We start from the raw sequence: 57,671 nt of genomic DNA, 5'->3' as shown, positions 1-57,671 counted from the left end.
AAAGTACCGGCGGTCCTTCAAGCTACTCGACCATCACTAAATGGACGCCTCGTAACAAGCGTGGTTCTTATTTAGGCCTTTGGAATATGTCGCACAACGTGGGTGGCGCAGGTGCCGCTGGTGTTGCTCTGTTCGGTGCTAACTACCTTTTTGATGGCAACGTGATCGGTATGTTCGTGTTCCCATCAATCATTGCGATTGTGGTTGGCTTTATTGGTATGCGCTTTGGTAATGACTCTCCAGAAGCCTATGGTCTAGGTACGGTTGAAGAGTTGTTTGATGAAGAAGTCAGCGAAGAAGATACGGCTGCTGAAGAAAATCAAATGACTAAGAAAGAGATCTTTGTTGAATACATCCTGAAAAACAAAGTGATCTGGTTGCTCTGCTTCGCGAATATCTTCTTATACATTGTTCGTATCGGTATCGATCAATGGTCTACCGTTTATGCGTATCAAGAGCTAGGTCTATCAAAAGAAACCGCGATTTCAGGCTTCACTCTGTTTGAGGTTGGTGCACTGGTCGGTACGTTAATGTGGGGTTATCTGTCAGACCTTGCGAACGGACGCCGTGCTTTGGTTGCTTGTGTATCGCTTGGCCTGATTATCGTTTCGCTAGAGTTCTACCAGCATGCAACCAGTGAGTTCATGTACCTAGCATCACTGTTTGTGCTTGGTTTCCTAGTATTTGGTCCTCAGTTGCTGATTGGTGTTGCTGCAGTAGGTTTCGTGCCTAAGAAAGCAATCAGCGTTGCGGATGGCGTGAAAGGTACATTTGCTTACTTAATTGGTGACAGCTTTGCCAAACTTGGCCTAGGTATGATTGCAGACGGCACACCTATTTTTGGCTTAACGGGTTGGAAAGGCACGTTCGCAGCGCTTGATACGTCAGCTGCCATTTGTATCGTGTTACTGCTATTCGTTGCGGTTGCGGAAGAGAAGAAGATTCGCCACGCTAAGAAAATACACTTAGCGTCTCAAAACGCGTAGCGAGTCTCACGTGCTTTATTGGTTTAAAGCACGTGAGATCATACCAATCGTTAGTTCGATTCAGTATCATCTCTATTAATAAACTTAATTTTAGATAGCTCCTGTTGGGGCTATTTTTCTTTCTTACTCTTAATTTTGGTTAATATCATGATTAATGTTGCGCTTGTTGATGACCACGTCATTGTTCGATCTGGCTTTGCTCAATTACTCAGTCTTGAAGCTGATATTACGGTCGTGGGGGAATTCAACTCTGCGGCAGAAGCGCGCCTAGGATTGCCAAGTTGTCACCCTGATGTCGTGATCTTAGATATCTCAATGCAAGACGAAAGTGGCCTGAGCTTATTGGAAGAGATTCCATCTGGCATTGCCAGTATCATGCTGAGCGTACATGACTCTCCGGCGATGGTTGAGAAGTCATTAGAGTTAGGAGCCAAAGGTTATCTCAGCAAGCGCTGTAGCCCTGATGAGTTAATCCAAGCCGTACACACGAGCGCAAATGGTGGCTGTTATCTTACGCCCGATATCGCCATAAAGCTTGCGACGCCCATGAAGAATAAAGCCTCTTTAAATCAGCTCACCCGCAGAGAAAGCGAAGTGTGTCAGTTATTGGCGACAGGGCTCGATGTAAAATCTATTGCCGTAGAGCTAGGAGTTAGCCATAAAACGGTGCATGTACATCGAGCCAATGCGATGGACAAACTCAATGTTAAGAACAACGTCGAGTTAGCTAAATTGTTCACACAAGACCAGTACTAATGCGTTCCTATCTAGCCACCTCCCTGTGTGGGGTTTTTATGGCTGGCTGTGCATGGTTCTGTTTATGGGTTATTGCCTTCTATTTCATTAATGACCCTGAGTTAGCCATTCTGCTTTTCCCGTTTTCACTTCGACTGGGAATGACGCTGCACACTCGTACCCACTATTGGCCTGCCATCTATATTGCAGAGTGGGGACTTGCGATCGCTTTAGCTTTGCTGCTTGATGAACCCCAATGGCTGACGATACTCATCGCCAGTGGATTGAGTATTCCTGCCACGCTAATTGCCAAGCGTTATTATTCTGGTGACCAGAATCGTCACTTGTTAGTGATGGCGAGCTTAATCATGGTCACAGCATTTATTAACGTTGCCGTGGTGGGTTCTCATGTTTCTGCTGTTTACATGGTGTGGTTGGTGAGTATTACTGGCGGACTGATGCTGGTGCCGATGTGTTATCTGGTCTGGAACTATCTATTCCAAAACAAGTGGGCACCATTGAGCTCTTACTTAATCAATAATGTCGTTGAGTTCAAAATCCGTCATATTGCTTTATATAGCGTGTTGTTGGTCGCCAGTATTTTGATACAAACCAGTTTGCCTGATGAGCTAAGGCGCTTTGCCCCGTTCTGTATGGCGATCCCTATTATCTTGCTCGCCGTTCGTTATGGATGGCAAGGTGCTCTGCTTGCAACAATGTTAAATAGTGTCGCGTTGATTGCAGCCCACAGCGGAACATCCAAACTCGAAATTACCGACTTACTCTTGTCTCTATCTGCTCAAACCATCACAGGTATACTGCTTGGTTTAGCGGTTCAAAAGCAGAAAGATCTCAACTCCAAATTGCGAAGTGAACTCTCCAGAAATCAAAACCTTTCACGTCAGTTAGTTACCGCTGAAGAGTCGGTTCGTCGTGATATTGCGCGTGAACTGCATGATGAAATCGGCCAAAACATCACGGCAATTCGTACTCAGGCAAGCATTATTAAACGTGTCGACGCGGCTGAGATGAGCGTTCGCTGTGCGGGTACCATTGAATCATTATCTTTGAATGTTTATGACACCACCAAACGTCTACTTACAAAATTAAGACCTAAGATGCTGGACGATCTGGACCTAAAAGATTCCGTGGAACAGCTTATTCGAGAGATGGAGTTTTCGGATCACGGCGTTGATATTCAGTTAAATTGGCAAGGTGATTACTCGTGTTTGAGTGACACGCTTAAGGTCACTATCTTCAGGCTGTGCCAAGAATCTCTAAACAATGCCTCTAAATACGCCAACGCGAGCGAAATCAGAATTGAACTGCTTTTAGGTGACCAGGCTTACCTTCAGATCACAGATAATGGCATTGGCTTTACAGCGCAAGATCTTCTTAAAGGAATGGGGGTTCGCGGTATGCAAGAGCGTGTTCAGGCGCTCGGCGGCAAGATGACAATCAACGCTAATGGCTCATCTTCGGGTACCAATATCAGCGTTACATTACCTAAAGTGTGAGAACGAATATGTTTGGATTTCTGCGCTCAGCTACGTCAAATACTCATGCTCTAACAGATGATGAAGTCAACCAGAGTTATCGCTACTGGCGTCTCCACATCATGATAGGAATGTATGTCGGCTATGCGGGTTTTTACTTCACTCGTAAAACCTTTAATTATGCCGCGCCCGCAATGATCACCGATCTTGGTTTGGACAAAGGAGATATTGGCTTAATTGGCACGCTCTTTTATCTTTCTTATGGTTTATCGAAATTTATTTCAGGCACGATATCGGATCGCTCAAACCCGCGCTACTTCATGGGGCTTGGCTTAATCGCGACAGGCTTGATCAATATAGCGTTTGGCTTTTCTAGTTCTTTGGCGGCTTTTATCTTGCTTTGGGTGCTCAATGCATGGTTCCAAGGTTGGGGCTGGCCATCGTGTTCTAAGTTATTGACGACTTGGTATTCTCGCTCCGAAAGAGGCTTTCGCTGGGCAATCTGGAATACAGCACACAACGTGGGTGGGGCGCTAATTCCTATTCTTGTGGGTTATCTGACGCTGCAATTCAGTTGGCGAGCGGGGTTTATTTGGCCGGGTGTGATTGGCGTTTTTATTGGTCTGATTGTTTGTTGGCGTTTGCGTGATAAGCCCACCACCATGGGACTTCCGACGGTAGGAAAGTGGCGGAATGACCATCTAGAGTTGGCACAAGAGAGCCACGGGCAAGGGTTAAGCTATCGAGAAATCCTGAAAACCTACGTGTTCAGCAACAAGTATATTTGGTTGCTCGCCTTTAGTTATGTGTTGGTTTACATCGTAAGAACGGCGGTTAACGACTGGGGTAATTTATACTTAACCGAAGAGCACGATTACAGTTTGATCAATGCGAACGCAGCTTTGTCTCTGTTTGAGATTGGTGGCTTTGTTGGGTCACTTGTTGCTGGGTGGGGATCGGATAGGCTGTTTGGTGGCAACCGCGGTCCAATGAACATCCTGTTTGCGATTGGTATCTTCCTCTCGGTATCCGCTTTATGGCTTATGCCTTTAACCAACTTTGTGTTTCAAGCAGCTGGGCTATTTTGCGTTGGCTTTTTTGTTTTTGGTCCTCAAATGCTTATTGGCATGGCGGCGGCAGAATGCTCGCACAAAGACTCTGCTGGGGTGGCGACAGGCTTTGTTGGCTTGTTTGCTTACATGGGTGCAGCACTCTCGGGTTATCCATTAGCGCTCGTTCTAGAAACTTATGGCTGGAGTGGATTCTTCATTACCATCTCTACTTGTGCTGCGGTCATCGGTTTACTGCTACTCCCTTTTCTACAAGCTCAATCACCTCAGAAAAGTGCAGAGGTTCGCTCTGGCTTTTAAGGAGCCTTCTCGATAACAAGATAGTCGCTGGTGTTTGTATTGTTGCTTGTATCGCTGCTGTAATCAGTGCGATACAAGCCGCTATCTTATTCTCAGCGCTTTCTACTCGTGATATTCAAATGTGACTATTTTCACGCTTTTCATCGGTCTCACCTGTTTCTAAGAATTTTTCCTATTGCGTCTAAGACCTCATCTCATGTGGGTTCTAGCCGAGCTCTGTAGTCTTTCTAATTATTTACGTTATTAGAAATCAGCTCTCTGAATTGTGTTCAAAGGGCTCACTACGGAAAACGCCATGTCACTCAGCCACCTCTCAGAACACTCATTTTTCCCAATGGAAAACACCATCCAAAATTATGCATGGGGGAGCATTTCTTCGATACGTGAACTGTTTGGCTTTCAGAATGAGTCACAAGAGCCGCAAGCGGAAGTTTGGATGGGAGCGCATCCAAAAGGTTGCTCAATGGTTAAGCTTGACCAGCACTTGGTGCCTCTCTCTGAGCTGATTAACAAGAATAAACCGGCCTATCTATCAAGCGATATTGCGCAGGAGTTTGGTGAGCTGCCGTTCTTGTTTAAGATCTTGGCAGCAGAAAAAGCGTTGTCTGTTCAGGTTCACCCAAACAAGCGCCAAGCAGAGGTTGGCTTTGCAAGAGAGGAGCAAGCAGGAATCCCTCTGACTGCAGGACATCGTAATTACAAAGACTCTAACCACAAACCTGAATTGGTTTACGCGATCACTGAATATCAAGCAATGAATGGCTTTCGAGAATTCGATGAAATATTAGGGTTGTTCAGAAAGTTGAATTCGAGCGAGCTGGCTGGTTTAGTTGAAGAGTTTGGCAACCACCTTGATTCTCTAGGTTTAGAGGCGTTTTTCCGTGATTTATTAACTCTGGACGACCAACGTAAACACCGAGCATTAGAGCAACTTCTGGCTTACGCAGCCGCTCACCAAGGTCAATCTGAGTTTGCTTTGGTTACTGAGCTTAGCCACCAGTACCCGAATGATATCGGTTTGTTTTGCGTTCTGCTGCTTAACTTGATCACACTACGGCCGGGTGAAGCGATGTATTTGAATGCAAACACTCCGCACGCATACATCAAGGGGACTGGGCTCGAGATTATGGCCAATTCAGACAATGTGCTGCGAGCTGGCTTAACGCCAAAACACATTGATGTCGCTGAGTTGGTTGCCTGCACAGAGTTTACACCAATCCCGTTCGAACGCTTGTTGTTAGCACCTTCAAAGTTAGGTCAATGTGATCGCTATGATATCCCAGTTAGTGACTTTGATTTCAATATTTTTCATCGACCAAAGCAAGAAGAAGTCATCACAAGCGGTGCTGAAATTTTAATGGCGATAGATGATGATTTAACGTTAATGAGTCAGAAAGGTGAACACCTAACACTCACCAAAGGGCAATCGGTATTTATCCCAGCTTATATTGGTCATTATGTACTGAGCAGTAATGGGCGAGTGGCTAGGGCGTTTAATTAAGGGAGTGGTCAGCTGGAAATGCTATCAAGTTTTGTGAATGGGGGTGTTGGCTTAAAGAGCTAATACGAAAAAGAACAAGCCAAATTCATATTGGCTTGTTCATGTTGCCTATCGATTACTTAATAGTCGGCAAGCTTGTTGCTTCCATATTAATCGACATACTCCAAGATTGTTCCTCTCGAATGGACTTAATAGATCCTCGGTTTGTAAGCCAAGCAGTTTGAGTGTCACGAGGTCCGTCATTTTCAAATTGTGTTTCACTTTCTACTTTACATGCATCAAAGGTACCAGCAGGTACAGTGACTTCTTCTTTACCTAAGTATGTTTCTTGGTAGTTGAAGGTGGGTAGAAAGTAAGGTCGTCCGTTGATAATTTCATCTAATGACGTTTCTACAGATACAGTCCTTAATCCAGGAGACTCAATCCCAATGAATTCACCACTGACTTCGTCATACTCATAGTCATATTGTGATGTTAGCGGTGCATTGGTTGAGGTACCGAAATCTACCACTTGATTGATAATCTTTTGATTATCAGCAATTGCCAGTGGCAACACAGCCTTAGCCGAACCCCAGCCTAGTGAGTCATCAGAGTTAAAGCCCTCTTGACCTAGATAGTGATCTTCAGAGCTATATGAATACTCATACCCCATTAAAACACCTTGCGAATCTTTTATATCGATACGCGTCTTTTCTAGGCTACCTGCTAAGTTAGAAATCCAACTTGGAAGTCCGGTGACTAACGTAACATCATTCAGCCAAGAGAAAGTGTCACCCAAGTAGGTAAACTCATAAGTTAGGTTCTGTGTTACTGCTTCCGGCTCCCACATAGGTGTGCGTTGCACATCGTAAACCGTAACGTCATTAGCTGTAGCGATGAACTGAGCATCCGGCAGTGAGTCGAGACAAGCTTGTAGGTTCAGAGGATGCAGAGGCTGTGGCGTTAATGCGTTATCCAAAATGAACTGTTTAGTTGCTTCGTCAAAGATATAAGCCTCACTACTAGCTTCTTCGATCTCTTTGAAGGTAATACGTACAAAGCCTTCGACTACAGACAAGTAAGCGGAGTTATCTTCTTTTTGGTAGTTAGACCATGTAGCTTGCGAGTGGATAGATTCAGGGATCGTAACTTGACGTAATACCTCGCCATTTACGGATTCATCTTTCCACGAACCGAGTTCTGACAATTTGGAGAATGTAGAATCTAAATTCCATGCTCTTGTATAATAAACTACGGTGCCGTTAGAGAGCAGCTGTGCAAATATTTCAGCATTTTCCATGCCTGCCATTGGAATTAAATCTGCATGATTGTTAGACGCTGTGTCATGACGGTCTGATTCATCTTCAGCAATGGTCGATGCCAAAGTGGCAAGCCATGTATCGCTGCCATTCTTAAAGGCGCTAATGCCGTTACACATGTTATTGAGCGCTTCATAGCGATCCGGAGTGTGCTCGGCACACCAATCACCTTTGTAAAAGGTATAAATGTTGTCGCTGATGTCTTCTACAGACAATTTATATGCGGTTGTGTTGTCAGGGAATTTTAAACCTACTGGCATAATGTTAGACCAAACGTTCTCATCATCCGTTTGATCCATGATTGAACGAACATTGAGCCCACTGATATCTAATTGCTTGGCGCTAGCAACTTCACTAAAAATCGAGCTTCTAGATTCTAGAGTTAAGCTGCCGTCTTCGTTCGGCTTAATGCTGGTTAAGGTATCATCGCTCGCTTCCCAACCGTTTTGTCCTAACACCATGCTATTTGTGTCAGGGGTATATTCAAACTCAACAAATTGCTCAGCAAAGTAATCATAAATATAACTGGTATCGGTAACTGAGTTATCTGCATCAGACTTCAATGTTCCATAGGCAACTACTAAATCTTTGCCAGTGTCATTATCGCCGCCAAACCAATTGATACCGTCTGTTTTGATAAGCTTCGCGAGGTCGGCTTGCTTAGAGCCTTTATTTGCCTCATTTTCTTTAATTTTATCTTCGAGATTAGAGTCATCAATGGCGATGTGATCGCGATTAATACTGCCAGCAATATCGCTTGGGTTGAAGTTATCTCCAGCTGCTTCAATATTTTTTACGACTTCCTCGAGGACTCGAGTGACTTCTTCATTAATTAATGCGGTGAGTGCTTCGACAGAAATACCGGCGCCCGCTGCTGTTTCTGATAGCGCATCCGTGTTCTCTGCCATGACTGAAGCGGTAACTTGAGCAACGCGGTGTAGGTTTTCAAAAGCCGCTTTTTGTGCATCGGCTAAGTCGTTATTGTTTTTGGCTTCGATATAATCTTGCGTTAAATCGAGAGTTGTCCCCAACTTCTCTTGAATAGCTGTTTTAGCTTCTTCTAACGAAGAACCACTCTCTATTTCATTTTGAATCAGAGTCGTTAATGGGCTAATAAATGCGGATTTTGGTGGTGCAGTTAAGCGATAGCTCTTGCTTAGAACGACACCTGGGTTATCGGTATCGATGGTTTGTCCGGCAACCACTTCGATCAACAGAGTACCTTGTTCAAGTTGTTCTTGAGTTAGATTATCAATTGTAAACGAACCATCGTCACCCGTTACGGCACTTGGCTCATCCTTATCACAAATTTTATTACTGTTTAGATCCAAACACGCATTGGCTCCTACCAAATAGCCATCAGCGGCCTTTGCTGTTAAAGACGCTGAAGTTGCTGTTGAACCGCCAGTATCAGTTGTGGAGCTATTTGAACTGTCGCTACCACATCCTGCTATCCCTAGGGCTATTGCCACTGCTAACAGTGAACGTTGACCATTCATGTTAGTTCTCCTATTAAGTTATTGATAAAAATTTACTACTCTGGAATCAATTGGCAGAATGTCATTGATAAATATGACTATTTATAAATTGAATGCCATTGATGAGAAATGTATCAAAGCGGAATGTGGTGGAAATAGCCGGAGTATTTATTCTAGAGACATATCTAACTAGTGGAGTTATATATGCGAGTGATATCTATGGTGAATGTTTGGTACTTGTAATTTACATACTTATCAATTGTAATTATTATATATCTAGTTGTATTTTATAAACTTTTGCAGCTAAGGTGATAAAGTGAGCATCACTGTCATCAACAATTTGATAGCCAAGTGCCTGATAAAAACTGATGGCGCGAGTGTTACTTCTAAAGCTCGACAGAGTGACTTGGTTTCGTTGTTCTTGATGGGCTTTGTTGTGGATGAGTAACATGGCTTTTTTACCAAGAGACTGACCTTGGTATTGAGGGGAAATGATCAGCAGATGAATATGATAGGTGTTTCCGTAAGGCTTAAAGCAGACGAGTCCGACTCTTTCGTTTTTATGGTATATCCAATGAAACCAAGAGGGATGGTAATCGTTTAAAAGTCGCTTACGTTGGAAGTCGTCCTCCCAGCCGAAAACGTTATCTACGTGTATGAAAAGCCCCTGCTTAACAAACGCAAACAGTTCTTCGAATTCAGAATTTGAAACGAGCTGGAATTGTATCTTCTCTTCTTCTATTACCACTCTGTTTACATCCTTATCAAACACCTTTGAATAAGCAAACAGTAACATAATTAAAAAGGTAGTTTTTATCTGTCGTTTGGATTATTTTGATGCAAAAAAGCCATGCGTAGTGCATGGCTTCTGAACTCAATAACAAGGATGTTTTATGCGTTAGTCGTTGTCTTCTGCTTCGATTTCGCTTGCGATGTACTGGCTGTTGACCTTGTAAGCTTCAGCCTCAATACGTTGACCATGTAAAGTATGGAAACTTAGACCATCTTCATAGCGAGTGTTTTGGTTAACGTATACGGTTTGACTGCCTGAGGCTGTCTTAATCACAAAGTTTAATGCTTGCTCGTCGATACTCTGAACCACACCTTCAAAATCGATGTCATTGTCATTCCAATCTTGTGAATCATCGTCGTGTTCAAATTCGATTTCGGTAGCAATATTTTCGCCATTAGTTTGTTTCGTTGTTACTTCGACTTCTGTACCTACGGTCAAGTTTGACTTGTTGCCGTCTTCGTAACGAGTATTGTCATTGACAAGAAAGCGACCTTTGTAGCTTAAATCAAATGATGATTTGTCGTTAGCTACCCAAGTAATAATGCCTTCGATTTCTGTATCATTATCGATCTCATCAAAATCTTCGACTTCCACTTCATCTGCTTTTAATACAGAGTCAGCAATTGAGCCAGTCACTTCAACCCAAAGACCATTAGATAAGTCATAGGTGCTGTCGTCGTTATCGATTTGGGCATTTGAATAGTCGACATTTAGACTTGCACCTAGTTTGAATGTTTTCGCATTGCTATCTAAATCGCTGATCAAACCCTCAACTTCAACCGACTCTGTTAAGTTCGAGTGTTCAAACTTAACAACAGAAAGTACTTTGTAGCCAGCATTTGCGGTTGGTAAAGAAGAGACCATAACCCAATCGCCATTTTCAATTTCACGTGACAGATCTGTAAAGGTCAATGCGATGCCATTGACTTTAAATGTGCCATTATTATGGTTGGCGTCTGAAATAAGACCAACGATGGTCGGTTCAAGACCAACTTGAGCTCCGTTAGTGTGAGCTGAAGCGCTACGAGCATTAGATGAAATGGAAACCATCATGTTCTTTTCTAGGTCTGCAATTGCCACATCTTCGCCTGCATAGTTCGCACTGTCTACTTGATAGCTATAACCATTCACAACGATGGTGTTGCCAGAAACAGAGTCAATGGTACCTTGAATTGCTGATGGAGCTTGCGTGTTGTTATCGTTGCTTCCATTGCTATTGCTGTCACTACCGCCACAGCCAGTTAGAATTAAACCGACAACCGAAATCAGCGCTAACTTTTTCATCTATATACTCTTTATTTAGTTTATTGAGGGTGTATCTTATAAACTCAAACGTGAAGCACTCGTGAAGAAAGGTGAAATAAATCGATGAAAGTTTTGATCGTTGATGACAGCCACAATGTTGCAGAAACCATTGCCGATTACTTAGAGTTGGAAGGGATGGTGATTGATTGTGCTTATCATGGTGAAGCGGCATTGAAGTTAGCGTCTGAGAATTATTATGACGTGATTATTATGGACATCATGATGCCTAAATTGGACGGCATTTCTGCTGTTAGAAAGTTAAGAGAAGAGGTGCAGTGCCCTACGCCAATTCTATTTTTAACCGCTAAAGATAGGTTGGATGACAAAATCGCTGCCTTTCAAGCGGGCGGAGATGATTACTTGGTTAAGCCTTTCGCTATGCAAGAGCTCAGTTTAAGGCTGAACGCATTGGCAAGCCGAGGACCACGTCAAGGTATTGGAAAGCAGAGTTTTGCCGATATTACTCTCAACTCGCAGACCGACGAGGTATACCGAGAAGGTAGGCTTATTAAGTTGAGTCGAATCCAGTTAAAAATACTAAAAGTCCTTATGCGACACGCGCCAGCGATTGTTTCAAGAACTGAAGTGATTGATTCCGTTTGGGGGGATGAATCGCCAAGCAGTGATGCACTTCGAAGTCATATCTATGGCCTGCGTAACGCGCTCGATAAAGGGTTTGAACATTCACGATTAGAGACTATTCATGGACAAGGTTACCGACTCAAAGCATAACGGCTCAAGCCACGGCGATTACCCGAGCATCTACCGAAAAATCCGCCGCAGCTTTGGCTTGATGACCTTGGTCATGTTCGGGCTTTTCTGGACAGTTATTTATATCGCTGAAAACCAGATGGAAGTGATCAGCCTCCATCACTGGCTAGACACTGAAGCTAACCGTTATACGTCTGAATATCAGTCGCTTGGCGAAGATGCGTTGTTGCCGAATGAAAATGAGTTTTCAACCTATTGGAGCGAAAGTGAACTGCCCAATTGGTTAGCTCGATACAAAGAGCCCGGCTTCTATGAACATCTGTTAGGTACAGAAGATAAACATTTTTACGTATTCGAACACCCGTCAGGCAAAGGGCTGATGTATATCTTGTTTCAAGATGACGCCGACGACTACCTCGACGAGTATGAAAGGAGCCTCCACAACTACACCCTCATACTAGGTGGCTTAACCTCCATCTTCATGGTTCTGTATGGGATCTATGTTGTACGCTCGCTGTCGAGGCCACTTAATCAAATAGAAAAGAAAATAGGGCAAATGCACCCTGAGCAGCCAAGTTTTGAAGTTGAGACATCTTACGCTGAAACACGACATATTGAGCAAACACTTTTAGATTCGAAGAATCATATTTCAGGTTTTTTTCAGCGGGAAGAAGAGTTCAATCAATTTGCTTCTCATGAACTTAGAACCCCGATAATGGTGATAAAAGGGTCGGCAGAGCTGCTAACTAAAGTACCCAATCAACCTCCTGTTGCGTTAAAAGCGATTAATCGCTTGCAAGAAGCGAGTGAACAGATGCGAGTGCTGACTGAGATGTTTTTGCTGCTTGGTAAAGAGAGTATCGATGAGCATTATTTCGGTCACTATGACTTGGCAGTCGAAGTTCAGAATCAGTTGCTTGAAATGGCGCCTTTGTTTGCCAAGCAGGATGCGAGTTATGATCTGGACGTCAAAGAGACTGTCACTGTGTATGCGCCAGAGAGCTTTATTACTATTGTATTGAATAACTTAATTAAAAATGCGTTTAGCTACAGTATTGGCGATGTTGGAATTGTGGTGACAGGTTCTCAATTAGTGATCACTAACCGTCATGATGGCAACGAGACTTACAATGCTGGCTATGGTTGTGGCCTAGTGATTGTGCAACGAATTTGTGAGCGAATGGGTTGGAGTTTTGAAACTCAAGATGATGGGCTTCAATTCAGTACTTACTTAGATTTCTCAGTAGATAATTAGGTTGGGTAGCAGGTAGTTTCGATTACAAAAAATGAACCCATTGAGAAGGAGAGTAGTGTGGCTAAGTTAGCCACACTAGCATATGAGTTGTTATACGATCTTAAGCGCGTGATGTCGTGTGAGCTGTTTGTGTAGTGAGTCTTTTAGCTCCATGCGTTCTACTTTGAGGTTGTGCATGCTGTCGTCATCGATAGGGCTGCCAGAGATTTCTAGCTGACGGATGTCGTAGTCGAGTTGGTGGTATTTCTGCATGTCTGCTTTGAATTTTTCGTCGTCGTGGTTGAGCTGAACAATGTCTAATTTAAGATCTGGGAAATCTAAGATAAAGGCATGGTTTTCATTGAGCATTGGCACTTCCTCTCTAGTCGAATTATTAACAGTATAGAAGTAATTTTTCGAAAGAAATGTGGTTCAAAACACAAAGCCGTAAAGCGATCAAAAAAGGGCGCAAACTCGTGGGATTATCCTCGAAATTGCGCCCTTTTGTATGTATATAGCTAACTATTTATAGTTATATGTTTAGAACTATAAGAGTTTAAAGCAGAAAGTTTACTTTGCTTTCTTACCAGAGCGTTGCTGCTCTTTGTGTGCAAGCTTCTCTTTTTTGCGTTGCTCGATAAGGTGAGCAGCTTTGCCGCCTACGTGGGTTTCGCCACGAGCATTCGACAGTTGAACTTGCTTTTCACGTTCACGGAAACGGGCTTTCTGCTCGTCGCTGTGCTTATCAATACACTTAGGGCAGCTTACGCCTTTCTCGAAGTGTTTAGAGGCTTTGTCTTCGTCAGTGATTGGCAGGCGACACGCGTTACACACATCGTAACCGCTCTTTTCTAGCTGGTGGTTTACTGCAACTCGACCATCAAATACGTAGCAGTCGCCTTCCCACATACTCTCTTCTTCAGGTACCTCTTCTAGGTACTTAAGAATGCCGCCTTCAAGGTGATAAACCTCATCAAAGCCTTGCTCTTTCATGTAGGCTGTTGATTTTTCGCAACGAATACCGCCAGTACAGAACATCGCAACTTTCTTGTGCTTCTTAGGATCAAGGTTGTCTTCAACGTATTGAGGGAATTCACGGAAGGTTTCTGTGTTTGGGTTTACAGCATTTTTGAAGGTGCCGATGTCCACTTCGTAGTCGTTACGAGTATCAACCAGAATCACATCAGGATCAGAGATCAATGCGTTCCATTCGTTTGGTTTCACGTAAGTGCCGACAACGTGGCGTGGGTCGATGCCCTCAACGCCCATGGTTACGATCTCTTTCTTAAGCTTAACCTTGGTGCGGTTGAATGGTTGTTCTTCGTTGAACGACTCTTTGTAAACAACATCAGCCAAGCGAGAATCTTGTTTGAACCATTGAAGAAGGGCGTCGATAGATTCGCGCTTACCTGCAACGGTACCGTTGATGCCTTCACTCGCAAGTAACAAAGTACCGCGGATTTGGTTGGCTTCTAACACGTCGGTTAGTGGCTGGCGAATTTCTTGGTAATCATCAAGTGCTACGAATTTATACAGAGCACATACAACATATTGAGACATGGTTTTTCCTTTCTGCGAGCTGGAACGTAAATCCAGAGCGGTTGCCTGTTTTGATCAGAACTGAGTATTTCAACTTAGTTCTGTCTTGTTGGCTTATTAAAATCAGGCGCAGTATAACCAAGGCGGTGCGGGACAAAAACCAACCAAACGTAGGGCTATATAACGCCTTTTTTATTGTGGATTTATGGTTTGAGGAACGAAAAAGCCCTGCTGTACAAATACAGCAGGGCTTGGTGTTGAATCTGTCTTACTTAATCAGCGATTACGCTTGGTTAAGTACTTCCGCTAAGCGTTTCACCGCTTCAGTCAGCTCTTCTGGTTTAGCGTTAGTGAAGTTTAAGCGCAGTGCAGCTTTTGCTTCATCAGCCTTTGGATAAAATACTGGGCTTGGTACAACCGCCACACCATTCGATAATAGAGTTTTAGCCAATTCGAAGGTGTCGCACTCTGGGATCTCAACCCAAATGAACATCCCGCCATCGACGGCTTTTAACACGCAATCTGCAGGCAGTTGTTTCTCTAGCTCTGAGAACAGCACTTCATAACGAGACTTGTACAGGGTGCGAATGTTCTCCATGTGTACGCCAAAGTCTTCATGTTTTAGAAGACCAACAAGCAGTGCTTGCATGGGTACACTTGAGTGTAAGTCAGCGCCTTGCTTCACTTTGATCAGTGGTTCAAGGTAGCTGCGTTTACCTGTTACCGCGCCAATACGTAGACCTGGCGATGCAATCTTAGAGAATGAACGAAGAACGATAGAGTTATCAGGGCAGAACGAAGAAACCAACGGCAGTTCTGTACCTGTGAAACGCAGCTCACGATATGGTGCATCTTCAATGAATGCCACGTTGTATTTGATACACAGCTCAGCGACTTTTTGACGAGTTTCTGTTGCCCAGCACACGCCGGTTGGGTTGTGGAAATCAGGCACGGCATAGAACATCTTCGGTGATTGCTGTGCAAAGCACGTTTCCAGTTCATCTAGGTTCGGGCCAAATTCAGTTTGAGACACGGTCGCAATGTTTGCTTGAACTAGGCCAAACACCTGCATCGCACCTAAGTAGCTTGGCGCTTCCATCACAACCACATCACCTGGGTCGACATACGCACGCGCAATCAAATCCAAACCTTGCTGAGAGCCAGTACAAATCATTGCCGTGTGTGATTCTGGCAATTGGTAGCTTTGTGTTAGGTGGTCAAGCAACGGGCCGTAACCGGCAGTAGAACCGTATTGGAAAACTTCAGGCATGTTCGCTAGGTTTTCTAGCGTTGGCTTCATTAAATCGATAGGGAATGTTTTCTCGTCCGGTAAACCACCGGCCAATGAGATGACATTTGGATCACTTGCGGCTGCGAGGATCTCTCGAATGTATGAAGATTGAATCTGTTGTAATGACTGTGCGATTTCCATGTGTTGTGTCTCGTCGTTTATCGTTTTTATTCTATCGCTTGATATTACACGGCAATTGTAAAAACTAGCGTGTCCGTTTATGCTCTTAAACATGTCCATTTATGCTATTTAAACGATGTCACGTCAACACATATCGCGAATCAATGATGTCCTGTTCCATATTCACCAAGACATCAGTCAGCCTTTGTCTGCCAAAGAGTTATCTGAGATAGCGGCCTATTCAGAACAGCACTTTCATCGCACCTTTAAAAGCGTGGTCGGGGAGTCGTTGCATCAATATATCCGACGCACTCGAATGGAGTATGCAGCCAACCAATTGATGTTTGATACCAGCTCGTCAGTGGTCGAGATCGCCCATAAATGTGGCTTTAGCTCGGTGTCTTCTTTTAGTCGAGCATTTAAAGCGACCTTTAATATGTCTCCGGGCGAGTGGCGTAAACACGATTTACAAGTAGCAGAAAAACCCTATTTGAAAGATCCCGAAGTGGCGGCGGGCTATTTGAATGTGGCGCAGCGAGTATTGCCCGAACCCAAGATCGTTGAAGTGCCTGAACGCATGGCGGCCTATGTTCGACATACGGGTTATAACCGCTCTATTCGCAATGCGTGGTTGATATTGAAAGCGTGGGCGAATTCCGAACAGCGTGATTTTTCGAGCCAATTTGGTTTGCATCACTCAAACCCTGCTTGGGTTGAAATGGATCAGTGTCGTTATGTCGCGTGTATCGCGATTGATGAGCCGATTAAGTATCGCAGTGTCGTGAACCAGATGGTGATTCCCGGTGGTTTGCATGCCGTGTTTCGACTGAATGGTCGCTATGGTGAGCTGCTACCACAGATCAGTATGGTGTTAGAAAAGTGGCTACCCACATCTGGTTTCAAACAGCGCTCGACTCCCGCGTATGTGCATTATCATCAGAATCATTTTCTCAACACCGATGAAGTGTTCGAACTCGATTTCTACCTTCCCGTGAGCTTTTACTAATCGATGGTTGTGCTGTTTTGTTGAACCAGACTTTGATCTTTTGTTGAGACAAATTAGCACAACCAATAGCAGCTAACGATTTTATGCAGTTGGCCTAAGATAAAGATGCTTTGTTGATAATCTACTCTAAGTAAATGATGACAACGTACGGATTAAACGATAGCATTTCGTTCTAATTGCAAATAGTTCTTAATATCACTCGATAGAATATGACCATTACCCACAAAGATTATCTGAAAATCGCTTTCCCTTTCATCATCTCAACGGTGACACAACCTCTGTTAGGTGCTGTGGATACCGCTGTTATTGGCCAACTTGGTATTGCTGAATTGATTGGTGGCGTAGCGATCGGCACCATCATTATGAACACCATGTATTGGTTGTTTGGTTTTTTCCGTGTCAGTACCACGGGCCAAAGTGCGATGGCACTGGGTAAGGGAAACCGCACTGATTTGGCGGGTAGCTTGATGCGTCCGTTTGTGCTGTCTGGTTTAGTGGGTTTGATCTTTATCTTGATACAACCACTCATCTGGCAAGGCGCAATGTGGGTGATAGAGCCTGAAGCCAATGTAGCCGAGCACGCGCATATCTACTTCAGTATTTTGATTTATGGCGCGCCTTTCGTGTTGCTTAACTACACCATTATTGGTTGGTTAATGGGACAGGCGAAAGCCAAAGACGTTCTTTATACACAAGTGTTTGGTAATGTGTTGAACATTGTCTTGGATGCGGTGTTTGTACTTTATTTCGATTTGGGTGTCGCAGGTGTGGCTTACGCAAGTTTGATTGCACAAGTTACCACCTTTGCGATTGGTGTGACCTTGGTGATGAAGACCAGCAATATTTCGGTCTCTGAGTTCCTGCAAGGCTCGAAGATGACCAAGAAAGACCTATCGACAATCATCTCTTCGAATACTGATCTATTGCTTCGCACCATTTGTATCTTGGTGTTCTTCAACATGATGGCGCGTACTGGCTCTAAACTGGGTACCGATGTTCTAGCGGCTAACGCGATCTTGATGCAGGTGACTTTCATAGTCAGTTACATGTTTGACGGCATTGCCAACGCATCAAGTGTATTTGCGGGTAAAGCGGTGGGACAGAAGAATCCTTCAATGTTGGATCGAGTATTAAGGCTTAACTTCCAATGGACGGCAGGTTTCATTGCTGCGCTGACGCTTTTAACCCTGATATTCAAAGACATGATTGTTTTCTTGTTTACCGATATTCCAGCGCTGGTCACGCTGTACCAAGAGATGGCCCCGTGGCTGATTGTGTTCCCGCTAGTGGCTGGCTTTGGCTTAACGGTTTACGGCATCTTTACCGGAACGGGAACCACGCGTCCGGTTAGAGACTCAAGCATCGTGACTTTGTTGGTATTCTTAGCGGTACAGGCATTCACCGTCGATATTTGGGGTAATCATGGTTTGTGGTTGGCGTTTACTCTGTTCTATCTTGGGCGTATTGCGTTCCTGTATCCGTTCATCGCACAAGTTAAGCAGAAGTGTTACCCAGTCGAAGATACCGCTCATGGTGCCATTAACTAAGTAACCTAATCACCACCTGTAATATTTTATGAAAGCGCTTTACTATTTTTACACGATAAATTTAGTGAGTGCTTTTTTGTATCGGTAAAAATCACCTCGAAGGGTCAACACGCCCTAATGAAAATTGGTCAATCAAACAGCAAATAAAGTGCGATGCAGTTCAATGTTCTCTTTTCATCATGTCGGCTAAATGATAGAGTTGTTATGTTATAACATCTATATGTGAGTATCTGCGTGAACACCCCACTTTTGTCTGTTGACCACCTAACGATCAAAACCTCTTCGAGAACCCTTTTCCAAGATATCCACTTCGATGTTTATCGAGGTGAGCTGTTGGCGATCATGGGACCGTCAGGCATTGGTAAGTCGATGCTTTCACGTGCGATTGCGGGTTTTCTGCCAGAAACGGTCGAGGTTGAAGGTCATATTTCTCTGTCTGGTGAAGCGGTATGTGGTTTGCCTATGTTGCAAAGAACTGCCACACAGCGCCCCGCAGTTATCTTCCAAGATGCGCTTCAAGCTTTGAACCCTCTGGTTTCAATAGAAGGTCAACTCTGCCTTGCCTTGACGGGAACTCGCACTAAGCTTAAATCAAAAGAAAAAATTCAAATTACCGAGTTGCTGAATCAACTTGGTTTTCCTAATCCAGAAACCATCTTGCCGTTGTACCCGAGCCAAATTTCGGGTGGGCAACGCCAACGTGTGTGTATTGCGATTGGCTTGCTGAGTAACGCCGATATTATCATCGCCGATGAACCAACCAGTGCGTTAGATCCGGTGACAGAGCAAGAGATACTTAAGCTGATTCGACACAATGTTAAACAGCGTCAAATTGGTGGTTTACTCATCACCCATGACCTGCATAGCGCGTTGGCATGTGACAAGCTGTTAGTCATCGATGATGGTGGTGTGGTGGCTTACGGTGCACCGAAACATGCACTTGAGTCGAGCTCTCACGCTTTCTGCTGTTCATTGAGAGACTTAATCGAATGAGCTCGACCTTATCACTAAACTCAGAAGCCTCGCCATTAATGCCAGTGACTGATTCAGAAACACAAACACCGATAGAGATTAAGTTCGACAATGTGAGTGTTCACTACTACTCCGTACCAAGTTGGTTGGGTGGTAAAGCGTTCAAAGCGCTACAGAACATAGACCTTAATGTTGAAGACAAAAGCCTAGCAATTGTTGGGCGTTCTGGTGCCGGTAAATCAACGTTAATTGAACTGCTATTTGGCCTTAAAGCGCCAACCGTTGGTCAAATAAACTTGTTCGGTTATTCGCTCCCAATTCGCGATAGCAAAGCGCAAGCAACGGTGTGTCGCTTGATTCAATTGGTGCCTCAAGAGCCCCACACTAGCCTCAACCCTTACTATACCGTTCGACAGATCTTAGCCGAACCTCTAAGTAACTTAGATGTTTCGGGTAATCATGAAGCCATCATTGAAGAGGCGCTTTCAGACGTTGGATTGCCTGCCAGTTTGCTCTTACTGAAACCTAATCAGCTTTCTACAGGTCAAGCTCAACGTGTGGCTATTGCTCGGGCTCTTGTCGTTAGACCCGCAGTGCTGGTGGCCGATGAACCTACTGCCAGCCTTGACCCAGTGAATCGCCAAAGGTTGTTGGACTTGGTTAATTCATTAAAAAAGAAGCGCGATATGCGCCTTATTTTGGTTACTCACGATTTAGGTGCCGCAAAAGCCCTTTGTGAAGAAATACTGGTACTCGACCATGGTGAAATGGTGGAGCACGGACCGACCGATCAAGTGATGAGTAAACCTGCTCATCCTGCGACTCAGATGCTGATCGAGTCTCAGCCTCTTTCGAAATCTACTTGTTAAACACACCCTTATTTATTAAAAAAATACAGCTACAGAGAAAAAATAATTATGCGTTTTAATTCAATCAAACTGGCTTGCACGCTTGCGTTGGCTCTGCCTTTGACGGGCTGTTTTGACTCTCAACCAGGGTCTAGCGATGCCGCAGTAAAATCTGAAATCCGAGTTGCGATGATGCAACCACCAAGAACGGGCCTATCGCCACTTTCTGATGACGCTTTTAAGTTATCTCGTTGGAGCACAGCAGAAACTCTGGTTAACCTGAGCCCAACCTCAGAAGCAGAACCTATGCTAGCAACGGATTGGAAACATCTTGATCCTCTGACTTGGCAGTTCACGATTCGCCAAGGCGTTAAATTCCATGACGGTTCGACATTAACGGCAAACTCTGTAGTGAACTCTCTACAAAAAGCGCTTGAAGCAGCACCTAAGCCGCGCATCCTAGATGGCGTAGAGCTAGAAGTGAAAGCGATGGACAACTACCGTGTAGAGATTAAAACCAGCTTTGATGACCCTCTTCTACCAAGCCGTTTATCAAGCCCTCAATTAGCGATTCTTGCAGCAAGTGCTTACCAAGAAGATGGCCGTGTTAGCCCAATGGGTGCAGGTACGGGCCCGTTTGAGTTGACTGAAATTAACGGTACAACCAGCGCGAAGCTAAAACGTTTCGATGGCTACTGGGGTCAAAAAGCACAGGTTGAATCTGTGATTGCAGAATACGTTCCTAACGGTTTTGCTCGTGCTGCAGCTCTAAGAACAGGCACGGCTGACGTCGTTGAAGCGGTACCCGTTTCACAAATCGCGACCATTGATCCGAACCTACTTTATGAAGTGGCGATGCCTCGTACCAATACGCTTTACCTAAACAACAAGTCAGGCGTATTCAGCGATATTAACTTGCGTAAGGTTGCGGCGGCTGCGGTGGACCGAGAGCAAATCGTGAATACCGTTTATGAGAACCACGCGGATATTGCACAAGGTCTATTAGGTCCTGCACTTGCTTGGGCTGAACCAATTCGACCTGAAGGTCAGGCAGTTGACAAAACGCTAAAAGCGAACGGCGAAAGCATTGTTATTGGTACCTTTACCGACCGTGCAGAGCTTCCAGAAGTGGCAGCGCTACTGAAGCAACAACTTGAAGCGGCTGGTTTCAAGGTTGAGCTGGATATTCGTGAATATGCTCAGATCGAGAACGATGCGCTATCTGGTAAGTTTGACGCGTTTATCCTTTCTCGTGCAACGGTTCTAGATTCGGGTGACCCAGTGGCTTACATGATGAGCGACTTTGGTTGTAAGGGTTCATTCAACCTTGGCCAGTTCTGTTCTCAAGAGGTAGATAAAGCACTGAATCACGCTGACCTACAACCGCTAGGTGCGCTGCGTCACCAAGCGATCATCGAAGCTGAACAAAAAATCCTTAACGATTTCGCGGCTATCCCGCTGCTTCACGAACGTGTGATTCAAGGTGAAAGTGAGCGTGTAAGCAATGTCGTTCGTGACCCAAGTGAACGTCGCTTGGTTGACCAAACTACACAGGTCAAAAAAGCGACACAAGTTAACCCGGCAACACAGGCTAACTAAATAAATGTTATCTGCTGAGACTCTGCGTCGAACTCTATTTATCTTGACGCCTTGGCTATCAAGAATCGCCTCACTGATTGTGGTGGTGATTCTTGTTGGTTTGATGCCTGACATTGCAGGCATCGATCCAAGCCAATCTATTCTGCGGGCTAGGGCGGGGCAACAACACCTGCTTACGCCTGAAGCTTTAGCGGCGGTACGCGCTGATCTTCAGCTTGACCGTTCAGCCATTGAGCGCCTGCTCGACTGGGTAGGAAGTGCTTTTTCAGGTGATCTAGGTGAATCATGGATTGATGGTTCTTCGGTTGCACTAGGTATTCAAAAAACAGCGTCTACATCTCTGTTTTTGATGTCTAGCGCACTGGTGATGACTTTCGTACTGTGTGGTGCAGGCCTGCTTGCCACCTTACGCAGTTGGAAGAAGGGCAAGCTGGGGCAGAGCTACAGCAGTTTAAGTACGGTATTAATATCGTTGCCAGAGTACGTAGTGGCCTCGGTATTAATACTGGTGTTCTCTATCTGGTTAGGTTGGCTGCCGCCGTATGGTTGGCAAGGTTGGCAAGGCATCTGGCTACCGAGCTTAGCGCTTGCATTGCCTGCCAGTGGCCTGTTTAGTCGCCTACTCAGAGACAGTTTACAACGCGTTCTCAATGAACCTTGGGTGATCACTTGGCTCAGTGCCAACGTTCATTCCAATCAAATTATTCGCTTTGCGCTGAAAAGAGCGCTGAGCAGTCTGATCCCGCAAATCGCGATGATCGTGATTGGCTTAACTGGTGGCGCAGTCGCGGTTGAGCTTATCTTTTCGATTCCGGGTATCGGGCGCATGATTCTTGGTGCAGCCAAGGCGCAAGACTTACCAACGCTGCAAGGTGGCTTATTGGTGTTGCTGCTATTTTCAATTGCCGTGAGCAGCATGAGCTTGTTTGTTCAGCAATTGATTCTTGGCCACAGCCTGAAAAGCGGCAAGCTCATCAGTAGCCACTCTTCGTTTCGTTTTACCCAGAACCGCGCAAAGCGTGTCACTGCTTTTGCGATCTTCTCTTTCCTAATTGCTATCGTTGTATGGGCTGCATTCCGAGACCCATACACTAGCCAATTCGCACGCTTGGCATCACCGAGTTGGCAAGCACCTTTGGGCGCAGATGGCATTGGTCGAGACCTACTGGCGAGAATTGGTTCTGGTATGATTGCGACCTTCCAAGCCGGCATATTGGCAACGTTCTTGAGCTTGGTGACGGGCATCATCATGGGTTTCAACACCCGCTTTAGCCAAGGCCTTATCGAGATCACTAAGGGTATCCCATACATCATTGCAGGCTTGCTTGTTGCAGGCTTAACGGGGATGAATCCGAACAGCGCATTAATCGCGATTGTATTGGTGTCGTGGGCGCCGCTAGCTGCACACTGCTCAAGCTTGATCGTAGAAGCCAAGGCTCAACCTTATACACACCTCGCGCCACTATGGGGCACCAGTAAGCTTAGAATCTTCCGTTTCTACTTGCTTCCGTATGTGTTGCCACCGTTGTTAAGACACGCGATGTTGAGGCTACCGGTTATCACTCTAAGTCTGACCTCGCTGAGCTTCATCGGATTAGGGGCAAAGCCACCAACACCTGAATGGGGTTTGATGATCGCAGAGAACCTTCCATACATTGAGCGCGCGCCATTAGCAGTCATGGGGCCAATTGTTGGGCTGATCTTGTTGGGTGCAGCCATTAACTTGATGTTTGATGACTAACGTAAAGATCCGGTCGCTGAGGTTTCTAAATTAACGATCCGATTGGGTATTCGATTTAGCATTTATGTTGTAACCTTAGCCCTGCTTTTTAGAGACGCTTTTTGATCGGCTCGAAAGTTAAACAGGCCCTAGTTAAGTGTAAAGGATTCAACATGTATCTCGTTTTGTATTGCCACAATATTGGTATGACCGACTTTTCTTTCTTTGAGACGGAAGATTTCGATAAGGAAGATGGCTATATCGTGCGAGGCAAATGGCCGAACGAGAAAGCGTTCCGTGATTACTTAACCAAAGAGTTTGGTGACATGAACGAGTTCCAAGTGATCGACTTAATCGCCAAAGGCGCAGAAGCAGAACACTACTCGCCAGAAGAGTTGGTGCGCTTAGCTCAGTAGCCGCTAGCTCAGCAATATCTAGCTCGGTAATACGTTTTAAATCGAATAAACAAATGGCAGCCTGATTGGGCTGCCATTTTTCGTTTTAAGCTAGAGCACGTTGCTCGCAGTATGAGTGGATCTACTGCGCCACTTCGTCCACCAAGTACAAGATTGATTGATACGGAATGCCACTGTGGTGTGATAAACCGATCTCACAGGTTCGGCTGTTACTAAAGCCACGAGTGCAGTTGCTCGGCACTTGTTCCTTGAGTGGGTGTACCGCCGCCTCATTCAGCTCTGGTGTAGTGAAGCCTTTGTCACCTGCCCAACCACAACATTGAATATGCTCTGGAACAATCACCTCTTCGGTACACGCTTTAGCAAGGTTTAACATCGCGCCTTCTAAGCCCATTCGACGAGAGCTACACGTGACATGCAGCATCACGGTTTCTTGTAGCGGCTCAAGCGTCAGATGTTCAAGCAAATATTGATTCACAAACCCTGTTGGCTCTAACACCTCTAATGGCTTGGTGAACTGTTCAATACTGCGTTTAGCACATGGGCTGGTATCCATCAATATTGGGTATTCACCCTGACGACTGGCTTGCCATAGCACTTCTTCCAACTGCTGAGCCTTCGACTGTGCTAAGTCGGTCATTCCTTTGCTGTCGTAAGGCATACCACAGCATTGGTCATCTAGCTTCTTCGGAAGAATCACCTCAAATCCCGCTTTGTTGAGCAAAGACATGGTCACTTCAGTTAGAGGACGTTGGTCGCCCGCATCGCTTTGTTGCCCCATGGTTCGACTTGCACAGGAAGGGAGGTAAACCACCTTCTTATGATTGCTTGAAGATTCTGCCGTCACGGGTGATGAGGCAAGCGAGTGACTATTGGATTGCGGCATCTCTGGCATCCAAACTGGTGTCGCGCCTTTGGTTATTGAGCGCAAGCCATTGGTGAGCTTACCAACTGTATTTGCGCCTAGAACCTTATTCGCAACTTGATTAGTTTTGAGGCCAGCCTTGGTCAGCTTGGTGGTGGTCGAGAAGTGCTCCGCTGTCCACTTAGCAATTGGTGTGAACTTCTCATATTTGGCGATACGAAGCTTCTTCACTAAATCGCCAGTGTTGATGCCCACGGGGCAACGCTCCGCACATAGGCCTGTTGCAGCGCAAGTATCAATGCCTTGGTATTCAAAAGTCTTCTCTAGCTCGCTGGCTTCTGTCTCTTCGCCTGCTGCTCGGCGGCGTTGTAGCTCGCGATATAAAACAATACGTTGGCGAGGTGATAAAGTCAGCGTGCGAGAAGGGCAAACAGGTTCACAGAAGCCACACTCAATACAGCGGTCGACTAGATCATCGGCAGCAGGCATCGGCTTCAGGTCTGTGATGTGGGAGTTTGGATTGTCGTTGATGATAACGCCGGGGTTAAGCAGCCTTTCTGGGTCAAACAGCGCTTTGATCTGTTGCATCAAGGCATAGCCATCTTTGCCCCATTCCAATTCCACATAAGGTGCCATGTTTCGGCCCGTGCCGTGTTCCGCTTTCAGTGAACCTTGATACTTCACTGCAACTAGCTCGGCAACGTCATCCATGAAACCGCCGTAACGGTCGATCTCTTCTTGGCTGTCGAAGCCTTGGGTAAACACAAAATGAAGGTTGCCTTCGAGTGCATGGCCGAAAATGATCGCTTCGCTGTAGTCGTATTTATCGAACAACTCTTGCAGCTCTCGAATACCGTTAGCCAGGTTTTCAACAGGGAAAGCCACGTCTTCGATGATAACGGTTGTGCCAACTTCACGAACGGCCCCAACTGCTGGGAACATGCCTTTTCGAATGCCCCACAGGGTTGCAACAGTCTTTGGATCGGACGTAAAAGGGACCGATTCAACAATCGTGTAATCAGCCAATGCATCCAAAATTGATTTACATTGTAAATCTAAGTCCTGCTGGGAGCTGGCGTGTGATTCCACCAAAATAGCCGCCGCTTCTAAATCTAGGTTTGGCATAAACGCAGGCATACCCGGTTTATCCGCGACAGAACGTAGCGCCCTGCCGTCCATCAACTCAACGGCTGCAACCGGAGTTTTGGATAATGTAGTTACGGCTTTACTTGCTTGCTCGATGTCGGCAAACACCAACAGGGCCGAAGCTTTGTTTGGGTGTTCGATAACCGTGTTGTAGGTGATCTCTGCGATGAAGCCTAGCGTGCCTTCTGAGCCAATCATCAGGTGTTTGATGATCTCAATTGGGTCGTGGTAATCGACCAATGCATTAAGCGCGTAGCCAGTGGTATTTTTGAGGCGGTACTTGTGGCGGATTCTGTCTGCCAGTTCTTGATTCGAGCTAGTCTGTCTGTGTAAATCAACAATGCCTTCAAATAGCGCTTTGTGTGATTGCTTGAACGCCTCGACGCTGGCGTTATCTGCTGTATCAAGTAGGGAACCATCACTCAATACGATTTTCATGCTCTCGACGGTGCGATAAGAGTTTTGCGCAGTACCACAACACATGCCACTGGCGTTATTCGCCGCTATACCACCGATTTTACAAGTATTGATTGAAGCTGGATCTGGGCCGATTTTACGTTGGAAAGGGGCAAGGTATTTGTTGGCATCTGCGCCAATCACACCGGGCTGAAGAATGATCTGATTGCCGTTATCGACAATCTCGTGGCCTCGCCAGTCGTCGGTTAGAGTGATGAGTACCGAGTCTGAAACGGCTTGCCCTGAAAGGCTAGTGCCCGCGGCGCGAAAGGTAAAATGAATGCCCAGCTCGCGACAGCTTTGAATGGTGAATATGACTTCTTCTAAGTTTTTGAGCCTTAGAACCATTTTCGGCACCAAGCGATAAAAACTCGCATCGGTGCCGTAAGCCAAGCGCTTTGCCTCTTGAGTGACAATGCGTTCCGTTTCTATTTTTTGAGCCAGTATTGCTTCAAGCTGCTGATAAGCTTTGGCATCTACTACTCGCTCATGGGATGTGTTTGTCTCCATCATTGCTTCCTTGTGCTTCTTATTTGGCACTGATCAGGGCGTGTTGAACTTTCGCGGTTAAATTTTGTTCGAGATAAAAGCGTTTTAATCGCGGCGAAGGGGAAGTAGCCTAGTCACTCTAAGCAAATCCCCCTCAACAAAGAGTAAAACGCTTTTAGCCGAACCCTTCGGGCAGCGTTTGCTGACCATTTCTACTACGTTATCGGCTTCTCATGTAGGCTAGCTACACATCGACGCCTCTGCCTTGTATAAATACCCAGCAACTCGCTGCAAAAATCAGCTCGAAAGATCAACACGCCCTAGCTTTTTATTTTATTTTCCAGTGCTTAAACGGTGTCACAACGGTAGTGGAATTGCTGTGACACCGATTGAACTTCAGCCTAAGTAGACCAAAGCATGAGTCTGAATCGTGGAGATTTAATCTAACCCCACCAAAGATTCACGAGTTAAGTCTTTGATTGTCCTCGCGCCTGTTAATGTCATCGCAACGCGCATCTCTTTGTCGTAAAGGTCGAGTAGATTCTCAACGCCGGCTTGTCCTTGCGCTGCTAATGCGTAAACGAAAGAACGGCCAAGCAAGGTGCAGTCTGCGCCCAATGCCATCATTCGAACCACATCCAAGCCAGTACGAATGCCAGAGTCGACCAGAATTTTGGTGTCGCCTTTAACTGCATCAGCAATCGAAGGCAGCGCTTTGGCACTTGATAGAACGCCGTCAAGCTGGCGGCCGCCGTGGTTTGAAACCACAATGCCGTCTGCGCCAAATCTCACGGCGTCTTTTGCATCTTCTTCATCAAGAATGCCCTTGATGACCATTGGACCGTCCCAGAAATCACGAATCCACTCTAGATCTTTCCATGAAATCGACGGGTCGAAGTTATCACCTAACCAACCGATGTAGTCTTCCAGCTTGGTAGGAGAACCACGATAAGTAGAGATGTTGCCTAGGTCGTGTGGTTTACCCAGTAAGCCGACATCAACTGCCCAGCTAGGATGACGCATAGATTGGAATATGCGGCGTACTGCTGCATTTGGACCACTCATTCCTGAGTGCATGTCACGGTAGCGAGCGCCGGGTACGGGCATATCCACGGTGAAGACCAGTGTTGTGACGCCAGCGGCTTTAGCGCGTTCAAGAACGTTCTTCATGAAGCCACGGTCTTTTAACACGTAAAGTTGGAACCACATTGGGCGTTCAATCTTAGGTGCAACTTCTTCAATCGGACATACCGACACGGTCGACATGGTAAAAGGGATGCCTTTGTTGTCGGCGGCTTTTGCTGCTTGTACTTCACCGCGTCTTGCGTACATACCCGTTAAACCAACAGGCGCCAGTGCGATTGGCATCGCTAGCTTCTCGCCAAATAGTTCGGTTTCCAAATTTAGGTCCGACATGTCGTTGAGTACGCGTTGTTTTAGCGCAATCTCAGCTAGGTCAGCCGTGTTGCGACGTAGGGTATGTTCTCCGTAAGAGCCACCATCAATGTAGTGGAAAAGAAACGGTGGTAATTTCGCTTTTGCTGCGGCGCGGTAATCAGTCGATGCGGATATGATCATAATTTCAGTCCTAAATTCTTGGGATGTTGCTCTTCTTTGAGAGCTTGGTTTGGGCTGCTTTAATTCGGGAAAATGGCGTTAATACCCATGGGTGTTGATGTGCTCTAGTATCCATCCCGGAACTCATCAACTGTCTTATTAGACGGTGTCGCTGTCGGGGAATTGAGTATTAACGCCAAGTGCTTTTGAACGACTTATGGTTTACATAAGTGCGTCGGTCATTTTGAATCCGTAGATAACCACTAGGCCGATGATGCCTGTCATCACCAAGTAGTAGAACGTTGGAATGATTGTCTTACGTAGGGTTGCACCTTCGCGTCCTAGCAAGCCAACAGTTGCTGATGCCGCTACCACGTTGTGAATCGCAATCATGTTACCTGCTGCTGCACCAACGGCTTGTAGAGCAACAACCACCGCACTAGAGATAGTCAGAGTCTGCGCTACTTCGAATTGGAACTGGCTGAACATCATGTTTGAAACTGTGTTCGAACCTGCAATGAAGGCACCTAACGCACCAACCGTTGCACTCAATGCTGGGAATGCGCTACCAACGAGGTCAGCTGCGAAGTTTGCCGTGGTTACGGGCATACTTGCTAAATCTGCGCCGTTCACACCAGAGTTAATGAAGATACGAACCATTGGGATGGTGAACACCAACACAAAGCCTGCGCCAATCAGAGTCTTGCTCGATTCACCGAAGGCTTTAGCCAGTGGCGTTGCGCTGCGAGATTGCATGAGAACAGCAACCAGCGCGACGAAGACCAAGATACCGCCCGGTAGATACAGAGGCTGAATCGCAGTGCTCACACCGGTTTCACCAAGGATGTTGCTGAACGATAGGCTAACGCTCTTCAGTAGGCCTTTGAATTCAGGGCTCACGCGGCTCGCAACCAAGGTCACCGCTAGCAGCACGTATGGTGCCCATGCCATCGCCATGCTCATCTTCTTATGGCCTTGATTGTTGTCGTCAAGGTCGATTTTCAGAGAACCTAGCCATTCTGCAGGCCACTTGTCTTCGCTCTCAAAATCCCATTTTGATTTAGGTACTAGGAAGCCGCGTTTTGCTGCTGTTACAACAATCGCAAGGCCAACCAAACCACCAATCAGTGATGGGAACTCAGCACCTAGGAAAACACCCGTTAGTGCGTAAGGAATGGTGAAAGCGGCACCTGCGAACAGTGCGAACGGCAGGATATCTAAACCTTCAGTCCAGCTTTTGTTCTTACCGAAGAAGCGAGTCAGCATCATCGCCATCAATACAGGAATCATCACACCAACGCAGGCGTGGATGATCGCAACACTTGATGTGATCTGTTGTAGGTAAGCATCCCATGTTGAGCCATGAGCAATCAGGCTTTCACCGATGTTGTGCGTATCCAAACCTTTGTTTACGCCAACAATGATAGGTGTACCAACCGCGCCAAACGATACCGGCGTAGATTGAATCATCATGCCCATCAGTACCGCAGCTAATGCTGGGAAGCCGATTGCAACGAGTAAGGGAGCGGCGATTGCAGCGGGTGTGCCGAAGCCAGATGCGCCCTCAATGAATGAACCGAAACACCAAGCAATGATGATTGCTTGAACACGACGGTCAGCGGATATATCAGTGAATCCGTTGCGGATGGTGGTGATAGCTCCGGTGTGTTTCAAAGTGTTTAATAAGAAGATGGCGCCGAACACAATCCAGAGAACCGACACGGTAATGCCGAAACCTTGGAATACAGAAGCCAGCACGCGAGTGCCAGACATGTCCCAAGCAAGTAGGGCGATAGCAACGGTTAAGGCAAATGCCACAGGCATCGCTTTTTTTGCAGGCCAGTTAAGGCCAACCAGCAGAATCGCTGCAACAACTATTGGTGAAAATGCCAATAGGGCTAGTAGAGTTTCACTCATGGGTACTTCCTCGTACTGTTTTCAAACGTTCATGTTTGAAGTAAAGATCACGTTATGGTTTGTCATTATTTGAATCGCTTTGGCCTCTAAACGGGAACCTTCTTTAGGCGAATCTTGTAATTGGAATGACTGTTTTTGTAATTGTTTTGTTAATTTGGCGTGAATTTACCCCTTTATTTTTTATTGATATAGGGAAATAATGAAAATAATTAATTCCAAAATTGGCATAATCAGATGCGAGCAGACGATTTGATCCTGTTTTCACAGGTGGTAGAACTAGGCAGCTTCAGTAAGGTGGCAGAGCAAAATAACCTTACAAATTCGGTAGTTAGTAAAAGAATTGCGCGTTTAGAGGAAGAGATTGGCGTGCAATTATTATATCGAACCACGCGTAAATTGACCTTGACTGAGGCGGGCAAGGCAATGTTACACGGGGCCAAAAATGTGAAGCAGGCAGCTCAAGAGGCTATGGACGCAGTTTCAGGCTTTGGTGAAAATGTTAGTGGTCATATCAAAATGTCAGTGCCTACTATCTCCGGAGATTTGATTCTCGCAGACGCTGTTGCCGAGTTTTGTAATATGCACCCAGGTTTAACGGTCGATATGTCTCTGAATAATCGCTTTGTCGACTTGGTTGAGGATGGTCTCGATTTGGTGATTCGAACCGGCTACTTGGAAGATTCAAGCCTCATTGCTCGTCATATATTGGATTCACAATGGGTGGTGTGCGCTTCGCCGTCTTATATTGCTAAGAACGGTAAGCCGATGCTGCCTAAAGATTTAGTGCAGCACAATTGCTTGCAATACGCCTATCAAACAACGGGTGCTAGCGAATGGCAGTTTCTGCATAGTAAAGATGGCTGTACCGACAATGACAAATATATCGTGCGTGTTGCGGGCTCTTTTTCGACTGACAATGCGACCGCGTTAAGAAAAGCGGCGCTGGGTGGGCATGGTGTGGCGTACGTACCACGTTGTCTGGTTTATCACGACATTCGCAATGGTCAGCTGGTGGATATCTTCCCTGATTTGGTAGGCAAAAAGTTGGGAATTTATGCGGTGTACCCTTTTACTCGCCAGCCACCAAACAAGATTAAGTTATTGATTGAACATATCAGAACGCGCTACTTGACGATTTCTCACTATTTTTAATAAGGATCACGATGAGCTATTTAAAAGAGTATCCATATCCAATCACCAATAAACAGATCGTCAGCGATGACTACTTTGGTCAGATAATCGAAGACCCATATCGTTGGCTAGAAGACGACAGAAGTGACGAGACCGCGAAGTGGGTGGCGAGTCAAAACGCAATCACGTTTGATTACCTCGCTCAAATCCCGTATCGCGCGGAACTGAGAGAGCGACTGGCAAAAGCACAAGACTACAAAAAGAGCTCGCAGCCGTTTGTGCGAGGTGATTATACCTATTTCTATAAGAATGATGGTCTGCAGAACCACAGTATTCTCTATCGTCAGAAAGAGGGGCAACAGGTTGAAGTCTTCCTAGATCCGAATACCTTCTCGGAAGACGGCACTACATCACTGGGTGCGGTGTCGTTTTCTAAAGATTACAGCCTAGTGGCGTACAGTATTTCAGAGGGTGGTAGCGACTGGCGTAAGATCTTCGTGATTGAAACTGAGACTAAGCAGCAGCTCGAAACGGAAATTACCGACGCCAAACTTACTGGCATTTCTTGGTTAGGCAATCGCGGTTTTTACTACTCCAGTTACGATAAGCCTGACGGTAGTGAACTTTCTGCTCGTACCGAACAGCACAAACTTTACTTCCATGAGTTGGGTACTGAGCAAGCTAGCGACAAAGTGGTTTTTGGTGAGAGCAACGCTGAGCAGCACCGCTATGTATCAGGCTATACCACCGAAGACGACCGTTACTTGATCATTCTAGGGCGAGAGTCGACATCGGGTAACAGGCTGTTCTATATCGATTTAAATTCACTAGAACAATCGCTGAACACGCTGATTGATCATGTGGATAGCGATACGTACCTCATCGATAACCAAGATGAAGTCTTTATTTTATACACCAATCTCGATGCGCCTAATGGCAAGGTGGTGAGCTTTGATACTCGCAGTCAACAGTGGCTCGATATCATTCCTGAAAAGCCACAGCCGTTAGATATCAGCACGGGTGGTGGTTACTTGTTTGCCCACTACATGGTCGATGTGGTGTCTAAGATTGAGCAGCTGGATTACCAAGGCAATCTGGTTCGTGAAATCCACTTACCTGGTCTCGGAACGGCCAGCGGCTTAGGTGGAAAAAACGAGCAAACCCAGCTTCATTACACCTTTACCAACTATGTAACGCCGCCAACGATTTTCTCATTCGATGTCGAAACTGGCAGTTCAGAAATCTATCAGCGCTCTGAGTCTCCGTTTGAATCGGATAAATTTGAGTCTAAACAGGTCTTCTATACCTCAAAAGATGGTACACAGGTTCCGATGCTTATCTCTTACAAAAAGGGATTAAAACTAGACGGTAGTAACCCAACCATGTTGTACGCTTATGGCGGCTTTAATGTCAGTCTGACGCCTTCTTTCTCAGGTACGGTGGGCAGTTGGTTAGAACTGGGTGGCGTATATGCCGTGCCTAACTTACGTGGCGGTGGCGAATACGGTAAGGCGTGGCACAAAGCCGGTACACAACAACAAAAACAGAATGTATTTGATGACTTCATTGCTGCTGCGGAGTTCTTAATTGAAGAGAACTACACCTGCAATGATAAGTTAGCGATCCGCGGCGGTTCTAATGGAGGCTTGTTGGTTGGCGCTTGCATGACACAAAGGCCTGAGTTGTTCCAAGTGGCTTTGCCTGCGGTTGGGGTGTTGGACATGTTGCGTTACCACACATTCACGTCTGGTGAAGGCTGGGCGTACGACTACGGTACATCAGCGCAGAACAGAGAGATGTTTGAATACCTGCTTGGTTATTCTCCGGTTCATAATGTGGTGCGAGGCACGGATTACCCTGCGACATTGGTTACTACCGCTGATCACGATGATCGTGTGGTACCTGCTCATTCTTATAAATTCATCTCAGAGCTGCAAGATAAGCATGAAGGCGGCGCGCCCGTGATGATCCGTATTGACGTCAATGCAGGGCATGGGGCAGGTATGCCGCTGAGTAAAGCTATCGATCTCACTGCTGATATCTACGCATTTACCCTGTTCAATATGGGAATAGAGTCCCTAGATTCATTTTAGCGAATACTTGATTTTAGATAATTGGGTATTTAACTCAGACCAAAAAGCCTCAAAATCTGCCTTAGATTTTGAGGTTTTTCATATATATGAAAACCAATCAAATTCACACCTCGTTCTCTTTGCTTTTCGGCACCCTTTTACGTGATAGCCGCCACCATTACTGATGAAATGAAAGCGATTTCAAGCTGATATTTTACGCATTTTTCACTATAACCTGTTGATCTAAAATCAGTAGTTTTCGTCATGGATTTTCTAAAAGTTTCATGGCATTTAAGCTGATTTATCAGTGTGAACAGCGACCAACTTTTCAACTCTTTCATTGCTTAATATTTCCCTGTTCGATGAAAACTCAAAAAAATAATAGGGAAATACAATGCAAAAATTTAAGCTTTTGCCAATAACGGTCGCAGTGGCGGCATCGCTTGCTTCACTCTCTTCTTTTGCTGCTGATACTAATATCGAAGCATTAGAAAAACGAATCCAAGAGTTAGAATCTAAGGTTGTGGATATTGATTATGTTAATGATCAACAACCCGCAGTTTTAACAGCAGAAACTAAGGTGCCAGATGGCATCGTCTTCTCTGGTTATGCTCGTTACGGCGCTCACTACAAGAGCGGTGATGAGCGTTACGTAGACATCGGTACAACAGGTCGTTCTGTCGGTCGTTTGGGTAACGAAGCTAATGGTGGTGAGGTTCAGCTAGCTAAGCTTTTCCAAGCTGACAATGGTGCGATTTGGGACATCGTATTCATGGCTGACCACTGGGAAGCAGACGCTTGGGCTGACGACGGCGGCCTGAGTATGAAAAAAATGTACGCAGGTGTAACTAACGTATTTGAAAGCCAACCAGAACTTTATATGTGGGCTGGTCGCGACTTCCATCAACGTCCGCAACAAGGTTTGAACGATTACTTCTGGATGACACACGATGGTCAAGGCGCTGGCTTTAACAACCTAGATTTCGGCGGCGCTAAGCTAGATATGGGCTTTGTTGGCCAAGTGAAAGGCGGCCTCGTAAATGACAATGGCCGATACGCCGTGACAGCGAAGCTACACAGTATTGACGCAGGTATTGGTAATCTGGATTTTTACGCGAACTACGGTTTTGCATCGAGCGAAGCGGATACGTCTACGACGACTGAGTACGTATACGATCCAGTGACAGATTCAATGCAGCCTGTCGTGACTCAAGGACAAAAAGTCAGTGATGAAACGGCCTACCTAGTAGGTGCAACATTAGGCTTGGGTGAGTCTAACAAGTTGGTTGTTAAGTACGGTGACGGTGCCGATTCATCGGTATATGACCTTAAAGGTGATTACCAGACTTTTTATGCAAGTGTTGAGGGTAGCTACGCTGCATCTGAACAGTTCATCATTGATTACTTAGTGTCTTACAAAGACAACTCTGGCTCAGACTTAGATCGTGAGAATACTGAATACGCGGGTATCGTTCGTCCACAGTACCAATGGGATGATGTTCACTCTACATGGTTAGAAGCTGGCTACGGCATGGTTGATTACGATGATGACGGTGAAGAGAACGCGTGGAAAGTCACTTTGTCTCAAAACGTATCTTTAGGTGGCTTACCTTGGAGTCGTCCAATGCTTCGCTTCTACACAACCGTGGGTGATGTAGAAACGAAAGGCAACACAGTGAAGACAACCAATGTTGATACATTGTCGTTCGGCGCAATGTTTGAAGCTTGGTGGTAATCACAGGTATAGAAAGCGCTGCTCTTTGAATTCGGCATATTTTCAAGGAGCCATGCTTTCAAATATCTATGCTTGTTAAGAGCACGTAATACTGTCCATTTTAGCCCTAAAGGCAGATTGATTAGGGCACGTTTCAATTAACTCCATTCTTGGGCACATTTTTGTGCCCTTTTTTTCGCCACTAGATCAAGGAATAACGATGAGACTTTCTTCCATCGTGTCTCGAGTTTATTTAGGTTTCTTCACGCTGATCGTGATCATGCTTGGTAGCGCATGGTTGAGTATTAGCAGCAACAAGAACATAACCTCACACATCGAAACCATCACTCAACAAGCCACTCCTTTAATGCTCCAATCCTCCACGCTCACCATCCGTTTTTTGGATATTAATCGCAGCACTACTCCCTATTTATCCGCCAACTACATTGATGAGCTCGAACCGCTGAAACAAACCGTTTTGAGTAATATCGAGCGATATCAGCAGCAGTTAAATTGGTTTGATGGCAAGGCTGAATCGGGCTCACCACTTGAACCCATGCTCCAAAATATTGAAGAAGCGGGCGTTGCCACCATCAATAAGATAGAACAGTCCTTAAACTTATACGTCTCTTATTTGGATAGTAAAGATCTCGGTTCGATGGATCAGGAACAATTTCAATCTGTGGTAGGACAACTCAATAACACCTTGGTTAATCAATTGGCGAGTACGAGTTCGGGCAACACGCAAAAAGCGGTAGAAGCCTTGTTGGTTCAGTTGAGTTTGATTGCAGCAGAAGCGAATGAAGCTTTCTCTCTGCAAACTTCATCGGAGGTTCGTGGTGTTGAGCGTCGCCTACAAAGCCGTAAAGAGCGATTCGAACAAGCTGTATCAGACTTGGATAATCTGGACTCATCTTTGCTACGCCGCAGTAAACAGTCTTTATCACTGCTCGCTTCACATGTATTTTCAGCGCAAGGATCTGTGTCAACGCATATGGAAACCGTGAAGCTACATGAGAGCCTTGCTCTGCAAAGAGTGGAGGTCGAACAGCTCATTGATGTGCAGTTAAGCCATTTTGATGAGCTTTCTATGTACGCGGAAGACACGGCTAAACGTTTATATCACGAGTCGATGGACTTCTCTCATCAAGCACTGTTGATGCAGGCCATCATTGCTATTGGGTCGGTTATTATTGCGCTGCTAATCGGGCTGAACATCGCTAAAGGGATTCGCAAGCCAAGTAAATTACTGCAAAGTGCACTAGACCAAGTCGCCAAAAAAGACTTGAGCGCGATGGTGCAGTATCAAGCCAATAATGAGTTCGGCTCAGTGAGCGACAAGGTCAACTTAGTGATCAGTCATCTGACTCAAATGATTGAGAACATGCGTTATTCGTCGACGTGCTTAAAAGAGGCGTCCCTAGAGAACCAAAGCACCAGTCGTTCTCTGAGTGAAGCGATGCAAGAACAAACCAATCAAACGGTGATGGTAGCGACAGCGATGGAACAAATTGAGTGCTCGGTGACCGAAATAACTCAAGCCGCTAATCAAACGCTAACGCTTGTAACCGAAGCGGTGTCGAGTTCCTGTGCTGGTCAGAAGACCATGGATAAAAGCGTCGAGTTAATGGGCAGTTTAGAGCGTAAGTTAGCAGAATCAACAGCGACCATTGGCCAGCTCGAAAGCGAAAGTGCCAGCATTGGCTCCATTTTGGATGTGATATCTGGGATCTCTGAGCAAACTAATCTACTGGCGTTGAATGCGGCAATAGAAGCGGCGCGAGCTGGAGAGCAAGGGCGTGGTTTCTCTGTGGTTGCGGATGAGGTTCGAGTGTTAGCAGCGAAAACCAATGCCTCGACGCAAGAGATACACAACAAGATCGAGCAGTTGCAAACTAGCTCTAAACTGGCGGTTGAACAAATCAATCAATGTGTGGTGGGGATGGTTCAATGTGTTGAGCAAACGGGCGAAGTGAATCACTCGATATCGACGGTGTCTGATCTTCTCAACGAAGTAGAGCAAAGAAGTCATCAAATTGCGACCGCGACGACAGAGCATCAAGTGGTTGCCTCTCAAGTCACTCAAAATATCAGCCAGATACACATCTTGGCTGAAGATAACTCACAACGATCTCAGGTTTTGTTTTCTCATGGTCAACAGCTTGAAACCATGTCGCAGCAGCAGTTCTCACTAACTCAAGAGTTTAAGCTCGCGGAGCAATCAGAAAACGAGGTTTAAAGGCGACTCTAAGTTTTTCAATGTTTCACGCCCAGCCTTTGCTGGGCGTTGTTGTTTCAAGTTTCGGGTTCTGGAAAGAGAATTAGAAGTGCCTATGAAATGTTCCCATACAATTTCGCATAGCCACTGAAATAATAGGGTCAATTTTGCTCTGTATATTACCGCCTGTTGCAGGTTCATCACCGAATCGTGCTTTTTGAAAACGGAGTTTATGCATGCTTGTTAGCACTTTGGGAGCAAGTAACCGAGTGCTGTTTTGATAAGGTGAGCAAGAATCTCATGAAACAGTTTCATGGTGTGAAGTGAATCTGTAAGCGCTTTCAAGATTTCCAAATCCAGCCTTTTTACCTCCAAGTTTAGTGTGATGACACTCACTTCAACTAAAACGTAATTTCTTAATAATCGTTTTGTAAGCGGTTACAAGCTAATGAAGTATCGAGGTTCGAGTGGCAACAATTAAACACGTATCAGAGCATGCAGGTGTGTCTCAAGCGACAGTGTCTAGAGTGATTAACGGCACCAGTAGAGTGAGCCACGACAAGAAGTTAAAGGTTGAAAAGGCGATCAAAGAGCTGGGTTATCGCCCGAACTCTATCGCTCAGGCTTTGGCTTCAAGTCGTACCGGAAGTGTGGGTGTTGTTGTTCCAGAACTGGGCGGATCTTTCTATTCAGGCATCTTGCATTGCATAGAGGAAAACCTACGCCGCTTCGGTTACCACGCAGTGGTTACAGCGGGTTCGAACACCGAACAAGGGCAGCGCGAGTCGGTGGAGTTTCTGTTGGGGCGTCGTGTCGATGCTTTGATTCTTCATACTCAACTGCTCAGTGATGACTATTTAATTGAATTGGAAGAACAGGGGACCCCTGTGGTTTTAATTAACCGCTTCATCCCAGAAATGGCGATGAGTTGCATTGATATTGATAACGAAGTCGGGGGGCTACTCGCTACTCAATATCTTTTGCAAAAGGGACATACAGATATCGCGTGTATTACCGGGCCTTTAGATAAAGCCGACGCTAGGGGGCGTTTGCAGGGGTATCGCAAGGCACTGGAAGAAGCCGGTGTGCCATACGATGAAGCCTTAGTCTCTGAGGCGGGATTTACTGAAGAGACAGGCATCAGCGCCATGAAGAAGTTGATCAACAGAAAATGCCACTTTACGGCGGTATTTGCTTCAAACGATCACATGGCATTTGGCGCGTTCGAAGTTTTGCATAAAGAGGGATTGTCTGTTCCGAGAGACGTTTCTCTTGTCGGCTTCGATAACACCATCTTCGCGCGCTATCTGACCCCTAGTTTGACCACCATTAATTTCCCCATTGAAGAGATGAGTATTGAAGCAGTACAGCTCACTCTACAAAAGCTAAAAAAAATCAAACATGACGTGAACTTTAAATTGCTGCCGACTTTGGTCACTAGAAACTCGGTATCGGATTTACTCGTTACCCTATAAAAATATTAAGGATAGAACATGAAATTTAAGACCTTGGCGCTTTCGTGCGCGGTTGCTTTAGGACTAGGTGCAACAGCAGTAAATGCTGCTGACAAAGAGATTCGTTTCGACGGTTTCCCTGATTTTGATAGCAGCCTGAAGGTATTACTGCCTGATTTCGAAAAGGAAACAGGGATTAAAGTTGATTACCTTATGAATAACCACGGTGACCACCACACGAAACTAACCACTAACCTAGCAACGGGCTCAGGTGCGGGTGACGTGATTGTTGTGGACGTTGAGAAAATCGGTCCATTCGTTGGTTCTGGCGGCCTAGTTAACCTGTCTGAAAACTACGGTGCAGATAAATACGAAGAACGATTCGCACCTTACGCTTGGGCACAAGGAAAAGGCGCTGACGGCGACATGTACGGGATTCCTGTCGACCTGGGCCCAGGTGTTATGTACTACCGCACCGATGTGTTTGAAAAAGCGGGCATCAATGTAGAAGACGCAATCAAAAATTGGGATTCATACATCGCTGCGGGTGAAAAACTGAAAGAGCAAAACGTACAACTTATCGCTTCAGCAGCCGACGTGGCACAAGCAATCATCTTCACAACGGTTCCTGAAGGCGAAGGTCTTTACTTCGATAAAGATGGCAACCCAGTTGTGACATCTGAGCGTTTTGTTCACGCTTTTGAAGTAGCAAAAGAGATTCGCGACAAAGGCTTAGACGGCCGCATTTTGGCTTGGTCTAACGAATGGTACGAGGGCTTCCGCAACGGCACATTTGCAACTCAACTTTCTGGCGCTTGGCTACTTGGTCACCTAAACAACTGGATCGCTCCTGAAACCAAAGGTAAGTGGGCAGTAGAAAACCTACCTGATGGCATTTACGGCAGCTGGGGTGGTTCGTTCCTATCGATTCCAACTCAATCTGACAACCCAGATGAAGCATGGGCACTTATTGAATACATGACGACGGATCGTGATGTTCAACTTAAGCACTTCGAAACGATTGCGGCTTTCCCTGCGAACGTAACGACATATGACGATGAGCTTTTTCAAGAAGAGATGGAATTCCTAGGTGGACAGAAAGCACGTCTACTATTTGCTGAAGTGGCACAGAACATCAAGCCAGTATCTCCAGCTCAAGGCGACCACGTAGCACGCTCTATAATTTTAGAGAACGCATTGATGGAAGTGCTTGATGAAGGTAAGGACATCGAGACTGCATTGAAAGAGGCAGAGCGTCTAATCAAGCGTCGCACGCGTAATCTTTAATTTGTTTTTACTTTAAGTAAGTGAGGAAGCGTGGATAACGCGCTTCCTTTTTAAGAGGTCGTTACTATGAATCATACAGCGAGCACAACGATAGAACCTGCGGACAAAAGCCTTTTTTCTCGTCTAAATTTGAAAGCGCTTACACCGTATGGATTTCTTCTGCCGTTTCTGATCATTTTTTCTGTATTTGGGATCTTCCCGCTGTTGTTCTCTGTTTACCTGTCGTTCCACGAGTGGAACCCGGTAAGAGGCATGGATGCGATGGAGTTCGTTGGTTTTGAGAACTATCACATTGCTTTAACGGACCCATGGCTATGGCGTTCATTGAAGAACACGCTTTGGCTAGCGATCACTTCAGGCGTGGCTCAGCACTTAGTCGCTATTCCAGTGGCTTACATGTTGGTTTCAATGGGTGACCGTATGCGTCACTGGCTAACATCGGCGTACTTTCTACCGTTCATTACATCAACGGTCGCAGCGTCACTGATTTTCTTCAATATGTACTCTCCTAACTCAGGAATTATTAACCAAACGCTAATGGCACTAGCCGATAGCACGCTGTTTGGTTGGGCATTCGCTTGGGTTAACGATTTCCAACCCATCCGTTGGTTAGACGATGCCACTATGGTGAAACCGTCTATCGCAATCATGGTTTTCTGGAAATACACCGGTTTTAACATCGTCCTTTACACCACAGGTTTAATGACGATTCCTAAAGACATCTTAGAAGCTGCACGTATGGATGGTGCCAATGCCTTCCGCCGCTTCTGGAATATTTCACTACCAATGATTCGTCCATTCATCTTCTTTGCTATCACGATGACCATCATCGGTAACCTGCAAATGTTTGAAGAACCGTTCGTACTAACACGTGGTACAGGTGGTACTGGCCAATCTGGTTTAACTATCTCGATGTACCTCTACAAAGTGGGTTGGGAATGGCTAGAAATGGGCACAGCATCTGCTATCTCGTGGTTACTGTTTGCACTCATCGCGACTTGTACATTGGTTCAATTTTTACTCTTCGGTAAGAAAGGCTTAGGGGAACATTAAGATGTCGACATCAATTAAGACAAATACCTCACCACTAAGTGGACTGATGCCAAGCGAACGCAGCATGTACATTCTGACTAAGATCTTGATGGTCATGTTAGGCATCTTACTGGTTGTTTCAGCGCTGATTACCGTCTTTCCATTTGTATGGTCGGCACTGCTATCAACTCGTGACCGTTCTGAAATTTTCGGCACGGGCATTAGCTTTGCGATTGGCGATAGTCTGGCGATTAATTACGCCAAATTGCTTGAAATCATGCCGTTTTGGAAAGCGATGTTCAACTCGATTTATGTGGCTTTCTTAGGCACCACCATCTCGCTGCTGTTTTGTAGCATGGGTGGCTACGCGTTTGCTGTGTTTAAGTTCCGCGGTAAGAACGTGTTGTTCGGCATGCTGGTTGGCTCAATGGCGATTCCGCCGGTGCTTAGCTTGATCCCTTACTTCATGATCGTGAAATTCTTAGGCTTGTTGGATAACCACATGGCGGTATGGCTACCGTTCACCACCACACCATTTGGTATCTTTTTGATGCGTCAGCACGTGATTGCATCGATTCCAAAAGAGCTACTTGAAGCGGCGAAATTGGATGGTGCTGGTGAGTTCAGAACGTACTGGAGTGTGGTATTGCCACTGATGAAGCCTGCCTTAGCAACACTGGCTATCGTTCAGTTCGTTTTCTTCTGGAACATGTTTATGCAGCCTCTCGTGGTGCTTAACAACCCAGATAATTACGTGATTACACAGGCGCTACGAAGCGTTCAAGGCATTCCGAATACGCCATGGGGCGCGGTAATGCTAGGCACCACAATTTCTATTTTACCACTCGTGATTACTTACTTGTTCGCATCGAAACAGATGATCAGTGGTTTAACGTCCGGCGCAGTCAAAGGTTAGGTTTAAGGGTTATAACAATGAATAAATATCAACTTCCAAGTGATTCAAAGTTACGCAGTAAGGAATTTGTATTCGGTGTCGCGACATCTTCATACCAAATTGAAGGCGGCGTTGAAGAGGGCGGTCGTACACCGTCTATCTGGGACACTTTCTGCAAGACGCCGGGCAAGGTTGATAACGGCGACAATGGTGATGTGGCGTGTGACCACTACCACTTATGGCAACAAGATATCGAGATGATTCAAGGCTTAGGTGTTGATGCTTACCGCCTATCAATTGCATGGCCGCGTATCTTGCCGCAAGACGGTGTAGTGAACCAACAAGGTCTAGAGTTTTACGAGCAAATTATTGATGAGTGCCATGCTCGTGGAATGAAGGTGTATGTGACGCTTTATCACTGGGATCTTCCGCAATACCTTGAAGATAAAGGCGGCTGGCTAAACCGCGAAACGTCTTACAAATTCGCAGAATACGCAGAAGTGGTGAGCAAATACTTTGGTGACAACATCGATGTGTACACCACGCTCAATGAACCGTTTGTTTCTGCATTCCTAGGTTACCGTTGGGGCGAACACGCGCCAGGCATCAAGGGTGAGAAAGAGGGCTACCTAGCGTCTCACCACCTAATGCTGGCACACGGTTTGGCAATGCCGATCCTTCGCAAGAATGCACCTCATGCTAAGCATGGTGTGGTATTCAACGCGACGCCAGCTTACCCGCTGACGCCACAAGACCAAGCGGCAGCAGATTACTGCGAAGCCGAGAATTACCACTGGTTCATCGACCCAGTATTAAAAGGCGAGTACCCACAGCTGGTGGTTGAACGCCAAGCGATGAACATGCCTATGATCCTTGAAGGTGACTTAGACATCATCAGTGCTCCTGTTGATTACATCGGTATCAACTACTACACACGCAATGTCGCTCGCTTTAATGAGAACGGCGACATTGAATCGGTGAAACAAACCGATGCTGAACACACTTACATTGGCTGGGAAATCAACCCACAAGGTTTAACCGATTTATTGGTAAGACTGGATGCTCGCTACGAAAATATGCCACCTATCTACATCACAGAGAATGGTGCAGCAGGTAACGACGAGCGTGTTAATGGACAAGTAATGGACGACCAACGAGTTCGTTATTTCCAAGGTCATATCGAAGCGGTTCACAACGCGGTTGAAGCGGGTGTGAAAGTCGACGGTTACTTCGCTTGGAGCCTGATGGATAACTTTGAGTGGGCATTCGGCTACTGCCAGCGTTTTGGCATTGTCCATGTTGATTACACCACCCAAGAAAGAACATTGAAACAGAGCGCAATTGCGTACCGAAACATGCTTCAAGAGCGCGCTGAGGAGAACAGATAATGGCTAAAGTAGAATTTAAGAACATCAAAAAATCATTCGGTGATGTTGAAGTCGTCAAAGAGTTTGATTTTACGGTTGAAGACGGTGAGTTCGTGGTTTTCCTTGGCCCATCTGGCTGTGGTAAATCGACAACGCTACGTATGCTTGCTGGCCTTGAAAGCATCAGCTCTGGTGACATCGTGGTTGGCGGCAAGCTGATGAATAAAGTCGACGCTAAAGACCGTGACTTGGCGATGGTATTCCAAAGCTACGCACTGTACCCGCACATGACAGTGTACGAGAACATCGCATTTGCTCTGAAGCTGAAGGGCATGCCAAAAGCAGAAATCGACGTAGAAGTGCTAAAAGCGGCGAAAATGCTAGAGCTTGATCCACTACTGAACCGTAAGCCGAAAGAGCTTTCTGGTGGTCAGCGTCAGCGTGTGGCAATGGGCCGTGCGATGGTTCGTACGCCTAAGGTTTTCTTGTTTGATGAGCCGCTGTCTAACCTAGATGCAAAACTTCGTGGCGTGATGCGTGAAGAGATCAAACATCTACACCGTGAACTAAAAACCACCACGATCTACGTAACCCACGATCAGATCGAGGCGATGACATTGGCGGATCGCATCGTGATCCTGAAAGACGGATATGTTGCTCAAGTTGGTACACCAACCGAGGTGTTCCAGCGTCCGGCAAACAAGTTTGTCGCGCAATTCATTGGTAACCCATCAATGAACATGTTGGAAGCAAAACTGATTGAAAAAGAAGGCGAGTACTTCGTTGAAATCGGCGATGTTCATATCCCACTGCCTGAGCGCTTTAAGTCTCTGGCATCTAAGAACCTAGCTCTGCATTTTGGTGTTCGTCCAACAGATATTCACCTACGTGCCGAGCAAGTTGCCCACGACCGCGTGCTGCCATTCCCTGTGAAAATCAAAGACAAGGAACTACTAGGCGCGAGCATTCTTCTGAAAACAGAAATTGGCGGTCAACCGCTGATGGTTGAAACCCAAGCCGCTGAAGTGGATGTAAAAGATCTGACGCTTTACTTGGATTTGGATGCTTTCCACTTGTTTGATGCATTGAGTGAGAACTCGCTAGCGAGCTGATTTGCAAGAGCTAGTTATTTTGCAACAGCCAGTTGATCTGCAAGGGCGAGTGAGAGAAGCCTGACTCAAACGGCTAAGTCAGTCATTGAGCTGACACCAACCAACTTACGACAAATTGTTTTGGCTCCTCCTGATTTGGGAGGGGCTAGGGATAGTGATGATGAAATTCGGATATTTTGACGATAAAAACAAAGAATACGTAGCAACCACACCGTGTACACCGATCAAATGGTGTAACTATGTCGGCACATTAGATTTCGGTGGCATTGTAGATAGCAACGGCGGCGTGTTGTTGTGTAAGGGGGATCCTGCACTCAACCGTATCACCAAGTACATTGCACAACTGCCAAATTCAGATTTTAAAGGCTCGACCATGTACCTCAAGGTACGTGATGAAGCCGGCAATGTGGAAATATTCTCACCTTTCTACACGCCAACCTTGAAGCCGTTAGATAAGTTCGAAAACCACACCGGTTTGTCATACACCACCATCATTGCAGAAGCCTTTGGTGTGCGTTGTGAAGCGACGTTCTTTGTACCAAAAGCTGACCAAGTACTGCTACAAGACATCAAAGTCACCAACATTTCAGACAAAGCACTGCACGTTGATGTGGTGCCTGTTTACGAATTCACGCACTTCGATGCGCTTAAACAGCTACTCAATGCGGACTGGGTTCCACAAACCATGACGCTAAAAGCACACCAGCAAGAGTCGGGTCATACCGTGCTTGAGCAGTATGCTTTCATGAAGCGTGACCACGCGGTGAACCTGATGACAGCGGATCGCCCTGCGACGTCTTTTGATGGTGATCGCCAATCGTTCCTAGGTAATTTGGGCTACGGTACATGGGCAGCGCCACAAGGACTAAACAATGATGAATTAGGCAACACCGAGTGTTTGCGTGGCGACAACATTGGCGCACTGAACCTGCGTCTAGGTTGGTTATCTCCAGAGCAGACCGAACGTACGATTGTACAAATCGCGCAAGAACAGAGCCTAGAAGCAGCATTGCCTCTGCTGGCTAAATATCGTGACCATCAAGTGGTCGATTCTGCTTTCGCTGAACTGGCTGAACATTGGGATGGTTACCTACAAGCAGTTCAGGTTGAAACGCCAGATCCTGCAATGAACTCAATGCTTAATGTACATAACCCACGTCAGTGTCACACCACTAAAAACTGGTCTCGTTACCTGTCTCTGTACCAGCTTGGCTATGGCGCACGTGGCATTGGTTTCCGTGATTCTTCGCAAGATACGTTAGGCGTAATTACTCACATGCCAGAAGAAGCGCGTGAGTTCATTGAGCGTCTGTTATCTGTGCAAAACACCAACGGTTCTGCGATGCACCAGTTCTTCCCATCAACGATGGAAGCGAACGCGGGTGACTCACGTGAAGAGGAAGATCGCCCTGATTATTACGGCGATGATCACCTGTGGATCATCTACGCGGTGACGCAATATGTGAAAGAAACCGGCAATGCAGACTTCTTGAATAAAGAGATCCCGTTCTATCAAAAAGACAAAGCGGGCAATCCAGTTGAAACGGGAACGGTTTGGAACCACCTGTGCCGCGCGATTGAATTTACTTATACCAATACTGGTGAGCACGGCCTACCGCTGTTAGGTTTCGCTGACTGGAATGACACGGTGAACCTGCCAACCGGTGCAGAATCGATGATGGTGGCTAACATGTACGGCAAAGCACTGCTCGATATGTTGGACTTGTGTGAGCTGCGTGGCGAAGTGCAACTGACAGCTAAGTTTAACGATCAGTACCAACAGATGCAGAGCACAGTCAATGAGTGCGGCTGGGATGGCGAATGGTTTGTTCGTTACTTTGATGAGCAAGGTTTGCCAATTGGCTCTCATAAAAACGAGCAAGGGCAGATCTACACCAACGGCCAAAGCTGGCCTGTAATCTCTGGTTTCGCGACTCAAGAACGTGCAACGCAAGCGCTAGATTCGGTTTACAACAAACTAAACACCACCAATGGCATCAAGCTTTCAACTCCTGGTTACAACGGCTTTGATCCGCAGCTAGGTGGTGTTTCAACTTACCCACCGGGTGCAAAAGAGAACGGCGGTATATTCCTGCATTCCAACCCTTGGGTGATGATCGCAGAAGTGAAAATGGGTAACGGCGAACGTGCTTACGAGTACTACCGTCAGATTAATCCTGCTTCTAAGAACGACGACATTGATACCTTTGAATCTGAACCATACTGCTACCCACAAAACATTTTGGGTGATGAACATAAGCAGTTTGGTTTAGGCCGAAATGCATGGCTTTCAGGTACTTCATCTTGGACATACGTTGCGGGTACGCAATGGATTCTGGGTGTTCGCCCTGAAGTGGATGGCTTGCTGGTGGACCCATGTATTCCGGCTGAGTGGCCTGAGTTCAAAGTCCGTCGTCAGTTCCGTGGTGCGACTTATCATATTCATGTCACTAACCCGAATAACGTGTGTAAGGGTGTGGTTGAAATGAAGGTAAATGGTGACCTGATTTCAGGTAATAAAGCGCCAGTATTTACCTCTGGTGAGCACACCATCGAGGTGATTTTAGGTTAACAAAGAGAAGGGCGCTTTATGCGCCCTTTATTGCTTCTTTAGTTTGCTTCTTTCGTTGCAGTTGTTTCGTTAGCAATGCGTTCTCTGGGGGCTGATTTCGCATACAGCAGTTGCTTTAGTTTGCTTTCTTTAAGTTGGCTGATAGGTGGCTTGGCATTGCCAAGTAAAGGTTTGAGATTGGTTCGGGCTAAGCGTTAATAAGCCAATCTGGTTATTGAATGCATCCGCTGGGCAAGTCATTGGTTCTATTGCAATACTTTGCTCGCTAGTTGGCGTGTAAAGCTGAACGAATGGGTAGCTTTCATCTTGTTGGTAGCGAATTGCGGCAGACGAATCTGAGCGCGTAAACGCAAGTTGATTGGTTGTCTTGGAATCAAATTCAAAGCAATGATTTAAGCTTTGATTGGTGAGTGAATCGTCCAAAGACAAACGGTCAAAAGCGTGCTTTTCACCATTGGGTAGGTCGTTTTCGTGTATGACCTCAGAGCAAGGCGACATAGCGAGTCCACATTGTGCTAGCTCAGTGCCGAGTGAAAAATAAGGGTGCCAAGCATCACCGAATGGGAAGGCTGAATCACCCAGATTAGAGACGGTCGTTGAGAAAGAGAGCCTACCCGTGATGTCGATAGTTAAGGTGACTTCAAGGTTGAACGCAAACGGGAAAGCAGGATGCAAAGACGACGTTTGATACTGCAACGTCACACTGGCAGATTCTTCAGTGGCTACGCTGTTTGTGATTGAAAAAGGTTGGTTGTAGAGCAGGCCGTGTACGGCGTGATCAGACCAAGGAAAATTAGCTGGGAGTTGATGGTTTTGGTTATCGAAACTGTAACGACCTAAGTTTAAACGGTTTGGAAAAGGGAATAATTTAGCACTGCGGGAAAAGAACGGATGTTGGTTGATCAGTTCATCATAATTCTGATAACCACAAATAAAAGAGAATGGACTGTTATTTACGATATATTTATTAATAACAGCACCAAATCCATTGATTATTTGAAGTTCTATACCATGTTGGTGGTTTATTAATGTGACAGAGTCAATATTTCCAAATTTTTCATTTATAATTTTAAACATGTTGATGTCTCCATTTTTAAAAGATATTAACAAGAAGAAAAAAATATTCAATGGCGGTTTTAAAATGAATAATAAAATTCCATATACGAGCTACTCAGGAAATTCAGAACACTTGTGTAAAAAAGGTGATGCAGTTGAATTTATTCAACCTTGGTACACGCCAATTTCGACTACACCAGAAAATACCGGTATGGCAGTCGGTGGAATTGGTAACACATTTACACTCACACCAAACGGCAACACGCCTAACTTCAGCTTTATTCCGGGAATCTTTGTCGATTGTTCAGAGCAAGTTATTAATTTTAATGATTTTTATGCGTCAGTGATGAATGTGCCAACCATCGACACGCTGCAAGTTCTTAATGAACAAGAGCTAAGCGTTCACCTGAACTTCTATCCTGCTTTGTTTGATGGCAAAAAGATTGAAAGTAGAGAAATGTCGAATGCGATTAGTCTCATTCAAACAGCATTAAAAAATGGTCGATTCTACCAAGAAAATAAAACTAACTTTACAAAATGGAACGTTGAATTTTCAAATAAGAGTCAATTGTTGATTGAAGAAGATTCAGGTTCAACTATTTGTCAATTATATGTAGCCTTAGATTTCTTTAATGGTTTATTAATAAATGATACAACGAGATTATTATCACTCACTGCGGGTGATAATAATGATATGGATAGTCTCAATAGCTGTGATATAGATAGCGTTAATGGCAGGGATATAGAATACCAAGCTTTATATCCACTGGCTGAATATAAATACAATAGCTTCGACGATATTAATATAAAGCGTAAGGTAGTCTCTCCGATCGTTAAAGAGAACAAACGCCTTTGCTCTTTACCGATGCACTGGAATCACTTCGAATTAACCAATAATTCATCGCAACCACGCGTGATTACGCTTGCTCAGCCGCTACAAAACTTGATTGGCTCTACCTACCAAAAAGGCCGTGATGGCATTCAGGATTCGGCATGTACCTTGTCTCAAAATCCGATTGCTCAGCAGCATGAAGTGGTTAACTTAAAAGGCGAAAGTCACAGTTTTACGGGTGTTCAATTGTCTAGCCAATCGCCTTATCGAAGCGATATTGAAGGCGAAGTGGTGTTTGGTGTTCAAGCAGATAACCATTTGACTGAATCTGGTAAGGTTTCGATTTCTGTCAAACCAACGCTTTATACCTCTAAGACTGCTCAGCAAACAGAGTTCGCACTGAAAACAGGCCGAACCAACGCGGAATTCCAAACCGGCATTTACACAGGGCGTGAAGCGTTGAGCGCATTGGTGGTGGTTCAGGTTGAATTGGAAGCGGGTGAGTCTGTTGATCTGCGTTTTGCACAGGTGATGGCTCACAGCAAAGTCATGCTTAATGGTTGGCACTCAGATAAGGCTTACACGCAATTCTACCCGCAAGTAAAGCCTGCATTACCTATGTTAGAAGACATGTTGCCTAAGCTCGAAACCATTGAGCAGCAGATCGTCGAACAACAAACAACTTTCCTAGAGCAAGCTCAAAACAAGATCTCGCAGCCTGAATCGGCACTTCGCTATGCAACGATGGCGATGAACTCATTGTCCTTCCTAGCGGAATCAACGGTATGGGATAAAGAAGATAAATTCTTGGTTAAAGAGTGTGTCGACTACCCATTCTTTAACTCTCTGGATGTGTATTTCTACGGCTCGTTCTCGCTGCTTTATCTGCTGCCTGAGCTTGATGGCTGCGTGATGAAAGCGTTCTCGAAGGCCATTTTGGCGGAAGACTTCACTCAGCGCCGCTACTGGGAATACGAAGCGACGCCTAATGCCGAATTGATTGATGAAAAGTACCAAGGTGTACGTGCTATTCGAGGTGCGGTAATCCACGACTTAGGCAGCCCATTCGACATTCAGCCCGATGCTTACAGTTGGCACAATGTGAAAGAGTGGAAGGACTTAGCGCCGAAATACATTCTGATGGTGTACCGCCATTATCAAAACACCCAAGATCTCTCTGTGGTTAATGAGTGCTGGCAAGCGGTAACTGAAAGCATCGATTTCTTATCGAATTTGATCGCTGAGGGTGACGATTTACCACTAACCCGAGGCACAGACGATACCTTTGATAACCTAGCTTCTCACGGCATCTCTATTTATTGTGCGAGCCTGTGGGTTGCTGGCCTGCAAGCCGCGAGCGAACTTGCACAATTGATGGGTGAAAGCGAGCGAGCTAGCGGTTACTTAACGCGTTCTAAAAAGGCGTTAGCCACGGTTGAGCAAAGCTTGTGGGATGACAAAGAGGGTTACTACCACTTCTTCGTGACGCCAGTTCAAGCCAAGCATCTAACGGGTGAAGGCTACCAAGCTCTGGAAACCTTAGGCCTAACTTTGACGGGCGATGCGATTGCCGATAAGAACACGCTCAATACCTATCTCAATGAAACAGATACTTCAATCAGCATCAGCAAGGTGTCTCAAAGAGTATCTAAGAAGCGCTTATTGAGCGAGACCGCGCCTCAAGCCTTTACACAAGACTACTTAGATTTAGTACCTGATTCAGACAACAGCTTTGGCGATGCTTTATTGGCTGACAGCTACCTAAAGCTCATCGGTTTAGAAGGTATTTTCCCGCAAGAGAACATCCAACGCGCACTAGACTATGTTTATAAGCATAACTTCGAAATTAACAGCCCTAAGCTTGGGGTTGCGAATATGACGTTGGCCGATGGTTCGCCGCATGAGGCATTTCAGGCTCAAGATGTGTGGATTGGTGTGCAGTTTAGTGTCGCAACGGCGTTGAGTCTGGCAGGTAAAAACCAGCAAGCAGAAACATTGATGGATACCGTGTATACCGCACTCTATGACTATTCAAAAATTCCATTTGCAGCGCCAGAAGGGTTCAATTGCTCTGTGTCTGTCAATGAGAAATATCTTATAGAAGCCTTTAAATTGACGCAAAATGATGCGAAAAACTGGCTAAGTGTACTTAAATGTCAAAACTGTGTGCTGTCTGACGGTCGGATCAATCCAACATTGACGAAAGATACTGATAACTTTGTTAAAATGGTGAGCGGTGAAATTCCGTTAGAAAAGCTGGCAGGCTTACACAAATGGTTACTGAGTACTGGCTTGAAATATACGGCTGGTCGTTACTTTAGACCGGGGATGATCTTCGCCTACTTGTATTAATTAAATAGTATGGGTTTCAACATTGAGCAATGTTGAGTTGAAACTGATGGGGAGCTCTAGGGCTCCCCAAATGTCACTGGATTAGGGTATCGAGATGCGCACTAAAACTAAAAAAACCACCGTATACGATGTAGCGAGGCTAGCTGGCGTTTCTCCGAGCACGGTTTCTCGTTTTCTTAATCGAACAACCTATGTGTCGGATGATAAAAGCCAGAACATCGAGCAGGCGATCAAAGACACTGGCTACAAGCCTAATTTTCAGATGCAGGAGAACATCAATCGCCGTTCACTCACGATAGGTGTATTGGTGCAACATCCTGATAGCCCTTATACCAGTCGTATCCTCAACGACATGGAGAAAACCCTGATAGCTCAAGGCTATTCGTTAGTCATAGCAACCGGGCATTGGCAAAAAAAGCTCGAGATACACGCTTTAGAGTATCTGGCTAATAGTAATGTCGATGGCATGATCATCGTGACAGGCAGCATTACCAAAGAAGACATCGCGAAGTATGCGCAAGACATTCCGGTGGTTGCGGTGGGCTATGACATGGTTGCAGATAATGTTCGCTCAATTAACATTGACAATGTGTTGGGTGGTTACATGGCAACTCTCCACTTGCTCCAACAGGGGCATGTGAATATTGCTCATATTAAAGGGCTTTCAAGCCAGCCAGACGCAGGTAATCGGTTTGAAGGCTATAAGAAAGCGCTTCAAGAAGCGGGCATTAAGGTGATGCCAAAGCTCGTCAAGCAAGGGGATTTCAGTAGTGAAACTGGCTATGAGAAAACCGTGGAATTAATTGAATCTAAGATTCATTTTTCTGGCCTGTTTGCCGCCAATGATCAAACGGCTTACGGCGCGATTAAGGCGCTCCATGATCACGGCTACAAAGTGCCAGAAGATGTGTCAGTGATTGGGTTTGATGACTTGCCAACGTCTAAGTATTTCACACCTGCGTTAACAACATTAAGGCAGCCAATTGAAGAGATTGGAGAGGTGTGTGCTCAGTCGATTTTGAACTTACTTTCAGGTGAGAGGCATGAAGCACGACTACCACCGATAGATTTAATCGTCAGAGAGTCGACCAAGTCTCTGTATCGTTAGTTGTGAAATGATTGAATCATAGGGAGTTACAGTCAAAGACACATTATTTCCCTTCAGAAACGAAAAATGTCGCATCCATGCGACATTTTTCTTTTGGCGGCCAAACCAGTTTTGCTATATCCATTCTAGATTTCAATCCATTAGGAGATTATTCAGAATGTAATTATAAGACGCTGTTAATGTTGATTAGTTCCCTTTATGCGGCATTTTTTTTCGATTTATCTTCTAAGTCGAATGACGCAGCGATTAATTTCTTGGTGTAGTTGTTTTTCGGCGCATTGAAAATCTCTTCAGCAGACCCTTCTTCCATTACTTCGCCCTTCTGCATCACCAGTACGCGATCCGACAGTGCTTTCACTACCGAGAGGTCGTGGCTGATGAACAGGAAGCCGATATTGTGCTTGGCTTGAATGTCTTTCAGCAGGTCAATCACGGTCAGTTGTACTGAGCGATCGAGTGCTGAAGTCGGTTCATCCAGCAAAATGAAAGAGGGCTCTAGAATCAGTGCGCGAGCAATCGCGATACGTTGTCTTTGCCCGCCAGAGAACTCATGTGGATAACGGTTTATTGAATTCGGCTCTAAGCGAACTTCAATCAATGCTTTGCGCGCTCTTTCTAAACGTTCTTGCTTGGATAGATGAGGTTGATGCACCGTTAAGCCTTCGGTGATGATTTCCCCAGCTGTCATGCGTGGTGATAAAGAACCATAAGGATCTTGGAACACCATTTGGACATCTTTCTTGAGCTTGTGACGCTCTTTATCATTTAATAAGCTAACGTCTTGGCCTTTGTAAACAATACGTCCGGTACTCGGCAGCAAGCCGATTAATGCACGTCCAAGGGTTGATTTACCTGAACCAGATTCACCAACAATGCCTAGCGTTTCGCCTTGCTTAAGATTCAACGAAATGCCTTTTACGGCTTCGAAGTACTGGCTTTTACTCTTGATAAAGTGTGATTTCACCAAGAACTGAACTCGGATGTCGTCAGCACACAATAGTTCTGGGGCTGTCGCCTCAACAGGAACCTTAGCGCCTTTCGGAATCGAGTTAATGAGCATTCTTGTGTAATCATGTTTAGGACTATCGAACAAAGATTGAGTCATCCCTTCTTCTACGAGCTCACCTTTACACATCACTAGCACGCGGTCTGCAAAGTGTTTCACCACACCTAAGTCATGGGTGATGAACAAAATTGCCATTCCCATCTTGCCTTGGATCTCTTTGATAAGAGCAAGCACTTCAGCTTGAACCGTTACATCTAATGCAGTTGTAGGCTCGTCAGCAATCAGGATATCCGGTTCATTAATCAGCGCCATTGCGATCATGATGCGTTGCAGCTGACCACCCGAAAATTCGTGAGGGTACTTGGTGTACGACTTTTCTGGCATTGGCAAGTGCACAAGATTAAACAGCTCAATCACTCGCTGTTTGGCTTGAGACTTTGACACTTTACGATGCCACATAATAGCTTCTGCCACTTGAATGCCGACGCGCAGGTATGGGTTCAAAGATGTCATCGGCTCTTGAAAGATCATGCCGATTCTGTCGCCACGAATCGACTGCATTTCACGCTCTGATTTTTCGAGAACAGACTCGCCTTCAAACTCAATTTGAGACTGCGGATCAATAATGGCGTTGTCTGGAAGTAGACGCATCAGTGCGTTGGAAGAGACAGATTTACCAGAACCTGATTCACCAACAATGGCCAAGGTTTCGCTGGATTTAAGGGTAAAGTTAACCTTTTTCACCGCATCAACGATTCCATCGTTGGTTTTGAAGCTAACGGAGAGGTTATTGACTTTAAGAAGAGCCCGGTCCGACATGATATATCCTTATCAATTTAAGACATTAGGTGAAGATTGAACTTCTGACGTTGTTTTAAGTTGCCCAAAATGGTGATGAGCACGTTGAATTTGTTCTAGTTCGAGCATCCAATGCGAACTGCGCTGAGCGCTGCAAAAAGCGATCAGGTGATTGAGCAAACCTTCGCTCTGCTTTTCCAATAATCCAAAGGTACGTTGAATCAGCTCAGTGTTCTCCAGAGAGATAAATTGCATCAGAGCGTAAGATTGATTCAAGGTATCGAAGGCTTGTTGGTGCTGACCTAATCGGTTGAGTATCTCTGATTGAGCGACGCTCGCGTCTCTTAACCCGGCAAGCAAGCAGGCAAATTGGCAAGGCTTGATATCGCTTTGGTATGCTGCATCTTGGATGTGGTGAGGAAGTGAGGTTAGAACATCACCATATAGGCGCTGTGCTTCAGGCCAGTGACCTTGTTCCATTAACTGTTCAGCTTTTAGGTAGTGCATCCAGCATCGTTCAATTTCCATATCCACATCCTCAATTTATAATATCTGAAAATGTTAATGATATTTATTATCAAATGCAAATTAAAATCATTCACATGTTAAGTTGGTGAATTAAATGACGAGCTATTCCTAAAAATGGCTTAAATTGTGTGTTATTTGTTCAGTTGAACAGCTGTGTAGCGTAAGTCACTAAATTTGTAGGAAATTACATCTACACTGATTTTATCTACACCCAAGTAATGAAGGACTAAGGAGGCGGCGATGGCGATGCAAAGACTCAATACAGAACAGCTGTATCAGGTAGCGGATTTAGACAAGCTACCATGTAAGTCGACCAAAGAACTGGCTCCAATTGACGAAATCGTCGGGCAGGAACGGGCACAAAAAGCCGTTGAGTTCGCGATGTCAATCAAGGAAAAGGGTTACAACATTTATGCGATAGGGCGAAATGGTCTGGGTAAACGCACCATGATCTTGCGCTATCTGAACCGTCACCCTCAAGAAGTGCAGGAGCTTTTTGATTGGTGTTATATCGCGAACTTTGAAGATATTCGTACACCTAAGGTACTGAAATTGCCGCGTGGCGTTGGCAGCAGCTTAAAGCAAGATATTGAAAAATTGATGCGTAAACTGCTGAAAGGTATGCCTCTAGCGTTTGATAACGAGATGTACTTTAGCCGTGCTGACAGGCTTAAAAACCAATTAGCAGCTAAGCAACAAGCCGCGTTAGAAAGCATTAGCCAAGAAGCGAAAGACAAGGGCATTAACCTGACGATCACCACTCAGGGTGATTACCAGTTTGTGGCAATGAATGGCGATGATCTTCATACCGAAGAGAGCTTTGATCTGCTTTCGCCGGAAGAGCAAGATCAATTCGATAAAACCATTGATGGATTGGAAGTCGGCCTACGAACCATCTCTCGTGAACTGACGGAACTTGAAGAGACGTACACTGAGAAAATTCAAAAGCTGAATGATGATACGGCGCGAGATGTGATCACGCACTTCATCAAGCAATTGAAGAAGGATTACAGCCAATATCCAGACATCAAAAAGTACCTAACGGCACTGCGTAAAGACATTGTCGACAACGCTGACATCTTCTTAGAAGAGAGCACGGAGCAAGCAGAAGTTGCAACGGCCTCTTTGGATAAGAAAATGCCGCGTCGCTACAAGGTTAATGTGATTGTGAGCCAAAAGGAGGAGACTCTGCCGATCGTGGTGGAAGAGAATCCAAATTATCACTCTCTGTTTGGCTATGTAGAAACGGCGACGTTCAAGGGTACTGTCTTTACTGACTTCTCATTGATTCGCGCAGGTAGCTTACACAGAGCCAACGGTGGCGTATTACTGATGGATGCGGTGAAGGTACTTGAGCAGCCGTACGTTTGGGAAGGCTTGAAACGAGCACTGCGTTCACGTCAATTGAGCTTCACTTCATTAGAAAAAGAGGTGACCTTAACGGGGGCGGTATCGCTTGATCCAGAACCGATTCCATTGGATGTTAAGATCATCCTGTTTGGCGATTACCGAACTTACCAACTGCTGCAACACTACGATGCAGAGTTTGGTGAACTGTTCCGTGTAACGGCCGATTTTGAAGATGAGATGAAGCGTACTCCCGATTCTGAAATGCATTACGCGCGCTTTATTTCGAGCATCGTGCACGACAACAACATGCTGCATTGTGACCGTAAAGCGATCGCTCGCATCATTGAGCACAGCTCTCGTCAGGCGGGTGACCAAGGTAAATTGTCTCTGCACTCTGCTCACATTGCTAATCTGCTTCGTGAATCAAACTACGTGGCGAGAGGCTCAAAATCGAACCTGATTCGTGCAACGCACGTTGACCAAGCGTTATCTAACCAACAGATGCGTGTCGGACGACTGCAAGACAGCGTGATGGAAACCTTCACTAACGGCACAACGCTAATCCATGTTGATGGTCAAGCGGTTGGGCAAGTGAATGCGCTGTCTGTACTCAGCACGACGGATCATATGTTTGGTGCGCCGAACCGAATCACGGCAACCACCGCTTACGGTGATGGTGAAGTGATTGATATTGAAAGAAACGTAGACCTAGGTGGCAGTATTCACTCAAAAGGCGTGATGATCTTGTCGGCTTACCTTTCTTCCGTATTTGGTAAGACAGCCAAAGTCCCGCTCACCACTAACATCACCTTCGAGCAATCGTATGGTGGCGTCGATGGTGACAGTGCGAGTATGGCCGAGTTCTGTGCGGTTGTATCAGCGTTCTCTAAGCAACCAAACCGTCAAGATATCGCAATTACAGGCTCGATGAACCAGTTTGGTGAGTCTCAGCCAATTGGTGGTGTGAACGAGAAAATTGAAGGTTTCTTTGATGTGTGTGAAATCAAAGGGCGTTCAAACGAACAAGGGGTGATCATCCCGCGTTCAAATGTTCACAACCTGATGCTGCGTAGCGATATTGTGAAAGCGGTTGAAAAGGGCGAGTTTAATATCTGGGCGATTGACCATGTAACAGAAGCGATTGAACTGTTCACAGGCAAAGCCGCAGGTGAGGCGAGTGATGAGGGTAGTTATCCAATTGATACTATATTTGGTATCGCCCAAGCTAAACTGAACGCACTGCGTAAATAGCTGTATAGCTAGACTAGATAGATAGATAGATAGATAGTTAGATAGATAGTTTATGCCTAGATAAACAGATAAAAACAGCCAAAACGCAAAAGCCATCGATTCTAGAGTCGATGGCTTTTTTATGGTTCATCGCGGCTTTCC

General features: G+C 45.6%; 40 protein-coding genes (1 of these 40 running past the window's edge). 28 read left to right on the top strand and 12 right to left on the bottom strand.

All coding sequences use genetic code 11. The features are described 5' to 3' along the window. The 5 genes from uhpT to manA all read left to right on the top strand — a co-directional run. On the top strand, positions 1–986 hold the 3' portion of the coding sequence (gene uhpT / locus AB4154_RS06560) for a hexose-6-phosphate:phosphate antiporter (protein ID WP_372122547.1). 409 nt of this gene lie to the left of the window's left edge; the window shows 986 of its 1,395 coding nt (coding positions 410–1,395); its start codon lies off the left edge, out of view; it ends in the stop codon at positions 984–986. Positions 987–1,133: 147 nt separating this feature from the next. After that, a complete protein-coding gene (gene uhpA, locus AB4154_RS06555; RefSeq protein WP_017061545.1) occupies positions 1,134–1,742 on the top strand; it encodes a transcriptional regulator UhpA in 609 nt (202 codons plus the stop codon). Next, on the top strand, positions 1,742–3,238 hold the full coding sequence (uhpB, locus tag AB4154_RS06550; protein WP_372100715.1) for a signal transduction histidine-protein kinase/phosphatase UhpB: 1,497 nt from the start codon (positions 1,742–1,744) through the stop codon (positions 3,236–3,238). The genes uhpA and uhpB overlap by 1 nt, the downstream gene beginning before the upstream one ends. An 8-nt stretch (positions 3,239–3,246) precedes the next feature. Continuing rightward, a complete protein-coding gene (locus AB4154_RS06545; protein WP_372122545.1) occupies positions 3,247–4,587 on the top strand; it encodes an MFS transporter in 1,341 nt (446 codons plus the stop codon). Positions 4,588–4,882: 295 nt separating this feature from the next. Then, positions 4,883–6,088 carry a mannose-6-phosphate isomerase, class I gene (gene manA, locus AB4154_RS06540; RefSeq protein WP_371721724.1) on the top strand — a complete coding sequence of 402 codons (1,206 nt, stop codon included), beginning with the start codon at positions 4,883–4,885 and terminating at the stop codon, positions 6,086–6,088. 115 nt (positions 6,089–6,203) lie between these two features. Here manA and AB4154_RS06535 read toward each other — a convergent pair whose 3' ends face one another. The 3 genes from AB4154_RS06535 to AB4154_RS06525 all read right to left on the bottom strand — a co-directional run bounded on the left by AB4154_RS06535 (position 6,204) and on the right by AB4154_RS06525 (position 10,941). Then, positions 6,204–8,885, bottom strand: a complete 2,682-nt coding sequence (locus AB4154_RS06535) for a hypothetical protein (protein WP_372122544.1) — start codon at positions 8,883–8,885, stop codon at positions 6,204–6,206. A gap of 247 nt (positions 8,886–9,132) precedes the next feature. After that, entirely contained in the window at positions 9,133–9,660 is a 528-nt protein-coding gene (locus tag AB4154_RS06530; protein ID WP_170962798.1) for an N-acetyltransferase, read from the bottom strand. Between the two features lie 102 nt (positions 9,661–9,762). Further along, complete coding sequence (locus AB4154_RS06525) at positions 9,763–10,941, bottom strand: DUF5666 domain-containing protein (protein WP_017107697.1); 1,179 nt, start codon at positions 10,939–10,941, stop codon at positions 9,763–9,765. Positions 10,942–11,025: 84 nt separating this feature from the next. On the opposite strand from AB4154_RS06525, the gene AB4154_RS06520 reads away from it, so the two are divergent. Both AB4154_RS06520 and AB4154_RS06515 read left to right on the top strand, forming a co-directional pair. Further along, positions 11,026–11,694 carry a response regulator transcription factor gene (locus tag AB4154_RS06520; protein WP_372122542.1) on the top strand — a complete coding sequence of 223 codons (669 nt, stop codon included), beginning with the start codon at positions 11,026–11,028 and terminating at the stop codon, positions 11,692–11,694. Further along, positions 11,666–12,928 (top strand): sensor histidine kinase, encoded by a 1,263-nt coding sequence (locus AB4154_RS06515; RefSeq protein WP_372122540.1) that lies wholly within the window; start codon positions 11,666–11,668, stop codon positions 12,926–12,928. Before AB4154_RS06520 ends, AB4154_RS06515 begins: the two co-directional genes overlap by 29 nt. 90 nt (positions 12,929–13,018) lie before the next feature. Here the strand turns inward: AB4154_RS06515 and AB4154_RS06510 are convergent, their stop codons facing one another. From AB4154_RS06510 to AB4154_RS06500, 3 genes are all read right to left on the bottom strand, one after another. Next, on the bottom strand, positions 13,019–13,276 hold the full coding sequence (locus tag AB4154_RS06510) for a YdcH family protein (protein WP_009846137.1): 258 nt from the start codon (positions 13,274–13,276) through the stop codon (positions 13,019–13,021). 201 nt (positions 13,277–13,477) lie between these two features. Next, entirely contained in the window at positions 13,478–14,467 is a 990-nt protein-coding gene (locus AB4154_RS06505; protein ID WP_372122538.1) for a rhodanese-related sulfurtransferase, read from the bottom strand. 262 nt (positions 14,468–14,729) lie between these two features. Beyond that, positions 14,730–15,878, bottom strand: a complete 1,149-nt coding sequence (locus AB4154_RS06500; RefSeq protein WP_372115558.1) for a PLP-dependent aminotransferase family protein — start codon at positions 15,876–15,878, stop codon at positions 14,730–14,732. 115 nt (positions 15,879–15,993) lie between these two features. Between AB4154_RS06500 and AB4154_RS06495 the strand changes: the two genes are divergently transcribed. From AB4154_RS06495 to AB4154_RS06465, 7 genes are all read left to right on the top strand, one after another. Continuing rightward, positions 15,994–16,863 carry a GyrI-like domain-containing protein gene (locus AB4154_RS06495; RefSeq protein WP_017061552.1) on the top strand — a complete coding sequence of 290 codons (870 nt, stop codon included), beginning with the start codon at positions 15,994–15,996 and terminating at the stop codon, positions 16,861–16,863. A 209-nt stretch (positions 16,864–17,072) separates the two neighbouring features. Then, positions 17,073–18,410 (top strand): MATE family efflux transporter, encoded by a 1,338-nt coding sequence (locus AB4154_RS06490; RefSeq protein WP_102321380.1) that lies wholly within the window; start codon positions 17,073–17,075, stop codon positions 18,408–18,410. Positions 18,411–18,644: 234 nt separating this feature from the next. Next, positions 18,645–19,403, top strand: a complete 759-nt coding sequence (locus AB4154_RS06485) for an ATP-binding cassette domain-containing protein (RefSeq protein WP_102321379.1) — start codon at positions 18,645–18,647, stop codon at positions 19,401–19,403. After that, positions 19,400–20,251, top strand: a complete 852-nt coding sequence (locus tag AB4154_RS06480) for an ABC transporter ATP-binding protein (protein WP_017065049.1) — start codon at positions 19,400–19,402, stop codon at positions 20,249–20,251. Before AB4154_RS06485 ends, AB4154_RS06480 begins: the two co-directional genes overlap by 4 nt. Positions 20,252–20,299: 48 nt before the next feature. Continuing rightward, positions 20,300–21,829 carry an ABC transporter substrate-binding protein gene (locus tag AB4154_RS06475; RefSeq protein WP_372122535.1) on the top strand — a complete coding sequence of 510 codons (1,530 nt, stop codon included), beginning with the start codon at positions 20,300–20,302 and terminating at the stop codon, positions 21,827–21,829. A gap of 4 nt (positions 21,830–21,833) precedes the next feature. Continuing rightward, a complete protein-coding gene (locus AB4154_RS06470) occupies positions 21,834–23,570 on the top strand; it encodes an ABC transporter permease subunit (protein WP_372122533.1) in 1,737 nt (578 codons plus the stop codon). Positions 23,571–23,722: 152 nt separating this feature from the next. Continuing rightward, positions 23,723–23,965 (top strand): hypothetical protein, encoded by a 243-nt coding sequence (locus tag AB4154_RS06465; RefSeq protein ID WP_017061558.1) that lies wholly within the window; start codon positions 23,723–23,725, stop codon positions 23,963–23,965. A gap of 121 nt (positions 23,966–24,086) precedes the next feature. Here AB4154_RS06465 and AB4154_RS06460 read toward each other — a convergent pair whose 3' ends face one another. The 3 genes from AB4154_RS06460 to AB4154_RS06450 form a co-directional block, all read right to left on the bottom strand. Continuing rightward, on the bottom strand, positions 24,087–26,942 hold the full coding sequence (locus AB4154_RS06460; RefSeq protein ID WP_372122586.1) for an FAD-binding and (Fe-S)-binding domain-containing protein: 2,856 nt from the start codon (positions 26,940–26,942) through the stop codon (positions 24,087–24,089). Positions 26,943–27,359: 417 nt separating this feature from the next. Further along, positions 27,360–28,499 (bottom strand): FMN-dependent L-lactate dehydrogenase LldD, encoded by a 1,140-nt coding sequence (gene lldD, locus AB4154_RS06455; protein WP_372122531.1) that lies wholly within the window; start codon positions 28,497–28,499, stop codon positions 27,360–27,362. Positions 28,500–28,700: 201 nt separating this feature from the next. Then, positions 28,701–30,395: an L-lactate permease gene (locus AB4154_RS06450; RefSeq protein WP_372122529.1), complete on the bottom strand. Its 1,695-nt coding sequence runs from the start codon at positions 30,393–30,395 to the stop codon at positions 28,701–28,703. A 234-nt stretch (positions 30,396–30,629) separates the two neighbouring features. Between AB4154_RS06450 and AB4154_RS06445 the strand changes: the two genes are divergently transcribed. The 11 genes from AB4154_RS06445 to AB4154_RS06395 all read left to right on the top strand — a co-directional run bounded on the left by AB4154_RS06445 (position 30,630) and on the right by AB4154_RS06395 (position 47,249). Then, positions 30,630–31,547: a LysR family transcriptional regulator gene (locus tag AB4154_RS06445; RefSeq protein WP_017068571.1), complete on the top strand. Its 918-nt coding sequence runs from the start codon at positions 30,630–30,632 to the stop codon at positions 31,545–31,547. Positions 31,548–31,558: 11 nt separating this feature from the next. Beyond that, the gene (locus AB4154_RS06440) at positions 31,559–33,619 is read left to right on the top strand and encodes a prolyl oligopeptidase family protein (protein ID WP_372122528.1); all 2,061 of its coding nucleotides are present in this window, start codon (positions 31,559–31,561) and stop codon (positions 33,617–33,619) included. Between the two features lie 373 nt (positions 33,620–33,992). Next, positions 33,993–35,333, top strand: a complete 1,341-nt coding sequence (locus tag AB4154_RS06435; protein WP_102393058.1) for a carbohydrate porin — start codon at positions 33,993–33,995, stop codon at positions 35,331–35,333. A 199-nt stretch (positions 35,334–35,532) separates the two neighbouring features. Next, entirely contained in the window at positions 35,533–37,551 is a 2,019-nt protein-coding gene (locus AB4154_RS06430; RefSeq protein ID WP_372122526.1) for a methyl-accepting chemotaxis protein, read from the top strand. Between the two features lie 446 nt (positions 37,552–37,997). Then, on the top strand, positions 37,998–39,005 hold the full coding sequence (locus AB4154_RS06425; protein ID WP_017068575.1) for a LacI family DNA-binding transcriptional regulator: 1,008 nt from the start codon (positions 37,998–38,000) through the stop codon (positions 39,003–39,005). An 18-nt stretch (positions 39,006–39,023) separates the two neighbouring features. Continuing rightward, a complete protein-coding gene (locus tag AB4154_RS06420; RefSeq protein WP_372122524.1) occupies positions 39,024–40,271 on the top strand; it encodes an ABC transporter substrate-binding protein in 1,248 nt (415 codons plus the stop codon). A gap of 66 nt (positions 40,272–40,337) precedes the next feature. Beyond that, complete coding sequence (locus tag AB4154_RS06415; RefSeq protein WP_009846152.1) at positions 40,338–41,324, top strand: carbohydrate ABC transporter permease; 987 nt, start codon at positions 40,338–40,340, stop codon at positions 41,322–41,324. Positions 41,325–41,370: 46 nt separating this feature from the next. Further along, positions 41,371–42,219, top strand: a complete 849-nt coding sequence (locus AB4154_RS06410) for a carbohydrate ABC transporter permease (RefSeq protein WP_017077012.1) — start codon at positions 41,371–41,373, stop codon at positions 42,217–42,219. 17 nt (positions 42,220–42,236) lie between these two features. Then, positions 42,237–43,586 carry a GH1 family beta-glucosidase gene (locus AB4154_RS06405; RefSeq protein WP_372122522.1) on the top strand — a complete coding sequence of 450 codons (1,350 nt, stop codon included), beginning with the start codon at positions 42,237–42,239 and terminating at the stop codon, positions 43,584–43,586. Continuing rightward, a complete protein-coding gene (locus tag AB4154_RS06400; protein WP_017061570.1) occupies positions 43,586–44,677 on the top strand; it encodes an ABC transporter ATP-binding protein in 1,092 nt (363 codons plus the stop codon). Before AB4154_RS06405 ends, AB4154_RS06400 begins: the two co-directional genes overlap by 1 nt. A 157-nt stretch (positions 44,678–44,834) precedes the next feature. Beyond that, positions 44,835–47,249 carry a GH36-type glycosyl hydrolase domain-containing protein gene (locus tag AB4154_RS06395; protein ID WP_372122520.1) on the top strand — a complete coding sequence of 805 codons (2,415 nt, stop codon included), beginning with the start codon at positions 44,835–44,837 and terminating at the stop codon, positions 47,247–47,249. A 129-nt stretch (positions 47,250–47,378) separates the two neighbouring features. On the opposite strand, the gene AB4154_RS06390 is transcribed toward AB4154_RS06395, so the two are convergent. Next, positions 47,379–48,326 (bottom strand): aldose 1-epimerase, encoded by a 948-nt coding sequence (locus AB4154_RS06390; protein WP_372122518.1) that lies wholly within the window; start codon positions 48,324–48,326, stop codon positions 47,379–47,381. Positions 48,327–48,390: 64 nt separating this feature from the next. Between AB4154_RS06390 and AB4154_RS06385 the strand changes: the two genes are divergently transcribed. After that, entirely contained in the window at positions 48,391–51,489 is a 3,099-nt protein-coding gene (locus tag AB4154_RS06385; protein ID WP_372122516.1) for a GH116 family glycosyl hydrolase, read from the top strand. A gap of 94 nt (positions 51,490–51,583) precedes the next feature. Further along, the gene (locus AB4154_RS06380; RefSeq protein WP_372122514.1) at positions 51,584–52,597 is read left to right on the top strand and encodes a LacI family DNA-binding transcriptional regulator; all 1,014 of its coding nucleotides are present in this window, start codon (positions 51,584–51,586) and stop codon (positions 52,595–52,597) included. 196 nt (positions 52,598–52,793) lie between these two features. Here AB4154_RS06380 and AB4154_RS06375 read toward each other — a convergent pair whose 3' ends face one another. Next, positions 52,794–54,422, bottom strand: a complete 1,629-nt coding sequence (locus tag AB4154_RS06375) for an ABC transporter ATP-binding protein (RefSeq protein ID WP_372122512.1) — start codon at positions 54,420–54,422, stop codon at positions 52,794–52,796. A gap of 12 nt (positions 54,423–54,434) precedes the next feature. Next, entirely contained in the window at positions 54,435–54,929 is a 495-nt protein-coding gene (locus AB4154_RS06370; RefSeq protein WP_017068585.1) for a hypothetical protein, read from the bottom strand. Positions 54,930–55,169: 240 nt separating this feature from the next. Here AB4154_RS06370 and AB4154_RS06365 point away from each other — a divergent pair, with 240 nt between their 5' ends. Beyond that, entirely contained in the window at positions 55,170–57,530 is a 2,361-nt protein-coding gene (locus AB4154_RS06365; protein ID WP_017061577.1) for a Lon protease family protein, read from the top strand. The last annotated feature ends 141 nt before the right edge of the window (positions 57,531–57,671 follow it).

This window comes from Vibrio sp. 10N.286.51.B11 (assembly GCF_041469245.1).
GTDB classification, from domain to species: Bacteria; Pseudomonadota; Gammaproteobacteria; order Enterobacterales; family Vibrionaceae; genus Vibrio; species Vibrio crassostreae_C.
This window is presented reverse-complemented; position numbering and strand designations above follow the sequence as displayed.

What these genes read in the sequence shown, in the direction of transcription:
- uhpA (WP_017061545.1), top strand. Translation starts at nt 1,134, where the DNA reads ATGATTAATGTTGCGCTTGTTGATGACCACGTCATTGTTCGATCTGGC.
- uhpB (WP_372100715.1), top strand. Translation starts at nt 1,742, where the DNA reads ATGCGTTCCTATCTAGCCACCTCCCTGTGTGGGGTTTTTATGGCTGGC.
- AB4154_RS06545 (WP_372122545.1), top strand. Translation starts at nt 3,247, where the DNA reads ATGTTTGGATTTCTGCGCTCAGCTACGTCAAATACTCATGCTCTAACA.
- manA (WP_371721724.1), top strand. Translation starts at nt 4,883, where the DNA reads ATGTCACTCAGCCACCTCTCAGAACACTCATTTTTCCCAATGGAAAAC.
- AB4154_RS06535 (WP_372122544.1), bottom strand. Translation starts at nt 8,885, where the DNA reads ATGAATGGTCAACGTTCACTGTTAGCAGTGGCAATAGCCCTAGGGATA.
- AB4154_RS06530 (WP_170962798.1), bottom strand. Translation starts at nt 9,660, where the DNA reads ATGTTACTGTTTGCTTATTCAAAGGTGTTTGATAAGGATGTAAACAGA.
- AB4154_RS06525 (WP_017107697.1), bottom strand. Translation starts at nt 10,941, where the DNA reads ATGAAAAAGTTAGCGCTGATTTCGGTTGTCGGTTTAATTCTAACTGGC.
- AB4154_RS06520 (WP_372122542.1), top strand. Translation starts at nt 11,026, where the DNA reads ATGAAAGTTTTGATCGTTGATGACAGCCACAATGTTGCAGAAACCATT.
- AB4154_RS06515 (WP_372122540.1), top strand. Translation starts at nt 11,666, where the DNA reads ATGGACAAGGTTACCGACTCAAAGCATAACGGCTCAAGCCACGGCGAT.
- AB4154_RS06510 (WP_009846137.1), bottom strand. Translation starts at nt 13,276, where the DNA reads ATGCTCAATGAAAACCATGCCTTTATCTTAGATTTCCCAGATCTTAAA.
- AB4154_RS06505 (WP_372122538.1), bottom strand. Translation starts at nt 14,467, where the DNA reads ATGTCTCAATATGTTGTATGTGCTCTGTATAAATTCGTAGCACTTGAT.
- AB4154_RS06500 (WP_372115558.1), bottom strand. Translation starts at nt 15,878, where the DNA reads ATGGAAATCGCACAGTCATTACAACAGATTCAATCTTCATACATTCGA.
- AB4154_RS06495 (WP_017061552.1), top strand. Translation starts at nt 15,994, where the DNA reads ATGTCACGTCAACACATATCGCGAATCAATGATGTCCTGTTCCATATT.
- AB4154_RS06490 (WP_102321380.1), top strand. Translation starts at nt 17,073, where the DNA reads ATGACCATTACCCACAAAGATTATCTGAAAATCGCTTTCCCTTTCATC.
- AB4154_RS06480 (WP_017065049.1), top strand. Translation starts at nt 19,400, where the DNA reads ATGAGCTCGACCTTATCACTAAACTCAGAAGCCTCGCCATTAATGCCA.
- AB4154_RS06475 (WP_372122535.1), top strand. Translation starts at nt 20,300, where the DNA reads ATGCGTTTTAATTCAATCAAACTGGCTTGCACGCTTGCGTTGGCTCTG.
- AB4154_RS06470 (WP_372122533.1), top strand. Translation starts at nt 21,834, where the DNA reads ATGTTATCTGCTGAGACTCTGCGTCGAACTCTATTTATCTTGACGCCT.
- AB4154_RS06465 (WP_017061558.1), top strand. Translation starts at nt 23,723, where the DNA reads ATGTATCTCGTTTTGTATTGCCACAATATTGGTATGACCGACTTTTCT.
- AB4154_RS06460 (WP_372122586.1), bottom strand. Translation starts at nt 26,942, where the DNA reads ATGGAGACAAACACATCCCATGAGCGAGTAGTAGATGCCAAAGCTTAT.
- lldD (WP_372122531.1), bottom strand. Translation starts at nt 28,499, where the DNA reads ATGATCATATCCGCATCGACTGATTACCGCGCCGCAGCAAAAGCGAAA.
- AB4154_RS06450 (WP_372122529.1), bottom strand. Translation starts at nt 30,395, where the DNA reads ATGAGTGAAACTCTACTAGCCCTATTGGCATTTTCACCAATAGTTGTT.
- AB4154_RS06445 (WP_017068571.1), top strand. Translation starts at nt 30,630, where the DNA reads ATGCGAGCAGACGATTTGATCCTGTTTTCACAGGTGGTAGAACTAGGC.
- AB4154_RS06440 (WP_372122528.1), top strand. Translation starts at nt 31,559, where the DNA reads ATGAGCTATTTAAAAGAGTATCCATATCCAATCACCAATAAACAGATC.
- AB4154_RS06435 (WP_102393058.1), top strand. Translation starts at nt 33,993, where the DNA reads ATGCAAAAATTTAAGCTTTTGCCAATAACGGTCGCAGTGGCGGCATCG.
- AB4154_RS06430 (WP_372122526.1), top strand. Translation starts at nt 35,533, where the DNA reads ATGAGACTTTCTTCCATCGTGTCTCGAGTTTATTTAGGTTTCTTCACG.
- AB4154_RS06420 (WP_372122524.1), top strand. Translation starts at nt 39,024, where the DNA reads ATGAAATTTAAGACCTTGGCGCTTTCGTGCGCGGTTGCTTTAGGACTA.
- AB4154_RS06415 (WP_009846152.1), top strand. Translation starts at nt 40,338, where the DNA reads ATGAATCATACAGCGAGCACAACGATAGAACCTGCGGACAAAAGCCTT.
- AB4154_RS06410 (WP_017077012.1), top strand. Translation starts at nt 41,371, where the DNA reads ATGCCAAGCGAACGCAGCATGTACATTCTGACTAAGATCTTGATGGTC.
- AB4154_RS06405 (WP_372122522.1), top strand. Translation starts at nt 42,237, where the DNA reads ATGAATAAATATCAACTTCCAAGTGATTCAAAGTTACGCAGTAAGGAA.
- AB4154_RS06400 (WP_017061570.1), top strand. Translation starts at nt 43,586, where the DNA reads ATGGCTAAAGTAGAATTTAAGAACATCAAAAAATCATTCGGTGATGTT.
- AB4154_RS06395 (WP_372122520.1), top strand. Translation starts at nt 44,835, where the DNA reads ATGATGAAATTCGGATATTTTGACGATAAAAACAAAGAATACGTAGCA.
- AB4154_RS06390 (WP_372122518.1), bottom strand. Translation starts at nt 48,326, where the DNA reads ATGTTTAAAATTATAAATGAAAAATTTGGAAATATTGACTCTGTCACA.
- AB4154_RS06385 (WP_372122516.1), top strand. Translation starts at nt 48,391, where the DNA reads ATGAATAATAAAATTCCATATACGAGCTACTCAGGAAATTCAGAACAC.
- AB4154_RS06380 (WP_372122514.1), top strand. Translation starts at nt 51,584, where the DNA reads ATGCGCACTAAAACTAAAAAAACCACCGTATACGATGTAGCGAGGCTA.
- AB4154_RS06375 (WP_372122512.1), bottom strand. Translation starts at nt 54,422, where the DNA reads ATGTCGGACCGGGCTCTTCTTAAAGTCAATAACCTCTCCGTTAGCTTC.
- AB4154_RS06370 (WP_017068585.1), bottom strand. Translation starts at nt 54,929, where the DNA reads ATGGAAATTGAACGATGCTGGATGCACTACCTAAAAGCTGAACAGTTA.
- AB4154_RS06365 (WP_017061577.1), top strand. Translation starts at nt 55,170, where the DNA reads ATGGCGATGCAAAGACTCAATACAGAACAGCTGTATCAGGTAGCGGAT.